Here is a 54,409-nt window from a genome sequence, read left to right on the forward strand (position 1 = left end):
CCGGCGGGCCGCTCTGGCGGCGCGGCGTCAACCAGGCCCTCGCCCGGGGCGCCGGGGAGTTCTGGTCGCTGACCGCGCACCAGGCCGCCGGACGGCTCCGCGCCGGACGCGCCCTGCTCGCCGAGGCCGGGATCGAGGTCACCGGGTTCACACCGCCCGGCTGGCTCGCGTCCCCCGGCACCCGCCGCGCGCTGGCCGCGCTCGGGTTCACCTACTGGACGAGCCAGCTCGGCGTCCACCACCTGCCCGGCGGACCGGTGCGGCGCATGCCCGCGCTGTCGCACCGCCCGGGTGGGAGGGGGGAGCGGACGGGCGCCCGCGTCATGACCGGCGCGGCCCGCGCGTTCGCCCGGACGCGGACGCCGTTCCGCATCGCGCTCCACCCGGCCGACCTCACCCGGCCCGGCCTGCGCCGCGCCACGCTCGCCGCCGTCGACGCGGCGGTCGCGGCGGGCGGCCGCGCCGTCACCTACGAGACGCTGGTGGGCCGTTGAGGATCGTCCAGCTCGCCAACCTCTACAGCCCCGTCTCCGGCGGCCTCCGCACGGCCGTCGACATGCTCGGCGCGGGCTACGCGGCGGCCGGGCACGAGCGCGCCCTCGTCGTCCCCGGCCCCGCCTACACGCGCCGCGAGACCGCGAACGGGCAGGTCGTCACCGTGCCGGGGCCGTCGGTCGCGCCCGGGTACCGGCTCGTGCTCGACCCGCGCCCGGTGCTGCGTGTCCTCGGCCGCCTGCGCCCGGACGTCATCGAGGTGTCCGACAAGGCGACGCTGACGGTCGCGGCCCGCTGGGCGCGGAAGCGCGGCGTCCGGACCGTCCTGTTCTCCCACGAGCGCCTCGACGCGATCCTCGCGCCGCGCGTCCCCGCCCGGTTCCCGCTGGCCGCCGCCACCGACCGCTGGAACCGGCGGCTCGCCGCCTCCTTCGACGCGATCGTGGTGACCTCGGCGTTCGCCGCCGCCGAGTTCGCCCGGGTCGGCGCCCCGGCGCTGCACCGCGTCCCGCTGGGCGTGGACCTGACGACGTTCCGGCCCGTCCCGCACGCCTTCACCGGACGCCCGGTGCGGCTGGTCCACCTGGGGCGGCTGTCGTCGGAGAAGCGCCCCGACCTGGCGATCGGCGCCGCGGCCGAGCTGGTGCGGCGCGGCGTCCCCGTGCGCCTCGACGTCGTCGGCGATGGACCGTGCCGATCCCGGCTGCGCGCCTGGGCCCGCCGCGAGCGGCTCCCGGTCGCCTTCCACGGCCACGTCGACGGCCGCGCCGCCGTCGCCCGCCTCCTCGCGGCGGCCGACGTCGCGCTCGCCACCTGCCCGATCGAGTCGTTCGGCCTGGCCGTCCTGGAGGCGATGGCCTGCGGCACGCCGGTCGTCGCCGCCGACCGGGGCGCCGCGCACGAACTGCTCGCCCCGGGCGCCGGCGCCCGCGCCGCCCCGCACGCCTCGGCGATCGCCGACGGGGTCCAGTCGGTACTGCGCCTGGACCCCGCCCGCCGCCGCGCCGCCGCCCGCGCCCGTGCCGAGCGCTACCCGTGGGCGACCACGATCGCGGGCATGCTGGACGTCCTCGCCGCCGCCCGGGAGCCCGCGGCTACTCCTTGAACGAGCAGTCCTGCGGCAGGTCCGGCGGCTGGAAGTCGCCCTTGGGCAGCTCCAGCGGCGCGTCCTTCACCGTGTAGCCCTTCAGCCATTTCCCGAAAGGCCCGGAGCTGTTCGCGCTGTGCGGCGCGGGACCGCTGCCCATTTGCAGGCACTGCGGCAGGGTGACGCCCCACGAGAACCCCATCCGGTCGTACTTGTGGCCGAGCGGCGACTGGTAGAAGGTGAAGTTCGCGCGCCTCTCGTTCGCGGGAACATTGTCCTGCCGGATCCCCGAGACGATCGCGATGGGCCCCGTCGCCATCAGATAGTCGACCTTGATGGTTCCGTAGTGGTGCTTGTCCGGCCCGCCGGGGACGTCCGGGGAGTAATGGTCGTACTTCACGGTTCCGCGCGCGGCCCCGAGCACCATCTTCCCGCCGACCATCTTCCACGGCCCGCCGTGCGCGTCCACCGTGAACCGCCGGTACGGGTACTCCGGGTCGGCGGGGAACTTCAGCCACGCGTCGCCGGTGACATGCGATTCCCTGACCGGCTCCCGGCCCTTGTCCTGAGCCATCGCGCTTCCGGTGCCGGCCAGCCCGGCGGCGGCGAGCGCCGCCGCCCCGGCCACGAGAACGCGTCGTCCGTGCGCCATTCTGGGTCTCCTTGAGAACTGGGGAAGCGGGCGGTTTCCACCCGCCCCCACAACCTCGCAGCGAGCACCCCTCGCGTTCTTCCCCCGCGTGACCGAACCCGGTGCCCCGCGCGGGGGAGAGCCGGTTCTCAGCCGTCCCCAGACCGGGTGACCTTTCCCCGGACATAGACCCATTCGCCGTCATGCCGCGCGAACCGGCTGACCTCGTGCAGTTCCCCGGTCTCGAACCCGGCCGCGTAATGGGCGCGGAACTCGACCGTCCCCCGCTCGTCTTCGGGCCCGCCGTCCTCGGTCCGGACGATCTCCAGCCGCACCCACCGCGTCCCGGCCGCGAACTCGACCCGCTCCGGCCGCGTGGCCGGATGCCAGCTCCGCAGCAGGTACGCCTCGTCCTGCCGGGCGAACGCGCTGAACCGCGACCGCATCAGCTCCTCGGCGGTCCCGGCCCGCGCCTCGCCCCGATGCAGCCGCCCGCAGCACTCCCGGTAACGGACGCCGCGTCCGCAGAAACAATGAGCCACCCGACGATTCTGCCCCGCCGCCGGCTACCGGGGGACGTAGAGGCGGACGTCGTCGACGTCGGCCGTCCCCTCGTAGTAGTTCAGGTGCGGGTCGCCGATGATGAAGGAGTCGGGGTAGGCCGACCCCTTGGGCCAGGAGTGCTCGGTCGTGTACGTCCCGGCCGGGCCCCGGTGCACGAGCCTGCGGTCGAACCGGCCGTCGTACTCGCCGGGCGTCTGGTTGTAGTGCCAGATCGGCCGCCCGTCCTCCACGAAGTCGTGGTGGACGCGCAGCGTCGCCTGCCCGATGTGCAGGAAGGGCCCGCTCATCTCAAGGGTGTAGCCGGTGCGGCCGCGTTCCACGGCGAACCGGTAGGCGGCCTTCGGCATCAGTTGCGGCTGGAGTTCCGCGCTGGTCAGATGGCCCTCGAACCGGTTCCCGGGCCCGTAGGGCTTGTCCATCGAGACGTTTCCGCAGCGGGTCTTGATGTAGTACTCGTTGCTGATGTTGTTGTTGGCCGTCTCGCGGAACAGGTCGCCGCGCGGGAAGAGGGCGTTGACGCCGTTGAAGGTGCCCTCGAACGTCCGGTAGATCCGCCGGGTCTTCGGATCGCACGTCCCGGCGTTCTTCCAGCGGGCGTCGTCGCTGTAGTAGCCGTCCATGATGACCTTGCGCCGGAAGTGGATGCCGGGATTGCCGTGCGGCGCGGGCGTCGCGTAGTCGAGGATCGTCAGGTAGTAGAACCCGTTCTCACGGGTGACGTCGGGATAGTCGCAGCGCTCCTTGCCGGGCAGCGCCCCCTGGAACGTCCAGGGATAGCGGGTCTTGCAGGGCTCCTTGGTGTAGCCGTTGTGCCTGCCGCCGTAGTCGAAGGTGCCGTGCCGCTTCCCGCCGAACCCGAGGCCGCGCAGCGTCATCTCCACGCGGTAGCGCGGCGGCAGCGGACGCGTCGGGCGGATCAGCACCCCCGCGTCCCAGCTCGGCTCGGAGATCCGGCCGACCCGCTGCCCGCCCGGGAGGCGCGCGGTCGACAGCCCCGGGCGCGAGTCGGGGCGGCCGTCGCGGTCCTTGTCGACGGCGGCGATCTCGGCGGTGAGCCATCCGCCGCGTCCGAACGCGACCCGCTTGCGGAACACGTTCAGCGTCGCCAGCCGCCGCGCGAACAATGGCCCGCTGATCTTCCGCCACGCCTCGCCGTCGTCGTCGAAGGCGTCGACGTTCCACGGGCTGCGCCGCCCCTGCGGGTCCAGGCGCCAGGGGGCGCCGTCGATCCTCAGCGGGCGGTCGAAGTCCTCCTGGTCGACCAGCACCCAGCCGCCGGTCGAGGCCGTTCCCGCGGCGACGGGCCAGGCGGTCGAGGCGGCCGCCGCGACGGCGGTCCCCGCGATCGCCAGCGCGACCTTCCCGTGTCCCCTCAAGACGCCCCTCCCACCGCCGCGGATCCTGCGAGGGAAACCTACGGTTCACACGCCGCGGGCGCCCCGCCGCTGCGCCCGCCTTCAGGCGTTCTTGCCCTGTTCTTGGCCGATTCCGGGGGAGCGCAGGAACAGCCCGAGCGCCCACCGTCCGGACCAGCGGTAACCCGCCAAACCGCCTCGCGACCTAGAACTGGAGCAGGGTTCCCAGGGGGAGGATCGGCAGATTCCCGTTGGGCGCCTCGATGACGTAGGAGAACGGGAAACCGGGGTCGTAGCGCTGGCAGGAGGCCGGCTCCAGCATGCACGGCTGTCCCGTGAACCCGTGCAGGAGCCTCCCGGCGGAATCGAAGAACAACAGGTCCGTGGTGAACGTGTAGCCCGCGATGATGTGGAATCCATAATTCGGGACCGCGTATCGGTACAGCATTCCGTCCCGCCCGCCGAGGTCGCCCCTCGTCCAGCCGATCATTCCCAGGGACGTCTTCCGGGGCGTGTCCGCGAGCGCCATGCGGTAGGCGCGGCCCCCGACCCCGACCGCGACCGTGGCGGCCTCGGAGGGGTCGAGCCGTCCCGAGGGCGTCTCGTCCTTCGGCGCGATCCTCGCGCCGCCGCCCCGCACGGTCTCCGCCTGCGGGCTTCCCGCGCAGTCCTGCGCGACCCGGTCCGCCCGCACGACCCGCACCGTGGACGCGCCGCGCCGCACGGTCACCCGCACCGCCCCCGCCGTCACGTAGGTGACGGACGGGCCGTCCGAGCAGACGGCGACGCTCGCCCGCCCCTTGACGAGGAACCTCTGCTCGCCGAGCTGCCCGTCCCGCGACAGCCCGATGACCATCGTGTCCTCGCTCTTCTCCTTGAGCCCCCCTTCGATGCCGAACCGGCCGATCGGCGTCGCGATGCTGCCGCCCACCTTCACGGCGAACAACCCGTCCTGGTCGATGCTGAACACCAGCGGCAGCATCGGCGGCTGATAGGTCGCCCCGCCGACGAAACCGCACCCGCCCAGCAACAGCAGCAGCGGAACCAGCCTGCTGAGAAGAATCATGTCCACCCCGCGCGAGTCGGAGGCGGGGGACGTCAGAACTGCGACGCGCGCCGTCCGCGCACGAGTTCACCCGTGACCACCATGGGCCACCATCAGCGAACCCTCTGTACAAACCGGCGTTCGCCCCTCTCGGCCGTCCAGCTCGGTAATCTGTTGCGATATGTCGGAAACCCGCCATGGCGCCCTGATGCCGCTGGTCCACCGCGAGCGCGTGGACCGGCACGATCATCCGCACCACCAGCTCGTCTACCCGAGCCACGGCATCCTCCAGGTCTCCACGGACGAGGGCCGCTGGGTCGTCCCGCCGCACCGCGCGGTCTGGCTCCCCGCCGGGGTCGCGCACGCCCACCAGGCGCACGGCACGACCGATGGCGGACGCAGGTCCGCCTGCACCACGCCCTGATCCTCCTCGCGACCGGCGCGTCGGTGACCACCGTCGCCGCCGCCTGCGGCTACGCCGGGCCGAGCGCGTTCATCGAGGCGTTCCGCAACGCCTTCGGCGCGACCCCGGGCCGCTTCGCCGCCCGCCCCTGAAACCGCCGCCCGCGGTGCGAGGTTGCTCACCGGCGGGCGCGGTTCGGCTTACCGGGTATCCCGCGGGCGGGCGAGGGCCTGATATCCCTCGAACCATGACCGCCGCGGGGCCACGTGTCGACGCACCGCCCAGAGCACCGGGCGCCCACCCCCTGTTCGGACATCTCAAGCCGCTGCTCCTCGACCCGCTCGGCCTGCTGGCGGCGCTGCCGCACCTCGGCGACGTCGTCGAGCTGCGGTTCGGCCGGACGCCGACCTACGTGGTGTGCTCCCCGGAGGCGGCCCAGCAGGTCCTCCGCAACCCCGACCGGGCCTTCGACAAAGGCGGCACGTTCTACGAGAACGTGCGGTCCTTGGTCGGCGACGGCATGGCCACCTGCCCCCTGGCCGAGCACAAACGGCTGCGCCGCCTCGCCCAGCCCGCCTTCCGGACCGACCGGATGTCCGGCTACGCCCGCACCATCCACGCCCAGGTCGAGGCGGCCACCTCGACCTGGCGGCACGGGCAGGTCCTGGACGCGCTGCCGGAGATGCGCTCGCTCGCCACCCGGACCACCTTCGCGACCATGTTCCGCCGCCGCGAACTCGGCCCCGAGATCGACGGGCTGCGCCGGGCCGTCACCGACTTCGTCGAGCACCAGACCGTTTTGCGGATGGTCGCGCCCATCGTCAACCGCCTGCCCACCGCCCGCAACCACCGCTACCGCGCGAGCGAGGCGAGGCTGCTGCGCTTCCTGGACGGGGAGATCGCCGCCTACCGCGCCGACGGCACCGACCACGGCGACCTGATGTCCATGTTCACCACGTCCCCGGACGGCGACCCGCTGACCGACGCCGAGGTGCGCGACACGGTCATGACCGTCCTCCTCGGCGGGATCACCACGACGGCCGTGAGCCACGCGTGGGCCCTGCACCAACTCTCCCTGGACGCCGCGCTGGACGCCGAGGTCGCCGCCGAGGCCCGCGCCGCCGCCCCGCTCGACACCCCCGACGCGGTGGACCGGCTCCCCCTCACCCGGGGCGTCGTCGCCGAGGTGCTGCGGCACCGCACCGCGGGCTGGATCTTCCCGCGCGTGGCCGTCACCGACACCACCATCGGCTCCCGGCGCGTCCCCGCCGGTGCGCAGGTGCTGCTCAGCCCCTACGTCCTGCACCACCGGCCCGACCTGTTCGCCGCCCCGGACAACTTCGACCCGCGCAGATGGGACGGACGCGACCCGCACCGGACCAAGGGCTGGCTGCCCTTCGGCGCGGGGGAGTCCAAGTGCATCGGCTACGAACTCGCCTTCATGGACCTGACCCTGTCGCTCGCCGACATCGTCCGGTCCTGGCGCCCGCTGCCCTGTCCCACACCTGTCCGTCCGCGCCCGCGGCTCCACCTGGAACCCCACGGCCTCACGCTGCGCCTGGCCGAACGCGACCCGCGCTGACACCAGGACGGCCGGACCGCCCTCGTGTTTCCTGGCAGGGAGCCTTGTGTTCGCTGGGAGTGGGCTGTTGAAACGTGGGCTCAGGTGGGCGGGGGGCCTGAAGGGCGGGTCTGGATTCCCAGCGTTCTCACAGGTTCTCCCAGGGGGCGGCTAGGTGGGTCGGTCACGCTCGGGGGCATGACGAGGATCGCTGTACGCGGGCTGACCAAGCGTTACGGGCCCGACACCGTGGTGGACGATCTGTCGTTCACCGTCGAGCCCGGTCAGGTGACCGGTTTCCTCGGGCCGAACGGGTCCGGGAAGTCCACCACGATGAAGATGATCATGGGGTTGGCGGAGCCGACGCGGGGGACGGCGACGATCGGGGGGCGCCGCTACCGCGACCTTCGCATGCCGTTGGCGGAGGTCGGGGCGCTGCTGGACGCCGGGGCCGTCCACGGCAGCAGGAAGGCGCGCGACCACCTGCTGGCGCTCGCCGTCAGCAACGGGCTCCCGGCGCGCAGGGTGGACGAGGTCCTCGCCCGGACGGGCCTGGAGAGCGTGGCGGGCAAGCGGCCCGGGGGGTTCTCGCTCGGCATGCGGCAGCGGCTCGGCATCTCGGCGGCGCTGCTCGGCGACCCCGGGGTGCTGATCTTCGACGAGCCGGTCAACGGGCTCGACCCGGAGGGGATCCGCTGGATCCGCGACTTCATGCGCTCGCTGGCGGGCGAGGGGCGGGCGGTGCTGGTCTCCAGCCACCTCATGAGCGAGATGGCGCGGACCGCCGACCACCTGGTCGTCATCGGGCGCGGGCGGCTGATCGCCGACACCGGCATGGGCGAGTTCCTGCGCGCCAACGGCGAGGGGACCGTCCTGGTCCGGACGCCGGAGCCGGGGGCGTTCGCGCTCCGGCTGACCGCGGCGGGCGCCACCGTCCGGGACGGGTCGGAGTCCTCGCTCGTCGTCTCCGGCATGTCGGGCGAGGAGATCGGCCGGCTGGCCGCCTACCACGGCGTGGTGCTCAGCGAACTCAGCCCGCAGCAGCCCTCGCTGGAGGACGCCTTCATGGAGCTGACCAAGGACGCCGTCGAGTACCAGGGGGCCGCCGCGTGAGCGCGGACGTGCCCTTCACCCGCACGCTCCAGGCGGAGTGGATCAAGCTGCGCAGCCTGCGCTCCACCTGGTACACGCTGTCCGCGCTGATGGCGGTCGGGATCGGCGTCACGAGCCTGGCGCTGAGCACGGTGGGGCAGGACTACGCGGAGGCGTCCGCCGCCGACCGCCAGGCGTGGGACCCGACCAGCCTCAGCCTGACGACCTACATCATCGGCCAGTTGATCATCGGGGTGCTGGGCATCCTGATCGTCACCTCCGAGTACGCGACCGGGCTCATCGCGACCTCGCTCGGCGCCACGCCGCGCAGGCACCGGGTGCTGGCGGCCAAGGCGGTCATCGCCACCGGGCTGGCGCTGGTGGCGGGGCAGACGCTCATGGTCGCCGCCTTCCTCCTCGGGCAGGCGATGATGGCCGCGCAGGACGTCCCGCACGCGGCGCTCGGCGACGACGGGGTGTTCGCGGCGCTGGCGGGCGGTGGGCTCTACCTGTCGGCGATCGCGCTGCTCGCGGTCGGGCTCGGGGTCATCACGCGGGCCACGGCGGGGGCGCTGGCGACGCTGGTGGCGATCGTGTTCCTGGTCCCGGCCCTGTCCGGGACGTTCCCCTCGTGGATGCACGGCCTCGTCGACATCTGGCCGACCAAGGGCGCGGCCGCCGTCCTGACGACCGTCCCCGATCCGGAGTTCCCGCACCCGTGGCTGAACCTCGGCGGGCTGTGGCTGGCGGTCGCCGCCGTGCTGGCCACCGCGTTCGTGCTGCTGCGGCGCCGCGACGTATGAGCCTCCGTATCCTGGACGGCGTGGAACGCGATGACCTCCCGTGAGGGCGGCGAGCGGCTGCTGGTGGTGGACGACGAGGACACCGTCCGCGAACTGCTCTCCGCGACGCTGCGGTTCGCCGGGTTCCAGGTGGCCTCCGCGGCGACCGGCGCCGAGGCGGTCGCCGCGGCCACCGGGGAGCCCCCCGACCTCCTCCTCCTGGACGTCATGCTCCCCGACATGGACGGCTTCGAGGTCGTCCGGAGACTCGGCCGGCAGGTGCCCGTGCTGTTCCTCACCGCCCGCGACCGGCGCGAAGACAAGATCACCGGGCTGTCCCTGGGCGCCGACGACTACGTGACCAAGCCGTTCGCGCTGGAGGAGCTGATCGCCCGGATCCGCGCGATCCTGCGCCGCACCACCGGCCGCCGGACCGGCGCGCTGACGGTGGGGCCGCTCGCCCTCGACGCCGAGGGCCACCAGGTGACGCGGGCGGGACGCCCGGTCCGCGTCTCGCCCACCGAGTTCCAGCTGCTGCGCTACCTGATGGAGAACGCGGGTCTCGTGGTGTCCAAGGCGCAGATCCTCGACGGCGTGTGGCGCTACGACTTCGGCGGCGACGCCGGGATCGTCGACACCTACATCTCCTACCTGCGCCGCAAGGTCGACACCGGGGAGCCGAGGCTGATCCACACCGTCCACGGCGTCGGGTACGTGCTGCGGGAGCCGCGCCGGTGAGCCGGTTCTCGCTGCGGACGCGGCTGCTGCTGCTCACCACCGGCCTGCTGCTGACCGGACTGACCCTGATCAGCGCGCTCGTGTCCGAGCACCTCCAGCGCTACCAGCTCGGCCGGGTCGACGGGCGGCTGCGCTCGCTCACCTCGCTGATGTCGCAGGTGCCGGGCGGCGAGCCGCCGACCTCGCAGCACCCCTCCGCGCAGACCGCGCTGATCAACCCCGGCCTCGACCTCCTCGGCGCGCCCTACCTGCTGTACCTGGACACGAACGGCCGGGTGAGGGGCACGCTCCAGTCCAGCCGGCTCACCAAGGAGCCCCCGCCGTCCACCGGCGAGCTGCGCGCGGTCCCGGCCGACGGCAGGCCGCGCGGCGTGCGCTCCGCGAACGGCTCGGGCCGCTGGCGGGCCGTCGCCCGCCCGGGGGTCGGCTGGCGCGGGACGGTGATCGCCGCCGCGCCGCTCGCCGATGCCGACGCCACGATCTCCCGGCTCCGGACGAGCAGCCTCGTCACCGGCAGCGCGCTGCTCGCCCTGCTGACGGCGGTCGGCTGGTTCGCGCTCGGCCGCGGGCTGCGCCCGCTGCGCCGCATCGAGCACACGGCCGCCGCGATCGCGGGCGGCGACCTGAGCCGCCGCGTGCCCGGCATCGCGCCGCCCGGCACCGAGATCGGGCACCTCGCGGCGTCGCTGAACACCATGCTCGGCCAGCTCGAACGGGCCTTCGCCGACCGCGCCGCGTCCGAGGCGCGGATGCGCACGTTCCTCTCCGACGTCGGGCACGAGCTGCGCACGCCGCTGTTCGGCATCAAGGGCACGACCGAGCTGTACCGGATGGGCGGGCTGGCCTCACGCGAGGACGTCGACGAGGCGATGCGCCGCATCGGCCACGAGGCCACCCGGCTCTCCGCCCTCACCGAGGACCTGCTGCTGCTCGCCCGGCTGGACGAGGCGCCGCGCGCCCAGCTCGACCCGGCCCCGATGGACCTGCGGACGCTCGCCACCGACGCCCGGCACGGGCTGCGGGCGCTCGACCCGTCCCGCCCGATCGAGCTGACCGGGCCGGACGGCGGACCGCCGGGGCCCGCGCCCGTCCACGCCGACGAGGACCGGCTGCGGCAGGTCGTCACCAACCTCGTCGGCAACGCCGCCGCGCACACGCCGCCGGGCACGCCCGTGCGCATCGGCGTGGGAACGGTGGACGGGCGCGCCGTCCTGGAGGTCGCGGACGAGGGCCCGGGAATCGCGTCCGACCAGGCGGCCCGCGTCTTCGACCGCTTCTACCGGGCCGACCGGTCCCGCAACCACTCCGGCGGCGCCAGCGCGGGACTCGGCCTCGCCATCGCCCGCTCCCTCGCACGCGCGCACGAGGGGGACGTCGAGTTGACCACGGCTCTGGGGGAGGGCGCCCGCTTCCGGCTGACGCTGCCGCTACTGGACCAGGAGGAGGTCAGTCCTCCAGCGTGATCGCGGCCTTCGGGCAGGCCCGCGCGGCCTCCTCGACCTGGGCCCACAGGGCCTCCGGCGGGTTCTCGTCCAGCACGTAGAGGAAGTCGTCATCGCGCACTTCGAAGACCTCCGGCGCCGCGGCCATGCACAACGCGTTGCTCTCGCAGAGGTCAAAGTTCACGGAAATCTTCATGGCCACATTATGCGCCCAAGCGGTGGCACGGGACACACCCGGCGGCGCCCGCGAGAACCGGCCGGTCAGGGCGACAGCAGCCAGCAGTCCCGCAGGTCGTAGAAGACGGCGTCCTCGTCGAAGTGCGCCATCTGCTCGTCGCGCCAGGCCATGTAGTCCGGCGGCATCTTGGTGCGCTCGCCCTCCCGTGCCGCCTCCCTGGAGGTGAAGTAGGCGACGCCGGTGCAGATGCCGTCCGGGTGGACGCAGAACATGCCGCCGAGCATGTCGGGCCGCAGCTTCGCCAGCGTCCGCTCGGCCTCCTCGGGCACGAACGGGCGCACCGCCTCCCGGTCGCGGACGCGCGTCTGGAGGATCTGGACGAACCCGGCGCGGTCGAATCCCTCGCCGTCGGACGCGCCGGGTCCGAACGTCTCCACGTCGGTGCACTCCACGACCGTGACCACGCCCTCGAACAGACCGCGGGTCTGGTCCCACCAGTGCGCCTGCTCGCGCCGCCCGTCGTTGCGCCGGGCCGCCTTCGGCGACGCGAACCGCGTCAGGCCGAGGTAGACGCCGTCGTCGGTCACCCCGCAGGTACTGCCGAGCCAGCCCCGCGCGCCGGGCGAGACCTCCTGGTACCAGCGGTCGGTCGCCTCGCGCAGGGCCGCCGCGTCCCGCGCCCGGCCCTTGGCGACCTGGACGCACATCGCGTGCTTCGCCCTCCACTGGCCGAACACCGTCCACCTCCCTGGTTGGACGCTACCCATCGGGGGGCAAACCGGACGTCATCACCGGTTGAAGATCCCGCCGGGTGCGGCCCGGCGGACGGCCTGCGCCGCGATCGCGAGCACCGCGATGCCGAGGATGACCCACACCCCCGGCCTGTAGGTCGCCAGGTCGGTGGCGGGCGCGATCGTCGCGGTGACGATCGCCAGGCCGAACGCGCCGCCGATCTGGAGCGAGCTGTTGAGCAGCCCGGCGGCGACGCCCTGCTCCTCGTCCGGGACGCCGCTGGTCCCGGCGACCATCAGCGACGCGAACGTGAGCGCGAAGCCGACGCCCCACAGCAGCGACACCGGCATGAGGACCGTCCACAGGTCCGGGTCCTCGCCGATGCGGAGCATCAGCAGGTAGCACGGGACGAACGACACGAGACCGACCATCGCGACGGTGGTGACGCCGAACCGGTCCATCATCGCGCCGAGCTTCGGGCCGATGACGACCACCATCAGGCCCGCGGGCAGCAGCACCAGCGCGAACTGCCACGGCTCCCACCCGTTGAGCGTCTGGAGGTACTGGGTGAGCAGGAACTGGAAGCCCATCGCGGCGCCGTAGAGCAGGGCGATGCTGAGGTTGGCGGCCAGCAGCGAGCGGTCGCGCAGGAGGCCGAGCCGGATCAGCGGCGCCTTCACGACGCGCTCGACCCCGACGAAGGCCGCCAGCAGCGCGGCCGCCACGGCGAAACCGGCGAGCGTGGGCAGCGAGGACCAGCCGGCCTCGGGGACCGAGACCACGGTGAACACCAGCAGCATCGTCCCGCCGACCAGGGTGAGCGTGCCGCCGGGGTCGAGCCGTACCCGCTCGCGGCGCGGCGGGTCCTTCGGGACGACCAGGACCGCGCCGATCGCGATCAGCACCGCGAGCGGGATCGGCAGCACGAACGTGGCCCGCCAGCTCACCGCCGCGATCAGCCCGCCGACCAGCAGGCCGGAGGAGTAGCCGGACGCCTCGAACACGTTGAAGATCCCGAACGCCCGGTTGCGCTGCGGCCCCTCGGGGAAGGTGGTCGTCAGCAGCGACATCGCTGCCGGGGCCGTGAACGCGGCGGCCAGCCCCTTGAGGAACCGCGAGGCGATCACCAGGGCGCCGTCGTCGACGACCGCCCCGACCAGCGACAGCGCGGCGAACACGGCCATCGCGACCACCAGCGTCCGGCGCCGTCCGAACAGGTCGGCGGAGCGCCCGCCGAGCAGCAGGAACCCGCCGAAGGTCAGGAAGTAGCCGCCGGTGAGCCACTGCGCGGTGGAGGCGTCCATGCCGAACTCGCGCTGGATCTCGGGGATCGCCACGGCGATCATCGAGTTCTCCAGCCCGTCGAGCAGGATCACCCCGCTGAACACCAGCAACGCGACCCACGACCGCACCGTCCAGCGCACCGGTCCGGGCGGCGCCGCGGCCTCCCGTAGATCCTGCTTCGCCATGGCGGTACGGCCCCCTCGGACTAGACTCGTTCGGACAGCGCTAGTAGGCGTCGCAAATAATTGCAGACGCTTCATATTGCACTAGCCGTATAGTGTCGCATGCAACGACTTTGTGGCAAGGGGTGGGGTGACCGTGCCGGTCGATGACGAGGGCGCGCGGGCCCGCGCGCGGGGCTGGCGGACCCTGGCCGCGCTGCACGCGTGCGTCGCCGACGTGCTCGAACGGGCGCTGCAACGCGAGCACGGCCTGTCGGTGAGCGAGTACAGCGTGCTCGACGTCCTGTTCCGCCAGGACGACCACTGCCTGCGGATGAACCGCCTCGCCGAGGCCCTGACGCTGAGCCGCTCGGCCACGACCCGCCTCGTCTCCCGCCTGGAGAAGCAGGAACTGCTCGAACGCTGCCTCTCCCCGGACGACCGCCGGGGCATCTACACGGAGCTGACCGCCAAGGGCGCCGCGACCCTGGAAGCCGCACGCCCGGTACACGACGCGGCCCTGGCCGAGGGCCTGCGAATCGCGGCGGAGGAACGAAACCTGGCCCCCCTGGTCCAGGCCCTGTCCACAGTCTCGACCGACCCCCACGCCTGAGGGGCGGACGCCCGGCGGTTCGACCCCGCGCCAATATGAGCTAGAAGTTATATTGGTCAGGTGGCCTGGAACATCATCCTCCTCGAACCGGTCGAGAGCTGGTTCCTCAAGCTGTGTGAGTCCGAGGTGGACACCGCGGCCCTGATCGAGCAGGCCATCGACAGGCTGGCCGAGGTCGGGCCGACGCTCGGTCGGCCGCTCGTCGACACCCTGGAGCACAGCGAGCTGCGTAACCTGAAGGAACTGCGACCCGGCAGCCGAGGCCGGTCGGAGATCCGGATGCTCTTCGTCTTCGATCCGGACCGTGCCGCGATCTTCCTGGTGGCCGGTGACAAGGCGGGGCAGTGGTCACGCTGGTATGACGAGGCGATCCCACTGGCCGAAGCCCGCTACGCCGAGTACCGGGCCGCCAAGCACAAGGAGGCCCAACGATGAGCACCGGACGCCGCTGGCAGGACATCAAGGCCGAAGCGCACCGCCGCAACCCCGAACTGGCCGACCCCGAACGCCAGGCGCGGGCCCGCGCCGAGCTGGACGCCTATGTCGCCGGCCACCACCTCAAGGAACTCCGCAAGGCCATCGGCAAGACGCAGGCCGAGGTCGCCCAGATTCTCGGCGTCTCGCAGTCACGCGTCTCCCAGATCGAGAACGGCGACCTCGAAGCCATGGAGCTGGAGACGCTCCGCGCCTACGCCACCGCCCTCGGCGGACACGTGGACGTCACCGTCAGCGTCGGCCCTCACTCGATCAAGGTCGCCTGACAGCACCGACCCGCCTTACCCCGGTCGATGGTGCGGCCGCTGGGTGATTGCCGCGCCTGAGGGGCGGGGTTACCAGGGGATGGTCTCGGTCAGGGTGTCCGGGCCTCGGAAGGTGCCGGTGGGGCCGTCTTCGGGGAGCGTGGCCAGCAGGATCGGGACGGCGGCGCCCTCGGCCGTCGTGCGGTCGCCGCGCGGGAAGGGGGCGGCGGCGTTCTGGTCCGTCGGCACCATGCCGGGGCTGACCGCGTTGACCTTGATCCCGTCGGCGCGCAGGGCGGCGGCGTAGACCAGCGTCAGCGCGTTGAGCGCCGCCTTGGACGAGGAGTACCCGAGCGCCGCCCGGCCCGCGACCGGGCTCGCGGGGTCGCTCAGCATCGTGAGCGAGCCGAGCCCGCTGGAGACGTTGACGATCCGCGCCGCCCCGGAGCGGCGGAGCAGCGGCAGGAAGGCGGACGTCACCGTGACGACGCCGAAGACGTTGACCTCGTAGGTGTCGCGGAGCCGCGCGGCGTCGGACTCGGCGGGCCCGACGTCCCACTCGGTCGTGATCCCGGCGTTGTTGACGAGCGCGTCCAGCCGTCCGGTTTCGGCGCCGACGGTCGCGGCCGCCGCCTCGACGGAGCGGGGGTCGGTCACGTCCAGTTGGACGAACCGGACATCGCCCGCCCGCATCTCCGCGACGGCCCGCCGCCCGCGCTCCGGGTCGCGGGCGCCCAGGTACACGGTGAGGCCCCGCTCCGCGAGGCCCCGGACGATCTCCCTGCCGATGCCCTTGTTGCCGCCGGTGACCAGCGCCACGTGGTTGTCGTTCATGCCGTCCATCTCAGCGGCCCCGCCCTCCGGAAGGGAAAGACCCGTCGGGTGCGGCGCCCTACCCTGGCGGTATGCCGGAGCCGGACCTGCGCGAGCTGCGCTACTTCAGCGCCGTCGCCGAGGAGTTGAACCTCACCCGCGCGGCCCGGCGGCTCGGCATCGCCCAGCCGCCGCTGTCGCGGGCCATGCGCCAGTTGGAGCGTCGCCTCGGCGTCGCCCTGTTCGACCGCGCCGGGAACCGGCTGGCGCTGACCCCGGCCGGCGAGGTCCTCGCGAAGGAGGCGCGCTCGGTCCTGGACGCCCTGGCCCTCGCCGTCCGCCGGACGCGGCGCGCCGCCCTCCCCGAGCGCGGCCTGGTGGTGACCGCGAAACCGGGGGTGGCCACGGCGCTGCTGCGTCGGGTCCGCGAAAGGTTCCGCGCGGAGCCGGAGGCGCCCGAACTCCAGGTCGTCGTCAGCGGGTTCGGCGAGCAGGCCGCCATGGTCCGCGACGGGCGCGCGGACGTGGCGATCGCCGCCTGCTTCGACGGCCGCGGCCTCGACGTCGAGCCGCTGGCGAGCGAGCCGCGCGTCGCCGCGCTCACCCCGCACCACCGGCTGGCCTCCCGCGACGTCCTCAGCACCGCCGACCTGGCGGCGGAACCGGCCCCCCGATGGGCCGCGGGCGTCGACATCGGCTACCGGCTCGGCGACCCGGACCGTCCGCTGAGCGGCCCCGTCGTGCACGACAGCGCGCAACTGCTGGAGGTGGTCGCGCTGGGCGAGGCGGTCGCGCTGGTGCCGTCCTCGCTCGCCGAGCGGAACGTCCGCCCGGACGTGGCCTACCGCCCGGTGCCCGACGCGGCGCCCTACGAGACCCTCGCCCTCTGGCGCGCGGGCAGCCGGTCGCCGTCGATCGCGCGGTTCGTGCGGACGGCCCTGGAATGCTCCGCCTAGTCCCCGTCGGCGCGGCTGAGCGCCGTCTCCCGCTCCAGATATGACAGCTTCTCCGGATTGCGGACGGCGTACAGGCCGGAGATCCGTCCCCCCTCGATCCGCACCGCGATGACCGTGTCGATCTCGCCCTCCACCCGTAGGATCAACGCCGGATAGCCGTTGACCTGCGCGGGCTCCATCGCCGTGCCCGCGATCCCGCCCAGCACGCCGCCCACCGTCTCCGCCCCGACGATGGGCGCGAGCGCCGCCCGTACGACCCCGCCGCCATCGGTCAGCAGGACGACGTCGGGCGCGAGGACGTCCAGCAGCCGCCCCAGGTCGCCGGTCTCGACCGCCCGCCGGAACGCCGCCAGCGCCTCCCGCGTCTGGTCCGCCGAGACCACCTCGCGCGGCCTGCGCGCGGAGACGTGCGCCCGCGCCCGGTGCGCGATCTGCCGCACCGCCGCCTGGTTCTTCCCGACGGCCTCGGCGATCTCCGCATAGTCCAGCGCGAACACCTCGCGGAGCACGAACACCGCCCGCTCGGTCGGCGCGAGCGTCTCCAGCACCAGCAGCATCGCCATCGAGACGCTGTCGGCCAGCGCGACGTCCTCCGCCACATCGGGCGCCGTCAGGAGGGGCTCGGGCAGCCACGGCCCGACATAGGACTCCTTGCGCCGGACGAGCGTCCGCAACCGCGTCAGCGCCTGCCGCGTCGTGATCCGGACCAGGTAGGCGCGCTGGTCGCGGACGGCACCGTGGTCGACGTTCATCCACCGCAGCCAGGTCTCCTGAAGCACGTCCTCGGCGTCGGCCGCCGATCCGAGCAGCTCGTAGGCGACGGTGAACAGCAGGTTGCGATGGGCGACGAACCCCTCGGTGGCGGAGTCCATCCGGCCCTCGCCCGGCCCGCCCTCTGCTCGCCCGTCCATATCCGGCTCCTATCCCGTCGCCCGCACAACACGCACAAGACGCCGGTCCCCGCCGCTGTGTGACACCCGCCGCCGGTGGCGCAGGTCACATCCCTCGGCCGTCACAGGCGGGGGGCCGCCGGCATCTCCTGTGCATGCCGGACGCCGCGTCCGGCGCACACGACCAGTGAGGACGAGAACCATGGAACCCCGGATCAACCTGCTCGCCAACGAACTCGGCGCGAAGATCTCCAAGCGGATCTACAACGTGAGCCTGGCCATCCAGCAGTCGCCGCTGCCCCGGACCGTCCAGGACCTCGTGATGCTCCGCGCCAGCCAGATCAACGGCTGCGGCTTCTGCGTCGACTACCACTCCAAGGACGCGGCGGCCGCGGGCGAGACCGCCGTCCGGCTGAACCTCGTGGCCGCCTGGCGCGAGTCCACGGTCTTCACCGCCGCCGAGCGCGCCGCTCTCGCCCTGGCCGAGGAGGGCACCCGCCTCGCGGACGCCCACCTCGGCGTGTCCGACGGCACCTGGGCCGAGGTGCGCGAGCACTACGACGACGACCAGACCGTCGCCCTGGTCTCGCTGGTGGCCATGATCAACGCCGCCAACCGGCTGGGTGTGATCGTCCGCAACCCCGGGGGCTCCTACGAGCCGGGGATGTTCGCGTCCATGGCCCCCTGACCCCGGCCCGGGTTAGCGGCCCGATATCCCGGGCAGCCCTGCGTTTAGCCAGGAAGGAGCGTCTGACATGCGGCACGAGGAGTTCATCGGACAGGTCCAGGACCGCGCGCGCCTCCCGGGGTGGGGCGACGCCGAACGGGCGTCCCGCGCGACGCTGGAGACGCTGGGGGAGCGGGTCCCCGAGGGCCTCGCCGACCACCTGGCGGCGCAGCTGCCGCACGAGATCGGCGAGCATCTGCGCCGCACCGAGGTCTACGGCGGCCTGGGGACCGGGGAGCGGTTCGGCAAGCACGACTTCGTCGAGCGCGTGGCGATGCGGGCGGGCACCAGCGAGGCGCGCGCCGCGTTCCTCGCGCGGAGCGTCCTCGGCGTGGTCGGCGACGCCACCCAGGGGTCGATCACCGCGAAGGTGCGCGGCGCCCTCCCGCCCGACGTCCGCGAGCTGATGCCCGCCGGGCACCACGGCCGACCACCGGCCTGACCGCCCGCACCGGGCCGGCGCGCCGGCCCGGTGCCCTCAGGCGGGACGGGCGATCGGCAGTTCCCGCGCGAACCACTCGATGGTGCCGCGCAGGCCGTCCTTGACCTGGATGCGGGGCCGCCAGCCGAACTCGGCCTCGGCCAGCGCCGTGTCGGGCCGCCGGACGCGCGGGTCGTCCTCGGGGCGGTCCACGAAGCGGACGCGCGAGGGAGACCCGGTCAGGTCGATGACCAGCCGCGCGAGGTCGGCCATGGAGATCTCGTACGGGCTGCCGATGTTGACCGGCCCCGGGTGGCCGGAGGTCGCGAGCGCGACGATGCCGCGGACGGTGTCGTCCACGTGGCAGATCGAGCGGGTCTGCGAGCCGTCCCCGGTGACGGTGAGGTCCTCGCCGGTGAGGGCCTGCCGCAGGAACGTGGGGATGGCGCGGCCGTCGTCGGGGCGCATCCGCGGCCCGTAGGTGTTGAAGATCCGGACGATCGCGGCGTCCAGGCCCCGGGAGTGCCGGAACGCCGACGTCAGCGCCTCGCCGAACCGCTTCGCCTCGTCGTACACGCTGCGCGGCCCGACCGGGTTCACGTTGCCCCAGTAGGTCTCGGGCTGCGGGTGCACCAGCGGGTCCCCGTACACCTCGGAGGTGGAGGCGAGGACGAACCGGGCGCCCTTGGCCTCGGCGAGGTCCAGGGCGTTGCGGGTGCCGCGGCTGCCGACCTCCAGGGTCTGGATCGGGTAGCGGAGGTAGTCGGCGGGGGAGGCGGCCGAGGCCAGGTGCAGGACGTAGCCGACCCTGCCGGGGACGTGCACGGGCTCGGTGAGGTCGTGCCTGAGGAAGCGGAAGTCCCGCCGCGCGGCCAGGTGCGCGATGTTGCGGGACGTGCCGGTCAGCAGGTTGTCCAGGCACACCACGGAGATGCCCTGGGCGAGCAGCGCCTCGCACAGGTGCGAGCCGAGGAATCCCGATCCCCCGGTGACGACGGCGCGTGGATGTCTCATGGTGTCCCTCTCACGGCTCGTGGTGGGCCAGGGCCTTCTCCGCGGCCTCGACGGCCTCGGCGGCGGATATCTCCAGCAGGCCGGGGCAGGGCTCGCGCCCGCGCGGGTCGCCGGTGCGCCCCGCCCACAGGACGCGGTGCTCGGCCCGGTCGGGCGGCGGCCCCCACCGGCTCGGCGGCGCCGGGCCGAACAGCAGCACCGACGGTGTGCGGTGGGCGGTCGCGAGGTGCGCGACGCCGGTGTCGCCGCAGACCACCAGGCGGGCGCCCGCGACGAGCGCCGCCAGCTCCGGCAGCGGGGTGCGGCCGGAGAGGTCGGCGCCCTCGGGCAGCCCGGCGAGCCGGACGACGCGGCGGGCCAGGGACGTCTCGTCCGGGCCGCCGGTGACGACGACCCGCGCGCCGCCGTCCGCCAGCGCCGCCGCGACGGCCGCGAACCGCTCGGCGGGCCAGCGGCGCGCCGGGAACGCGGCGCCCGGATGGACCACGACCGCGCCCGGCGCGGGCGACGCCGCCTCGGGCGCGGGCAGGAGCAGGTCCGCGCGGTCGGCGTCGAACCCGTAGGCGGTGACGAGGCGGCACCAGCGGTCCACCTCGTGCTCGTCCGGATCCCAGCCGGGCCCGCCGGTGTGCGGGGCGTCGGCGCGGGCGAACGCCAGCAGGCGGCCCGGCCCGAGCCCGGCGAGGAGCCGGTGGCTCTCCGGGCCCCGCCCGTGCAGGTTGACGGCGGTGTCCACGGGCCCGGCGGGCGGCGGCGCGGCGTCCGGGCCGTCCAGGCCGTCGAGCGGGAGGACGCGGTCGACCGCGCCGGTCGCGCGGGCGAGCGGGGCGAGGACGGGCGGCGCGGCGAGCGTGATCCGCGTCCCCGGCGCCCCCCGCCGCAGCGCCCGCAGCGCGGGCACGGCGGTCAGCAGGTCGCCGAGGCCCAGCGCCCGCAGGACGACCATGTGGTCACCGCGGGCGGTCACGGCCACGACGGCTCTTCGGACGGGCAGACGACCATCTCCCGCACCTCGCATCCGGCGGGCTGGGAGAGCGCGAACAGGACCGTCGCGGCCACGTCCTCGGGACGGTTGAGCTTGGCGTCCGGGCCCGGCTTGTACTGGTCGGTGCGGTCGTCGAAGAACGCGGTGTCCATGCCGCCGGGCACGACCATCGTGACGCCGATCCGCCCGGACAGCTCCGCGGCCAGCGCCCGGGTGAACCCGACGACGCCGAACTTGGACGCGCAGTAGGCGGTCGCGTCGCTCAGCGCCTTCAGCCCCAGCGTGGAGGCGACGGTGACGACCCGCCCGCCCGGCCCGTGCTCCAGGTAGGGGAGCGCGGAGCGGACGGCGGCGACCGTGCCGAGCAGGTTCACCCTGACCACCCGCTCCCAGTCCTCGGCGGGGACGTCGCCGAGCGTCCCGCACGCGTCGATGCCCGCCGCGGTGACGACGGCGTCCAGGCCGCCCGCGTCCTGCGCGAGGCCGTGCACGGCGCGTTCGGTGGCGGCGCGGTCGGCGAGGTCGGCCTGCGCGTGCTCGATGTCGTCCTTGGGGGGATGCAGGTCGAGGACGAGCGGCCGCCCCCCGCCGCCCGCGACCGCGCGTGCGACGGCGGCGCCGAGCCCCGAGGCGCCCCCGGTGATGAGGACCTTCATGACGCGTCTCCCTTCGTGGTCGACAGCAGGCGCGTGGTGGAGCGCCCTTCCAGCAGAGGCAGCAGGACCACCTCGCCGCCGTGGGCCCGGACCGTCCCGGCCTCGGGCAGCGTGGTCCCGGCGTAGTCGGCGCCCTTGACCCAGACGTCGGGGCGCAGCCGCTCCAGCAGCGGCGCGGGGGTGTCGTCCTCGAACACGACCGCGGCGTCGACGTCGCTGAGCGCCTCCAGCACGCGGACGCGGTCGGCGGCGGGCGTCACCGGCCGGGACGGCCCCTTGCGCCGCCGGACGGAGGCGTCGGAGTTGACGCAGACGACCAGGCAGTCGCCGAGCCGCCGCGCCTGGTGCAGCATGCTGACGTGGCCCGCGTGCAGCAGGTCGAAGCAGCCGCCGGTCGCGACGACGGTGCCGCCCGCCCGCCGGGTGCGCTCGACGACGTCCCACGCGTCCTCGCCCCGCTCGGGGACGAGCCGGGGGGTGCCGTGGTCGGCGAGCCGCGCGGCGACGGCGGTGGCGGCCCCGGCCCGGACGAACTCCGACGCGCGGTGGACGCCCTCGGTGACCGCCGCGGCGAGCGAGGCCCCGTCGGCGAGCGCGCCGACGGCCCCGGCGGCGAAGCTGTCGCCCGCGCCGCACGCGTCGCCGCGCGCCGGGCGGGCGGGCGCGAGGAACGGCGTCCTCGACCCGTCGCACAGCAGCGCGCCCTCGGAGCCGAGCGTGACCGCGACGCCCTCGACGCCCCAGGCGCGGCCGAGGTGCCGGCCGCGGCGGCCGACCGCCGACAGCCCGGACCCGGTGATGTCGGCGCCGTCGGCGGCGGCGAGCCGCGCGGCCTCCTCGGAGTTCGGGGTGAGCAGCCGGACGCCCGGCACCGGCGCCTCGCCGCGCGGATGCGGGTCCCACACGACGGGCACCCGCGGGGGCAGCGCCTCCAGCAGCGACCGGACGGCGCGGTGCCGCGGGACGCCGCGCCCGTAGTCGGAGACCAGCACGGCCCCGGCCCCGGAGACCGCGTCGGCCACGCGCGGGCCGACGGGCCCGTCCAGCGCGCGGCCCTCCCCGGTGTCCAGGCGCGCGATCGACTGGCCGCCCGACCGGATGCGCAGCTTGCGGGGCGTCCCGCCGTGCAGGTGGAACGCCGCGACCTCCACGTGCTCCTCCAGCATCGCCCGCAACCGGCGGCCGGGTTCGTCGTCGGCGAGCGCGGTGACGAGCACGACCTCGCGCCCGGCGGCCGCCGCCAGCAGCGCGGCGAGGCCCGCGCCGCCGGGACGGGCGCGCTCCTCGGCCTGCTCGATGACGGGCACGGGCGCGTCCGGGCAGAGCCTGCTGCTGCCGCCGACGATGTCGATGTCGAGCAGGACGTCGCCGACCACGACGAGCGGGGCGGTCACGGCGCCGCCCCGAGCGCCTCGTCGACCACCCCGCACAGCACGTGGATCGCGGCGAGGTGGATCTCCTGGACGGTCGAGGTCGCGCCCGCCCGGACGGTGACCACGCCGTCGCACGCCCGCGCGAGCGGGTTCGGCCCCGGCCCGGTGATCGCCCAGGCGGACATCCCGAGCCGCCGCGCCCGGTGCGCCGCCGCGATCACGTTGGGGCTGCGCCCGCTGGTGGACAGGCAGATCAGCACGTCCCCGGGGCGGCCGTGCGCCTGCACCTGCCGCTCGAACACCGTGACCGGGCCGTAGTCGTTGGCGATGGCGGTGACCGAGGAGGTGTCGGCGTGCAGCGCGATCGCCGACAGCGGCGGCCGGCCGGTCTCGAAGCGGCCGACGAGTTCGGCGGTCAGATGCTGGGCCTCGGCGGCGCTGCCGCCGTTGCCGCAGGCCAGCAGCCGTCCGCCGGAGCGCAGCACCCCGGCCAGCCGGTGGCCCCAGCCCTCGATCGTGGGGATCTGCTCGCGGAACCGCAGCGCGGCCTCGGCGAGCGCCTCCAGCCGCCGGTCGTGCCCGGCGGACGCCTCGGCCCTCGCGTCCGCCCCCGGCGTGTTCGTGCGCGTCGTCGTCATGCCGCCACCCCGCTCAGCGCGGCGGCGTGCTCGTAGGCGGCGAGCGTGCCGGCGGCGACACGCGTCCAGGAGTAGCGTTCGCGGGCCCGGTCGCGGCCCGCGAACCCCAGCGCGGCGCGCCGCACCGGCTCGTCCAGCAGCGTCCGGATCGCCCCGGCCGCCTCCGCCGGGTCGCGGGGCCGGACGAGCAGGCCGGTGCCGCCGTCCACGACCGTGTCGAGGTGCCCGCCGACGGCGGTCGCCACGACCGGGACGCCGCAGGCCATCGCCTCCAGCGGCACCATGCCGAACGGCTCGTACCAGGGCAGCGTGACGACGACGCTCGCCGAGCGCAGCAGCGGCGGCACCTCCGCGCGGCCGAGCCGGCCGAGGAACTCCACCCGGTCGGCGACGCCCGCCTCGCGCGCGACGCCCCGCAGCCTGGCCACCTCGGGGTCGGCGTCCAGGCCGCCGCGCGGCGGCCCGCCCGCGACCGTCAGCGCGGCGCCGGGAAGGGACGCCAGGGCGCGGATCGCGGTGTCGACGCCCTTGCGCTCGACGAGCCGCGACAGCACCACCAGCCGGTGCCGGTCGCCGCCGCCGCTGCCGCCGCCTGGCGTGAGCAGGTCCAGGTCGACCCCGCACGGCACCACCCGGACGTGCTCGCGCGGGACGCCCATGGCGGCCAGTTCGGCGACCTCGTCGGAGCAGGTGGCGATCACGGCGTCGGCGGCGCGGCCGAGCATGCGCTCCAGCCGCAGGCGCGCGGCGGGGCTGGAGTCCGCGCCGCCCTGGTGGCGGCGCTTGACGGTGCCGAGCGCGTGGAAGGTCTGCACCACCGGCACGCGCCGCGCCCCGGACGCCCGCGCCGCCTGGAGCGCGGCGAGCCCGCTCATCCAGAAGTGGGCGTGCGCGATGTCGGGCGGATCCGCCGCCCAGCGCCGCTCCAGGCACGTCCCGAAGTCGTGCATCCAGGGCAGCAGGCCGTCCTTGGGGACGGGTTCGGCCGGGCCCGCCGGGACGTGCTCCACGGTCACGCCGGGCCCGAACGGGACGCGGCGGGGCTGGTCCGGCGCGTCCCGCCGCGTGTAGACGGTGACCTGGTGGCCCTGGCGGCCCAGCTCTCCCGCCAGCTCCGCGACGAACACGTTCTGCCCGCCGCCGTCCGCCCCGCCGAGCCCCCGCGCCGCCGGCTCGGGGCGGGCGGCCAGCGGGCTGGCGTGCTCGGAGATCATGGCTATCCTCATCGCGTTGCCTCCTGGAGAGTGCGCCGCCAGTCGCGCAGGAAGCGCGGCAGGCCGTACCGGTCGACGGCGTGCGCCCGCGCCTCCTTGCCCATCTGGCGGGCGCGCGGCGGGTCGGCGGCCAGGGCCCGCGCCGCCTCCGCCAGCGCGGCGACGCGGGTGGACAGCACCCCGGCCTCGGGCGGTACCGCCTCGACCGCCTCGGTGGTGGCGAGCGCCACCACCGGCAGGCCGAGCATCATGGCCTCGATCAGCGCGAGGCCGAGCGAGGTCCACCGGTAGGGGTGGACGTAGACGCGGCGGCGGGCGAGCTCCTCGTGCATCCGCGCCTGCGGCAGGTCCTCGAACGTCCAGAGCGACTCCGGCGCGATGCCGAGCCGTCCGGGCGCGCCGGTGACGTTCATGCCGAACAGGTCGAGCGGCAGCGCGGCGGCCAGCCCCGCGAGCAGGTCGGTGCCGCAGACGCGCCCCCGCCGCAGCGGGTCGTTGATGACCACGCCGCCGCGCGGCATGTCGCCGGTGTAGCGGTGGCCGGGGTCGGCGATCCCGTGCTCGATGACGCGGGTCGGGGCCCGGCCGCAGTTCCAGAACACCTGGTTGAAATGGGTGACGTGGACGACCGTGATGTCGGAGCGGTCGTGCAGGAAGTGCCGGCTGTCGGGCACGACCTCCTCGGGCAGGCCCACGTCGGACGGGGTCCGGCGGGGGGTGTCGTGCTCGACGTAGGCGGCGGGGACGTCGCGTCCGGGGCGGCGCCCGAGCCATTCCTCGGCCAGCCGCAGCTCGCGCGGCCGCTGGAGGACGACGACGTCGACGTCCTCGGCGCGGAGCCGCTCCGGCGTCACCTCGATCGCGCGGTCCGGCCAGTGGAAGGTGTCGGGGCGCCCCCTGCCGTCCGGTCCCCGGCCGGGGACGGCGGGGACGAGCGTGGTGTGCGGCCCGTGGACGAACGACGTCGCCCACGACCCGTGGACATGCCACATCAGCACCCTCACCGCGCGTCCACCTCCCCGGCGACGGACTCGACGGCCGCCGCGACCTCGCCCGCCTCCACGCCCGCGAGGCACGGGTGGCCTTTTACGGGGCACACGCGGGCGCGGCTGTCCCGGCACGGTGCCGCCTGCTCGCCGAGCAGCGCCACCGGGACGCCGAACGGCGCCCAGCGCGCCGCCGGGACGGTCGGCGCGAACAGCGACACGACCGGGGTGCCCACGGCCGCCGCGAGGTGCGCGGGCCCGGTGTTGCCCGCCACGGCGGCGCGCGCGCCCGCCAGCACCGCCGCCAGCTCCGGCAGCGTGGTGCGGCCGCCGAGGTCGAGGCCGTCCTCCCCGGCGATGAGCGCGGTCAGCTCCTTCTCGTCGCCGTGGCCGGTGACGACCACCCGGTTCCCGGCCGCGGCCAGCAGCCGCACCGCCTCGGCGCAGTTCTCCGGCGGCCAGGCGCGCGCCGGGACCGACGTCCCGGGGTGCACCACGACGTATCCGGGGCCGCCGGTGAGGTGGTCGGTGCGCGGCAGCGGCTCGCGGACCCGCAGCCGGGTGTCGGCCGGGGCCGGGAACCCGGCGTCGGCGGCGAGGGCGAGCATCCGCAGCGGCTCGGGGACGTCGGTGTCGGGCCGGTGCCGCAGGTCGAGCAGCGACCCCGGGTAGTCCTCGCTGATGCCGCCGATCCAGGGCGTCCCGGCGAGCCGCAGCAGCAGCGCCAGCGGCAGCGGCGACTGGTGGAACGAGGTCAGGATCAGCGCCCGGTCGAACCCGCGCAGCTCGCGAATGACCCGGTCGATGTCGGCGGGGTCAACGGCGACGTGGTCGGGGTCGATCCACGGGGCGCACCACTCGACGACGCGGTCGACGCCCGGCAGCAGGTCGGCGGCGGCGCGTCCGCGCGGCCCGCACAGCAGCACGACCTCGTCGGCGCGGGCGGCCACCGCGCGCACGGCGGGCCCCGCGAGCAGCACGTCGCCGACGTTGTCCTGGCGTGCGAGAAGGACCCTCATCGGCGCCGCCTTCCGACGACGGCGGGCCGCCCGCCGAGGAGCAGGTCGACGGCGGCCTCCAGTGTCGGCGCCGTCTCCGCCGCCCGCGCGATCTCCGCCGGCCGGGTCCGCCCGGTGGGGACGAGGATGCCGCGCGCCCCCGCCGCCGCGGCGGCCTCGACGTCGCCGCCGATGTCGCCGATGACGGCGCAGTCGGACGGCAGCGCCCCGAGCCGCTCGGCGGCCCGCTCGATCATCCCCGGGCGCGGCTTGCGGCACCCGCACGCGTCGGCGCCGTCGTGCGGGCAGAGCTCCCACACGTCGAAGCGGCCGAGGAGCTCCTCGACGCGGGCGTTGACGCGCCGCACGTCCCCGGCGGTGACGCGGCCCTTGGCGATTCCCGACTGGTTGGACACGACGCCGATCCGCACGCCGTGCCGCCGGAGCCGGTCGAGGGCGCGCCGGGCGCCCGGCATGGGCTCGACGCGCGCCGGGTCGCCGTTGTAGGGGACGTCCCTGATCAGCGTGTCGTCGCGGTCGAACAGCACCACGCGCGGCCCGCCCCGGGCCCGGGCCCGGGCCCGCCGGTGGACGGCCAGCCCCCGCGCCCGGTGCCGGATCGCCGCGGGCGGGATGGCGGCGCTGGTGACCAGCATCTTCGCCGTCTCCCCGGGCGTCCGCGGGCCCGGCCGGATGCGCTCGTAGGCGAACCGCGCGGTCAGCGCCGTCCAGGTGCCTCCGGCGGCGAGGAGGAAGAGGGCCGCGCCGCGTCCGCCGCGTCCCCCGCGCAGCGCCGCGGGCGCGGCGGCCAGCGCGAGCAGCCCGGCCGCCGTGGTCGCGGCGTGGCGGCGGAGCAGCCCCCGGCCCTCGCCCGCCCGCTCGCGCCAGCCCGGCCCGTGCACGCGCCGCATGAGCACGTCGTCGGCGTTCCCGGCCTGCGCCCGCACCGACGCCCAGAACCCCGCCGGGCGCACCGGGTGCCGCAGCCGCCGGTCGCCCGCGACGAGGCCGTGCCCGGCGTCCAGCACGCGGAGCGCGAGGTCGGCGTCCTCGCGGTAGGCGCGGCGGAACCGCTCGTCGAAGCCGCCGAGCGCGGCGAGCACGCCGCGCCGGTAGGCCATGTCGGCGGTGATCCAGTCGGCGCCCGCGAGCGCGGCGGTGCAGCGCTCCCAGTCCGTCGGCCGCCGGTCCTCCGGCAGCGGGACGGTCAGCCGCCCCTGCGACCCGGCGACCCGCGGCGGCAGCCCGGCGAGGTCGGCGGCCAGCCTGGCGGGCCACGCCGGCTCGGGCACCACGTCGTCGTCCAGGAAGGCGACCCACTCGGTCGTGGCCGCGCGCCAGCCGGCGTTGCGCGCGGCGGCGGGCCCCCGGCCCCCGGAGCGGATCACCCGGACCCCGTGCCCGGCCGACGGCGGCAGCGGCAGCGGCGCGCCCGGCCCGGGACGGTCGTCCACCACGATGATCTCGTGCGGCGCCGGTCCCGGCCCGTGCTCCAGCGCCGTGAGCAGCGCGTCCAGGGTGACGCGCAGGCTCGCCCTGCCGATCGTGGGGATCACCACGGTGCAGCTCATCGGGCGTGCACCTCCCGGCGGCGCACCACGTACGGCCCGATGGCGAGCAGGTCGACGGGCGCGGAGCCGAAGCACTCCAGCGCGTCGCGCGGGTCGTCCGCCATCGGACGCCCGGCGGTGTTCAGGCTGGTGTTGACCAGGACGGGCAGCCCCGTGCGCTCGCGGAACTCCGCCAGCAGCCGGGCCACGAGCGGCTCGTCCGCGGCGGCGACCGTCTGCACGCGGGCGGTGCCGTCCACGTGCACGACGGCGGGGATCCGCTCCCGCCACCCCGGCCTCACGCGGTGCACGAACAGCATGTACGGGCTCGGCAGCGGGCCGTCGAAGACCTCGGCGGCGTGGTCGAGGGCGACCATCGGCGCGATGGGACGGAACTGCTCGCGCCCCTTCACGTCGTTGAGCCGCTCGATGTTGCCGGCGTGTCCGGGATGGGCGAGCAGCGAGCGGTGCCCCAGCGCGCGCGGGCCGAACTCCGACCGGCCCTGGAACCACGCCACGATCTCGTCGCGCGCGAGCGCGTCGGCGACCGCCGCGGCCAGGTCGCGCGGCCGCTCGTAGGGGATCCTGGCGGTGTCGAGCCGCGCGGCGATCTCGTGGTCGTCCCACCGTCGGCCGAGGTCCGCCCCCGGCATGGCCGCCGGGGGGTCGCCGCCGTCCCGGGCCACGTGCAGCGCGGCGCCCAGCGCCGTCCCGGCGTCGCCCGCCGCGGGCTGCGCCCAGATATCGGCGTACGGCCCCGCCTCGGCCAGCCGGGAGTTCGCGACGCAGTTCAGGGCCACGCCCCCGGCGAGCATCAGCCGCCGGGAGCCGGTGCGGCCGTGCAGCCAGGCCGCGAGGTCGAGCAGCACCTCTTCGAGCCGCGCCTGGACGCCGGCGGCGAGGTCGGCGTGGTCGCGGGTCCATTCGCCGTCCGGCGCGCGGGCCTTGGTGAGCGAGCCCCAGTCGATCGGGGCGACGGTGAATCCGCCGTCCCCGGTGGCGGTGACGTGCTCGCGCAACTCGTCCAGAAAACGCGGTTCCCCATAAGAGGCGAGCGCCATGACCTTGTACTCGTCACTGGAGCGCAAGAAGCCCAAATGTTCGGTGAGATCCTCGTACATCAGCCCCAGGGAGTGGGGAAGGCGCTGCGCATGCAGCGTCGTCAGGACGCCGTCCTCGTACGTCCCGGCCAGATGCGAATGGGACTCGCCCCGGCCGTCCAGAACCAGGACGTCGCCGTCCCCGGGCGCGGGCGCCGCGAGCCCCGCCGACGCGGCGTGCGCGACATGGTGCGGGACGAACCGGACGATGCCCGGGTCGAGCCCCGGCAGCGCCGTCGCCAGAAAGTTCGGCGCGCGGCGCGCGTACAGCGTCCGCAACCCCTCCCACTGCGCGTCGTGGCCGTCGGGCCCGGTCTCGACCAGGGACGGGTCGTAGGAGTAGGCGACGGCGTCGAGGTCGCCGGGCTCCAGCCCGGCCTCCTCCAGACACCACCGCGCCGCCTTCTCCGGAAGCTCCCAGCCCGCGAAGGGCACCGGTCGCTTCCCGTGCTTGCGGCGGCTGAAGCGCTCCTCCTCCGCCGCCGCGACGACGGCCCCGTCGATCACGAGGGCGGCGGCCGGGTCGTGGAAGATCGCATTGATTCCGAGCACGCGCATGAGAGCCCCATCTCGGCTCAGCGTTCGGTGGCGGGGCGCTGCCCTCGTCGCGGGCACCGGCCTCCGGGCGGTCTCACTGGACCTGCAAATCCCCTATAGGTGATTTCGGACATAGCCGAGAAGCAGGGGACTAAACCAACAAGAGGATTAAATAGCGCCAGGTAGGCCGCATGATCCGCGCGGATCCTCAACGCCCGTCCCCGGTCGGCGCTGCTCGCCGCCCGGGTCCTCGTCGGCGAGGAGGAGCGCCTCGCGCTCGACCTCGCCGCCCACAAGTGGGGCCACGCCTACGTGCCGGAGCCGGTCGTCCACCACCGTCCGTCGAGGGCGGGCCGCGCCCAGGCGGCAGGCCCGCGACCGGCTGCTGACCGCGCGGCTGCGGCACCCCCTCCCGGTGTCGCGCGCACCGCCGCGACGGCCGCGCGGGCCGCGCCGACGCGGCCCGCGCTCGTGCTCGCCCGCCCCTCCGTCAGGATCTCGCTCTGGCGGAGCCGCGGTCGTTGGCCTTCCCGATCGCCTTGACCAGCTCGCGCTTGGACATCCTCGACCGGCCGGGGACGTGCAGCCGCTTGGCGACGTTGTAGAGGTGCTCCTTCGAGGCGTTGGCGTCCACCCCGCCCGCGGTCCTGCGCCGCGTGCTCCGGCCCCCCTCGGCCTGCCTGTCGGAGGGCCCCCGGGCACCGCCGGCCTTCGGCTCCCAGTGGTCGCCGATCTTCTCGTGGGTGTGCTTGAGGGCCGCGTAGGCGACGCGATGGGCCCGCTGCCCCTCCCCGTACTCCTCGACCGCCGAGTCGTGCGCCTTCGCGAAGGTCCGCTGCGCCTTGGCGTCCGACCGCCTGATCGTCTCCGGGAGCTCACCCGTCCTTACCTGGCGTCCGCTCGTCATCATCGGCATCGTGCCGCACCTTTCCGCTCGTGGCTGTCCGGCCGCCGATACCCGCGATCGGACGGAATCCACCCCGCTCGGCGGCCGAAGTCCCTGGTCCCGACGTGACGGGCGGCCTGCGGGGGCTACGCCTCCGAAGCGTCGCGCAGGCGTGCGACGGGGTGCGGCCCGTCGGTGGCGAGGCGGTACTCCTCGCCGAACTTGTCGCGGTGCTCGTCGATGACGCGCTCCTGCGGCGGCCGCTCGGCGTTGATCTTGTCCTGGTACTCCTCGAACCGGCGGTGCGCCTCCTGGACGTAGCCGGTGCCGAGGGTGGTCCAGTCGATCCGCGTGCCCAGCAGGTCGCGGACGAGCTGCTTGTTCGGCTCGAACGTGACCGGCTTCGGCAGCTCGGGCGCCAGGACCGACTCGGGGTCGCGGCCGTCGCGGCGGCGCATCAGGTCGCAGGCGATCCGCAGGTGCTCCAGCTCCATGTTGAGGTGGAGCTCCCAGATGTTCTCGACCCGCGGGTCGGTCTCGGTCTCCATGAACGAGTGGTACAGGTAGCACTCGTTGTACTCGTGGGTGACCAGGCGCTCCCACCAGGTCTCGCCCGGGTCGACCAGCGACTCGTAGTGCGTGACGTGCTCCTCCTCCACCAGGCCGATCTCCTGGTAGAGCTGCCGGGCGATCGGCTCCATGTACATCGGGCCGACGTTGAAGTAGAAGTTCATCGTCTGCTGCTCGGCCGACATGATGGTCAGCGCGTGCAGCTTGGAGATCGGCGCCGCCGCGTCCTTGTCGTAGGGCTCGCGGACGTTGTCGACCGCGTCGCGGTGCCGCAGGAAGCCGGGCCGTCCCGGCATCACCTCGGTGAGCTGGTCGACGACCTTCTCGGCCTTGCGGTGCTCGATCGTCTCGTACAGGTTCGCGTACCGGTCCAGGTGGTCGAAGTCAACGACGCCCGCGACAGGGACTGACCGGCGCCCGTCCCCGGCGTCCGACCTCACATTCCGACGCGGTGTCTTGTCGAAGGGCTGAGGACGGATGACAGAAAGGACGGGGCGGCGATGCCTGCGCGACACGAGGTGCACGAAACCGAGATCAGGCGGCGGATCGACGAGATCGTCACGGGGGTCCGGGCCAAGGACCTTGACCGCCTGGAGCGGCTCTACGCGGCGGACGTGGTGTCCTTCGACGTCGAGCCGCCCCTGCGGCATGTGGGCGTCGCGGCGAAGATGAGCAACTGGGAGACGGTGTTCACCGTCTTCCGCGATGTGACCTACGAGGTCCGCGACCTGACCGTCACCGCAGGCGACGAGGTGGCGTTCGGCCACTGCTTCGGCCGGCTCGGCGGCACGCTGGAGGACGGGACGGCGACGAGCGGCATATGGGTCCGGGCCACCTTCTGCTTCCAGAGGGTCGAGGGCACCTGGCTGATCGTCCATGATCAGGCCTCGGTACCGCTCGACATCCGGAGCGGCCAGGGAGTGACCGACCTGGAACCCTGAGAACGACCGCAGGGCGGCCCGGAGCACTCCGGGCCGCGCGTCTCCGGGAACTCAGTAGGCCGCCTTGCTCACTCGGCCGATCTTCTGGCGTTCTTCGGCATAGGCGTTGGCGACAGCGGTGTCGGTGTGCCGTTTGCCCTTCCGCCAGAACCGCTGCGCGAGTCTGCGGTTGCCGTGCTCGGCGTACACCCGGCCGAGTTGGGCGTAGGCCGCGCCGGTGGTCTCCGGCGGTGCCTCCGGGTCATTGATGATCTGCTGGAGGGCGAGTTCCGCGTCGTCGGGCTGGTCCAGGTGGACCAGGCAGGCGAGTTGGAAGGCCGCGCGATGGGCGATGTCGGGATTCTCGGTCGCCAGTGCCCGGAGGTATGCGTCGATGGCGGTGGGGAGGTCGTCGAGGTCTTCGGCCAGCTGCCCCAGCAGGTACGCGGCCCGGGGCGCGTAGTCCCGGTTCTCGGTCGCGATCGCGCGACGGAACGCCTGCGCGGCCGAGATGGGACACGACATACAGGCGTGGGCGATGCCGAGTTTGAAGGCGGCGGCCGCCTTGATGTCCGGGTCGTCGTATTCGGCGGCGATCTCCCATGGTTCGATCGCCATGGCGGGGCTGCCCACCACTTCGAAATGCAGCATGCCCAGGGTGAAGGCGATATGACCGGCCCGCGGGTCGCCCGCCTCGATGCGGCGCAGGCACGCGTCGTGAACGCGCAGGACCAGGCGGAGCTGGTCGAGGACGTCCAGATGGCGGCTGTTCATGACCAGCACGCCGACCGGAACGATGGCCCCGAGGACGTTCTCCACGGCCTCGCCCTCAAGCACGGAGAACAGGGAGTCCAGACCACGGTCGTGTTCGGCGCGCTCGGCCTCGGCGAGCCTGTGCGCGGCGCGCACGGCGTAGTCGGGATCGGCGCCGCAGACCGCGATCCGGTAGGCCTGGCCGGACAGTCGCGTGTCGCCGTCGGCCTCGGCGATCCGGCCCACGCCGTAGGCGGCCCACTCCCGCACGGGCGTGTCGGCCTCGATCATCAGATGGCGCAGCATCGGCGCGACGCCCGGGATCGAGCAGGGGCCGCCGCGCATCAGCAGTTCGGCGGCGTGCACGGCGAGCTCGTGCGCGGCCTGCCGGGTCCTCGGGTCCAGGTGGCCGAGGAGGTCGGTGTAGATGTCCGCCGCCGTCCGATCGTCTTCGAGGGCGATGGCGATATGGGCTCGCATGAAACCCAGCCGCGCCATCTCCTCCTCGCCGGGCGGCACGTCGGACGCCTCCGCCTTGTCGAGTAATTCCCGCGCGGCGGTGAGGTCGCCCCGAGCCAGGAACACTCCGGCCATGGTGATCTGAAGGTCCGCGCGGTGCAGGAAGTCCCATTCGAGCGCCTCGTTGATCCGCCGCTCGGCTTCGGCGTACTCACCGCGTTCGGCGAGGATCCGCGCGAGATCGGCGACCGCGCGTCCGGACTCGAACAGGTCGTCCAGATCGATGACCTGACGCAGCACCCGCTCGGCCGCGGCGGCGTCCCCCGACCGGACCAGCAGGGCCGCCAGGACCCGTCCGTCGAAGGCCGCCAGGAAGGGGACCATGCAGTCGAAGGCGATCCGCCCGGCGTTGATCGCCCCGGCCTCGTCCTCGGCCTGGAGGCGCAGGTCCCGCAGGAGGCGGGCGGCGGGATGCGTCACCAGCCGGTGGCGGCAGTCGATCGCCCGCCGGAGCAGGGCCTCGGCCGCCGGGCGCCCGGCGTCGCTCTCCAGTTCGGCCAGGGCGAGGATCGCCCGCGGCGCGATCGCGAAATGCCCCTCCTCGACCATCCGCTCGAACGCGATCCGCGCCGCGCCGTGACCGCCCTCGTCCAGGTCGATCTCGGTGAGGTACCACCGGGCCAGCGCCGCCGCGTCGGGGTCGTCGCCCTCGACGGCGTGGGCCAGGTGCGCCCGTGCGGCCTCGCGGCCCCCATGGCGCCCGGCCAGGGCCCTGGTCGCCAGGGCGACCGCCGCCATCGGGGTCACCGCCCTGCCCGCCGCGTCCACCAGGCTCTCCCGCGGCTGCGAGACCCAGAGCAGGACGCCGTCGGCGAGTTCGTAGCGTCCGGCGCCGTCCACGACCAGCAGGGCCGGATCAGCGGTCGCCAACGCGAGCCCGGCCTCGAACCCCCTCGGCGTCAGCGCGGCCATCCGGCGGACGGCCTGCCGGTAGAGCAGGGACACCGGAATCCCGACGCCCGCCGCCTGCCACCAGTCCGTGGCGGCCAGCACCACGGCCCGCGTCTCCGCGCCCGCCGCCAGCGCCTCGTCGAACCGCTGGGCCAGGAGCAGGGCGTCCCGTTCGATCCCGGGCCCGTCGAGTTCCGCGAGCACGTGCTCCGACCCGTCCCACCCGTCCCCGACCGGTCGCATCCGAAGCCCTCCACTAACGATCCGTAGCCGACTCGAAACTCTTCGAAACCAAGCTAGGCAGGGCACCGCCCCACCGCACGGGCCAGTACAAAAAACGCATGGGTCCTCGCGATGTCCCGGCGGCAGGGGCCTTGCCGGGGCGAAGCACCTCCCACCGGCGGCCTCCCGACCGGGCGGCGCGGTCGCGGTTCTTCCGAAAGCCCACGTCAGCCGCCTCGCGCGCATGGAACGCCTCGGGCGGGGCACAGGGTCGCCCGTAGGTCGGAAGGGAGTAGGGCATGGGAATGCTGGAACGTCTCTGGCGACGGGGAACGAGACCGCGGGGCCGGGCGCGGGCGTCGCGGGAGCGGCACCGCGTGCCGACCTTCCGGGAGATGCACGCGAGGATGCGCACCGAGCGCGCCGAGGCCACCCTCATGGCGACCGAGGCGAAGATCCACCAGGAAGCGGCGCGGTACCGCCGCGGCCTCCGCCGCAGCGGCTGAGCCGTCGGGCGAAGCCGTGGACGGCGGGCCGACCTGAAGGAGGACCCCATGGGGCTGTTCGACAAGCTGAAGAACAAGACGCAGCGCGCCAAGGGCCGCGCCAAGGAGAACGCGGGGCGCGAGTCCGGTGACCCGTACCTGGAGGCGGAAGGCCGCAAGGACCGCCTGGCGGGCGGCGCCAAGCAGGTCGGCGAAAAGGCCAAGGACGCGGCCCGGGAGGTCCGGCGCACCACGGAGCGGTGACGCCCCTCCTCCATATCCCGGTAGCACGAGCCGGTGCTCGGCGCCGACGTGAATGACCGGGCGGTCGTTGGACGATATTCTCCACAGTCAGACTCACCGGCCCCGGCGAAGACCCCGGGGCCGGTGGGTGCTGAATCGTATGCACCTGGAAATTACTCAGCGGTTGCAGGGCGCGAGCGGCGCCGAGGAGTTCCGGCTCCGGGTGGGCATCGGTCGAACGCACGGACGCCGGTCGCATAAGCCGGACGCGCCGTTCATGTGAGTACGGTCCGATAACGTTCACCGTCATCTCACGCACTTAGCCGCGCGACGCCGGAGCGGTCCGCAGCACGAGGTCACCGCCGACCGCGACCCCCTCGGCAGGCAAGCGTTCCGCGCTTCTTGGCCCGCTCCACATTTGCTTTCCGGGCGAATCGGGCGGCGCAGCCTGAAATGGCACGGCAACTTCCTCGCGTTGTTGAGCCCCCTTCCGGACACCTATCTCACTCTGGCCTGTAGCGGCCACCCGCATGTAGCTCAAGCTAGTCGATGCCCCCGCGCAGTCGAATTGACCTGTGCCAACCGGAGACGCGGTGGCCGGAAAGCCTTCTTGGGGTCGACCCTTAACAAGAGCGGTCAGGGGATTGAAAATCCAATGGCCGCTGAACGCGCACGTCACGCCTCTTGCGTCACCTACTATTCACCTACCCCTTTCCTCGCCTCCAGTCGCAGCCGTTAAATCTTGGTTCCCGCGGCCCACGAGTGGCGGGTGCGATACGGGTCTGGTTTCCAGATGGTCGAAGGAGTGCGATCTGTGAGGAATAGCGGTCGGCGCAGGCGTGCGCTCATCGTCGTGGGGGGCCTTTCCGCCGTACTGACCGCGTTAGCGGCTCTCCAGGCGGCGCGGAACGACCCGGCGAAATCGGCTCCGCCCATGCCGCGGCCCGACGCGTCCCGTCCGATCGGGCCCGCCACCACGCCGGACCTGCCGCCCTCGCCGCCCGTCCGCATCGAGGTGCCGCGCATCGATGTCCGGACCCCGCTGATGAAGCTCGCCAAGAACCCGGACCAGACCGTCGAGGTGCCGCCGCCGAGCCGCGCCCAGGAGGCCGGCTGGTACCGGCTCGGCGCCGCGCCCGGCAGCCGCGGCGCCGCCGTGATCATCGGGCATGTGGACACGGCGGACGGCCCGGCCGTGTTCTACCGGCTCGGCCGCCTGCGACCGGGCGACCGGGCGAGCGTGCTGCGCGCCGACGGACGCACCGCCGTCTTCGGGATCGACTCCGTCGAGCGCTTCGCCAAGGACCGCTTCCCCACGAACCGCGTCTACGGCGACCCCGGCTACGCGGCGATCCGCCTCATCACCTGCGGGGGACGCTTCGACCGCGACGCCGGCCACTACCTCGACAACGTCATCGCCTTCGGCCACCTGCTGGGCTCCGGGCGGGCACGCTGACATGCGTCCAGTGTCCGGGGGCGGCACGGCCGTCCCACCGAGGTTCGCGCGGCCCGGATCGCCCGCCGGGCGACACCGCGCGGCGCCCATCGTGACCACGTCCGACCGGCTCGCCTCGGTGATCACGTCCGCCCCGCGCCCGCGCGCCGCCCCCAAACACAGGGACGGCAGGCGGAGCCTCCCGCCCGTACGCGCGGACGCGATGTGGGTCACGGTCCTGATCCCGGCGCACAACGAGGTCGGCCAGATCACCGAGACGATCGCCTCGCTCCGCCGCCAGGAACGTCCGCCGGACCAGATCGTGGTGATCGCGGACAACTGCACCGACGGCACCGCCGCGTTCGCGCAGCTCTGCGGTGTCGAGATCGTCGGCACCCGGGCCAACCGGCACAAGAAGGCCGGCGCGCTGAACCAGGTCCTCGACCGCCTCCTCCCGATCCTGGGCCCGAACGACGCGGTCATGGTGATGGACGCCGATTCGGCGCTCGACCCGGGCTTCATCCGGCACGGCGTCGGCTACCTCGCCACCGGCCGGTACGCGGCCGTCGGCGGCACCTTCACCGGCAAGCCGGGCGGCGGCGCGGTCGGCATGTTCCAGCGCAACGAGTACGCCCGCTACGCCCGTGACGTCCGGCGCCTGCACGGTAAGGCGCTCGTCCTCACCGGCACCGCGACGATCTTCCGCGCCACCACCCTCCAGGAGGTGGTCGCCGCCCGCCGCGACCGCCGCCTCCCCGGTCTGCCGCACGTCTACGACGTCCGCGTGCTGACCGAGGACAACGAGCTCACCCTCGCCATCCTCCACCTCGGCTTCCGCATCCTCTGCCCCGCCGAGTGCACCCTGACCACCGAGGTCATGCCGACCTGGCGCGAACTCGCCCGGCAGCGGCTCCGCTGGAAGCGGGGCGCGCTGGAGAACCTCGTCGACTACGGCTGGACGCCGATCACCCGCCCCTACTGGGGCCGCCAACTGCTGTCCCTGATCGGCATCATCGTGATCACCGCCTACCTGGGCTCGCTCGCCTACTCGGTGATCTGGCTCGGCGGGGTGAAGCTCAACCCCCTCTGGGCCGGCGTCACCGTCATCTTCATGGTCGAGCGGGTGGTGAGCGTCCGGCGGCGCGGCGCCGTCCAGATGGCGCTCGCCTCCACCATCGTCGTCGAAATGATCTTCGACGTCTTCCTCCAGACCGTCCAGGCGCGCGCGTTCTGGCAGGCCGCCTGGCGCAAAGAAAGGAAATGGTAGGTCATGTACAACCATCCCCCCGTCGGCGGTGTGGCCGCCGGTTTCGGCGGCACCGCCGCCGCGTCCCCGTGGCTGGGCCTCCAGGCCCTCTGGGTCGGCCTGGCCATCTTCACCCTGATCTCCGCGGCACTGGCGCTGAAGCGGACCCTCCCCGCCCGACGGGCCAACGACGGCTGATGACGGGCGTCCGATGCACCGGCGGCGCGGAGCGCCTTCAGACGATCAGTTCCGCCGAGGCCGGTAAGCAAGACCATAGATCGGAAATCATGCGGTCGGCGCTCAGCGAGCCTCGCGCCTCTTGAGACTCGCGATCCGCCGTGACGCGCGGCCCCGGCGTACCGCACCGATCGCCTTATGAAATACGGATGCCTCGGGACGCTCACGCACCACGCCCGGCGATCCGTGCACGGCAGGCCCCGAAAAGGGGCCGCCGCGCGACCGCCCGGACACGTCCGAAGATCATCGGCAAGCGACGCACTGACCGCGCGGGCGGGACCGCCGCTCCCGCCCGCGCGGCCACGGCCCGGTCGCGATGCCGCTCCCGACGGTCGCGGACGCAGAAGCCGTCTCAGAGAAACCCAGCCACGCCCCCGCAGCCCAGAAGCGCGCCGTCCCCGGCCCACAGCGGCGAGGCGCCGCAAAGAAACCCCGCGAAGGCGCCCAAAAGCGCCGTCAGGACTTTAAACGATCATCCTGTCCCGCGAATTGGCCTGTCGGGGCCGCCTCAAAAACAGGCCGTTCGTGGTACGACCGTGACCCCTCTCCCTGCCGCGCCGCTGCGCGAGCCGTAGAGTGCCAACTCGCCTGTGCTGGCCCACGGGGCGTCCGCGGAACGGGGCATGGCCAGCCGTAGGTACCCGCTTCCCCACCTGCGAGCGAGCCTCGCTCGCTACCAGGCGTCCCTACGGCGCCGGCGACAATGACCGGCACAGGCCATCTTCCGGTAATCCACGCACCGGGTACATGCCTGCCCATAGTCTTCTGTATCCGTGGGACCGATACAACGAACCGCCAGATGCCCATGAAGCATAGAATTCAAGCTTTGTGAGAGTGAAGACCCATGTCGAAGAGGGTGGCCAGTATCGTCCAATGGACGAGCTTTGTCGTCGGAGTTACTGGACTGACGCTCATCAAGGCGTTAAACGGCCATCCCGTCATCACAAAGTGGGCGATCGGTCTCGCGTTCGTCGCCTTGGCGATATTTCTGTGTATCCAGATTTTTCGTCGGAATCCGAACCACTTCAGGGGAAAGAAGGCGGTCGACTCGGCTTGGCGTGCACTGCTCACTCGCGCCGACCACTCGGTTGACGTCTTCGCTGGGGATGTCTCCTGGGTTCAGGACAACAAGACATCGATCTCGCAGAGAATCGGAGCCGGTGTGGTCGTTCGCGTACTCTGTCGGTGGCCGAGGACGTCGGGACAACTCAAGCAGGTACGCACACTGATCGGCGCCGGCGTCTACGTAAAATTCTACCCGGAAGACCTGATCAAGGTCCGTGGGCTGGTAGTGGATGCGGGGATCGGCGCAGGCAGAGGGACTGCTCTCACCGTGACCAAGAGTCCAAAGTCGAGTATCAGTGTTACCGACCAGAGCAGTATGTTTGACTATAGTGCGCTTCGTCACCTGCCCGCGAACGACGCGACTCAGATCGATATGCTGCATCAGCTGTTCGAATCAGCATGGAAGAGCTTTCCCCAGGGGATCATTTTGAACAAGACGGTGCCCAGTATTGATGAGCTTCGGAAAATCATCGGCCAGGTCGAGCAGTACGAACGGCTCGGTGTCGGCGACATAAAACTCAAGAAACTCTCTGTGGACTCCCTGTACTCCTGCTGTCGCACGGTGAAGGCCAAGAAGCTCGACCGAGTTTGGGGTCTCCTCGATGCCTACCAGAAGTTCGGCATCGACTTCTTCGAGCCCTGCAAAGTGGAGACCGACGGCCAGAAGGGGACTCTGCTGCCCCCTATAATCGAACAGCAGGCCGACGGCAAGCTGGTAATCGTCGATGGCATGCACCGCCTCTTCCAGATGGCCACTCGAACGGAAAAGCAACAAGCGGTGTGCCTGGTCGTGAGCGGGGCCGGCGCACTACCCTCTACTCCGATTCATTTTTCGGAGGTCCGGATGAGCCCCACCAAAGTGCCGAGGTCCGAGAACTTCGCCAACTACGACCATGATCTTTTTCGGGATATCAAAGCGATCGATCGAAGTCTTAAGTTGAGCTAGCCGGTTTCCGTCTGTCCTCTGGCGGCATCGGTCATGGACGCGGCCGGGTCCGCATCAACGCCCGCCTGTCGAGATCGGCCTCACCGCCGTCCGAATTGTTTGGAGTCCGCGCGACCTGCGGCACACTAGGGTCTCGCCTCGCCCCAGCCCAACGGTGGTATCCTCTTTTCCAGGTTGCGGAGAAATCGAACCGCGCACACTGCTCCGGCGGCCATCACCTAACAGTCCGCTCACCAGGTGTTCACCCAGAAGCGTCGCCGACCGGGCGCGTATCAATAGCGCGGGCCGTGGGGATCCATCCTGAACCGGCAATAGCGCGGCGAACAGTCACGCCTTCGCGGTGAACGCCACAACCGTCGAAGGCATAAACCCTGCAAGCGTCGTGATGTTCGCGCGAGTGGTGCGCCAGGCGGCTCCAGCGCTGGGCCTGCCCGAGCCGGCGGCCGAGGAACTCTTGGAGGCGGCCGACCGCTTGGAGCGGAAGGTCGGCGACGATGACCCCGCTCCGACCCGCATCCAGCGGTGGGGCGGCTCGGCCATCGCCATGCTCAACTCTCCGGTGGTTTGCGGAGCCCTGGGCAGCGTTCTGGCGTCCTATGGAGCGACAGGGCTCCTGGGGTGTAGCCCGACCACGAGCAACCTTCCACACGGCTACCGCGCGGGACTGTATTGGGACGGACCTACCGCAGCCTGCTGCGTACTCAACCGCCGACAGCGGGAGGGTTCTGGCCGGTCTTGGTGCCGGCCAGGGCTCGTTCGCGCTGGTGGTCGTGGCGCCTCCGGCAGGATTCGAACCTGCGGCACCCGCTTTAGGAGTTATTCCACCCCTCCGCGCGCCGTCCGGCCGTAGGCCCAGCTCCGGCCGTCTCCGGATTGCAGTTTGCCCAGCTCATAGGCACCTTCTGCGGTCTCCGTAGCCCTCCACGGCTCCCCAACGCTCTCCACCGCCTACCGCGCCGTTGGGAGCGCCGGAGGAGCGCCAACCGGCCGCAACGGTTAGTGTCTGCGTCGTTACATGGCGTAACGTCCCGATTCCGCCCGATACGGCGGAGGGACAAAGGAGCGGCGAAATGGCGAGTCACGTCCGGGTAAGTCACAAGACAAAGAACCTCCCGAAAAGCAAGCGGCGCTGGGAGGTCTCCTACACCGATCCGCTTACCGGTCGGAGTCGCACAAAGGGTGGCTTCACCCGGGAGACGGACGCCAAGAACTGGATGATCAAATTTGAGGACTCCATCCGGGAACAGACCTACGTTGACGACAAGGCCGGAGGCGTCCTCTTCATCGACGCATCGCGCCAGTGGCTCAACGTTCGCCGGAACCTCAAGGACCGGACCTACAACGACTACAAGGGACTGCTAGGTCTGGGGGAGTCGAAGCGACCGGAGGAGGACCCGAAGCAGCTATTGCTACGGAATCGGTTCGGAAAGGCGGCAGTCTCCGCGATCACGGAGGACGCCGTTCAAGAATGGGTCACCGACATGGAGCGCGCCGGTAAGTCGGGCGGCACCATCCGCAAGTCCTTCATCCTCCTCAAGCAGGTCATGAAGGAACAGCTCCGGCTCAAGAGGGTCGCCGTCAATCCGTGCGTGGATGTGGAGATTCCGAAATTCGAGCCGTGGGCGCTCCTCAACGATGAGGACGAAGGGCGACGCCTGGAGCCGGAAGAGGTCGAGCGACTGGCGGAGGCTCTACCGCACCCCTTCGGCTTCCTCGCCTTGTTCACGGCCTATACGGGCCTCAGGGCTGGAGAGGTCGCAGGGCTCCAGCTCCGCGATATCGACCTAGCAGCGGGCATCGTCCGCGTTCGTCGCGAGGTAACCGACATCAATGGCATTCTCGCGTACGACGAACCGAAGTCGCGGAAGGCCAAGCGCGAGGTCACGCTAGACCCGTACATCCTGGAGGAACTCCGGGCCTACATTCGGGCGCACGAGAAGGAGGCAGCCGAGTGGTTCGGGGAGCGAGAGGATGCTACTCACCCCGGGAAGAAACTCCCGCTGTTCGTCGGGACCGCAAAGGGACGGCGGGGCAAGAACCCCGTCACGGGAAAGTTCGACGTCATCCGCTTCGACTACACGAAGCTTCTCCGCCATAAGGCGTGGTACGGCCGGTACTTCAAGAAGGCGCTCGAAGCGGCAGAACTCGACTCGACATACCGATTCCACGACCTTCGCCACTCCTATGGCTCGTGGCTCTATGACGCTGGCGTCGATATCAAGACCATCTCGCGAATGATGGGCCACGCCTCCGTCGAAACGACAATGGCGATTTACGTCCACCCCGACCGCGACAAGGCGAACGACGCCGTTCGGAACGCGCTGGGGAACCTCCGCGCTGGTAGCAGCTCCCGGAGGGGCAACGTCGTCCCGATGAGGCGCCAGGCGTAGCCGCTCCCAACCCCATAGCAGAGGCCCGGCCGACCGGTCGGGCCTCTGCTGTGTCTAGGCGTGGCCGTAGTGGACGCTCGCCAGCCGGGAGGGCGGGACGGGTGTCCGACTCTGCCCCTGGGGGTGGTCGCTGGGGAGCGCCCAACCTAGCCACACGCTGGGGCGATGCTCGCCAACGAGCGCCAACCGGCGCCATCGGTTACGATGACCGTCACAACTTAAAGCCCGCTCGGAGGCTGAATCCGAGCAACAGGAGTCGGTACCTCGGGATACGTGGTTAATCCCTTTGGTACCGGCTTCTTTTTTGTGCTCAGAAAGGGGAGAGGGAGCAATGGGCGCACCGAAGCCGCAAGTCTGGTTCAGCCTGGATGAGGCCGCCGAATTCATCGGGCTGGAGCCGCGCAAGATCCAGCGACTCGTGAAGAAGCGGATGATTCCGCACTACCGGCCGAGCGGGAGCCCCACGGGGCAACTCCGATTTCACCGGGACGACCTCACCGACTACATGGCTTCGTGCCGTGTGGAGGTCGGGCAACACTAGAAATGCGAATCGCCCCGGCCTGGGCAACCGGGGCGATTCGAGGAGGCCGGGGACAAACGGCCAGACGATACCAAGAAGGTAGGGGAAGTCTAAGCGATGCCCGATAAGCAGGCCCTAGCGCTCCGCGCGTACCGACTCGGCTGCTATGCCGGGTCCCGGCCGAAAGACAAGAAGGCACAGCGCCGCGCGCTCGTGGCGATGAAGGATTTCCTTGCAGCTGCTACGCCGGATGAGCTGCGAATTCTCGCCAGCCTTTCCGGGGAGACAATCGAAGAGACGAAGCGCCAGCATGAGGAAAGCCTCCGCGCTATTGACGAGAGGCTGGTGAACCTCTGATGGCTCCCGAACTCTCGCCAGGCCGAATCGAGCGGCTTGCGCTGGACGACTTGTTCCCGCGTTACGAATGCACATATCCGTACTACTCGCCTACGCGAGACATCCTGGCGGTGAAGCATCGCTTTCAGCTTCTCGACATGGTGACCGGGAAGGCACCTAGGGACGACCGGGACACCAAGACCTTCTCGGTTCAGCATCGCGTCGAAAACGGATGGGCCTATGGCATAGGGCCGTACGCGTCGGTGGCCATCTACGGCCTGCCGACCGCGATAAAGGCAAAAGCGCGCGGGCGCACCATCTACTACCCGGAAGGCGAGAAGGACGCACGCAACATGAAAGAGTGCTGGGACGTCTGTGCGGTCGCCCATTACCAGGGCGGAAACCCCACTACTCCCGAGCAGGCCGAATTGCTGGCAGGCAGCAGCTCCAGAATCGTCCTCGTGCGAGATGTGGATTTGGTGGGTGCCTTTGTTGCGTGGGAGAACGCTCGCGCCCTTTTGAAGGCTGGGCAGCCTGCCGACCTAATCTGCTTCGCGCGGCCCGCGCTCGACATCGCGAAGGCTGATGTCTCTGACCATATAGAGGCCGGACTGGATAAGGAGGACCTGATCTACGAAACGCCTTTGGAGGTCGCGCGGCTTCGTGATGAGTACGTCGCTCGCGTCCGGAAGTCCGGCCGCCGCCGCTCGATGGGGAGCGAAGGCCGATGAGCGAACTCGAAGACCTGATGGCGGACCGGCCGGTCCCAGTCTCCCGCCCCGACTATCCGCTGAATGACTCGGGGAATGCGGCGCGACTTCTGCTGACGCACGCCGGAGATATGTTCTGGCTCTCGGAGGGGAACGACCGGGGACGCTGGATTATCTGGAATGGACTGCGCTGGCGCGCCGATGAGGACGGCCTTGTTGAGCGGTGGGCCTATGACGTAGCGCTCGAAATGTCGAAGGAGGCGCGCGAACGCTTCGAGGAGGCTGTGGGCGACAAAGGCGCCCAACAGGAGGCCGCCGCGCTTATGCGGTTCGCGACGAGGACGGGAAATGACGGCGGAATCCGAGCGATGCTCCGACGCGCTAGAACGTACGATGCAGGCCGCACCGTGGCGGCCGGGAGGTTCGATACCGACCCGGCCGTGCTCGGCCTGGAGAATGGGATCCTGGAGCTTTACGGGGGCGGTCATCTGGCTGGCCCGGCCGCGCGGACTGACTACGTCGCGAAGAACACCGGGACGCCGTTGCTCTATGGAGCGAAGTCCGCTCGATGGGACGGATACCAGAACACCTTTCTGCCGGACCTGGAGATGCGTCGATTTGTGCAAAAAATCGTCGGCTACGGAATGTTCGGGCGAAACACGGAAGGTTTGATTGTCTTCCTTCAGGGCGGGCCGAACACGGGGAAGTCATCTCTCAACAATATGATCGCTGCGACCTTCGGGGAGTATGCGGCGACGCTGGAGATGACGGTATTTCGCGGGAAGTTCGATGTGGGGCCGCGTGAAGACGTTGCGGATATCGTCCGCGCGCGGTTCGCTCTGTCGAGCGAGACCGGTGGGGAATGGGAACTCCACTCCGACCAGATCAAGCGATTCACTGGCGGGGACCCGGTGAGCTTCTCTCGGAAGAATATGCACCAGGAAACTGCGATTCCCGAGTTCCTCCCAATCATAGCGACGAATGCCCCGCCGAAGGTGAAGGGAGCCGACCGGGCCGCGTACTCCCGGCTGTGCGTGATCCCCTTCGAGTCGGCCGTGCCGAAGAAGACGGGGGATGCCGTTGAGATGGCCTCTGACGCGGACGCTAGGGCCGCATTCCTGGCCTGGGCCGTCGAAGGCTGGGACCTCTATTGCGCGGAAGGTCTAGGCCGGGAGACGTGGCCTGAGGCCGTCCGTAGGGCCGGGCTGGAATACGAAGGGTCGATGAGCGATACGGCCGCATTCGTCGCGGACTGCTGCGAGGTCGGGGCGGACTACTCGGCTCCGGCCGGGACGCTCTATGAGGCTTACCGGCTCTGGTGCGAGAAGGAGGGGATGAAGCCGAGTAGCAATAGAACGTTCGGCATGGAGCTGGGCGGCTTGGGCTTTGAGGCACGAGCGAAGCGTGAGAAAGGCCGGGTGGTCTGGTCGCGGTTCGGCCTCCAGCTTCCCGAGATGCCCTCTCCCTTCGACGGTAAGGGGAACGGTTAGGGATAGGTAATAGGTATCTCTTACTACCTTTCGGCTGGTAGAGCGCTATCTGTAAGGCGTAAGGGGTATTTCGAAAATCTAACGCGTATAAGAAGAAAGGAGGTAAGGGTATGCGGAAGGTAGGCGGGGCGTACGCGTATAGGGGGCTAGGGCAGGCCGTCTACCCCTTACGCCTTACCGCCCAGGTCAGCCCAGGTATTCCGCCCCTTACGAATCCCTAACGTCTCTCCCTTACGCGCTCGAAAGTCCGGCGATTAGCAGCAGAGGAGATAGCAACAGATGTCCGACTACCCGCGACGCGAGAAGCCAGAAGGACCACCCAAAGTACGTACAGCCTCAACAGGCCGCAGCGCTTACGAGGAAGACGAGAACGATGAAGAGGCAAAGCCAAAGGTCCGCATCCCTGTCGTCGTCCAGTCGGGCGGCGAACTCCATCACATAACGGGCGAGCGGATCGAATACATAACCGTGGACGAAGACACAGCACAAGACTGGGATGATCGTGTTTGGCGTAACGGCCCGATTGGCGGCGGTGAATCCGTCTTCGACCGTTACCGCAGGCGCGGCAATCCCGCCAGTCGGTAGCCACTCCGGAGCGTTAACAGCACTCCGACCAGGCCAGATGCTGGCCGGCCACATATGACCACATCAACAGGGGTGTAGGGGCCTTCGCATCTGACCGGGGAGGGCAGAAGGACCTCCGAGGTGAGCAGCGTTGTGCCTGGCAGCGTGGCCGCAACCCAGGTACCAGCTACCGTCCGTAACAGCGAGAAGGGGGCAATTCATGCCACAAAGGCCCAAGAGCAACGATCAATTGCGGCTCATCAGCGGGAAGTCGGAGGCCGAAGCGGACCGCAGAGAGCACGCCCGGAAGTCGCTCGGGGGTGCGGCTCTCGACTGGGAAGAGGTCTCCGTCATCATCCCGGAGGACTCATACGCAGACGAGGAGTGGACGCGCCTTTCCGAGGTGTACGCCAATCAGCCCGACCGGTTCCGCGAAGCCGACCGGGGAATGGTGACGCTCCATTGCGTCTGGACCGGCGTCTACGCGGAATGCCTGGAGCAGATCAACGCGGAAGGTCTGTTCGTCAAGGGCATCTCGAAACGGGACGCGCATCGGATGGTCCGGAATCCGGCGACCGCACTTCTCAACGTCGCCAGCAATCAGCTTCGCTTTCTGGCGAAAGAACTGGGCTTCTCGCCGGACGCCAGGAAGCGCGCGGGGATCATCGAGAAGCAGGAGGAGCGGAGTAGCAATGAAGACCTCCTCAGCGGATGACGTCCGGGAGGCCGTAGCGCGCCACGTCCCTGCGTCCGTTCTCGCCAACGGGAATGTGCGCATTCTCGGCAGCGCGGACGCGGACACCCGGCCGGGCTGGTCGGGCCTTACGCTCCACCTCGGAGCCGAGGGGGACTGCGTTTACGCAACGGGCTGGCTCCCCGAAGAGGGCGCACACGGAGCTATGTGGTTCTCCGTCTGGAGGAATGGCATCGAAGGGCCGCGAACTCTGTACTGGGACCCGGTGACCGGAGCCGACTACGGCTGGATGGACTAGACGGGAGAGAACGACAATGCGAATCCTCCGCACCGATACCGCAATTACCGACGAAGCCGCCAGCAATTTCGTTGCCGGCATCACCATTCACATTCCCATCGGATCGGCCATTCCGCCGCCGCTCACGCTGGTTCACAAAGCGGACTACACCCCCGGCGTCCCGCAATTCCTGCTCGATGGGGAGGGTGCTATCTGGTCGCTGTGCGACGACGATTCCGCAGAACGCACGGCTGTCAAGGCTGGGGATCGGCTGGAGGTCGTGAAGTTCCGGAATGGCAACGAAGTCGAGCGGGCAATTCTCGGCTAATCTCCATCTCGGTGAACGTCGGCCAAACCGGCCCGTCGCCAAGGGCTGCTTTGTGGTGAGGATCCTGGCCAGGACAAGCCACTATCGGGGAGCCTTTGGCCGCCCGCCGCGTAAGCCGTTCGCAGCCGTCCGGCGTTGTAGGCGGGGCGTGGAGTTTTCCGCTCTCTCCTCCGTGTCCTGCTGATCTCGCCAACGCCGGACGGCTCCCGTTCCCCCATCCTTTCGAGGAGGCTTTTCCCGCCGCACTGCGGCCCGTTGAGCCCAAGACGGATGTTTCTCCATTCAGCATCCCGAAGGGAAAGCAACGTGAGCAAGTTTGACGAATTGGTGAGGCGGATGAAGTCCGCTATCACGGAAGCCCGCGAAGTGGCGACGAAGGCGGAGAACGCCGGACGCGACCTCACCGACGCGGAGCGCACGAAGTGCCTGGCGCTTCTCGAAGAGGCGAAGTCCCTCAAGGCGCAGGCCGACACGGAGAAGGCCGACAACGATGTCCGGTCCGGCCTGGCCGCTCTGACGGCCGAACTCAACGGCACCGCGAATGGCGTGAAGGCCGTTCCGGGGAACGCCAAGGTTCGCGCCTCCGGCGGTACGGGCGAATGGGCGAAGGCCGTCACCGACTACAGCGAGCGATTCGGCATGAAGTCGATCCTCGCGAACGGCGCGGTTCCGGTCCAGGTCCCGATGGACCCGGAGCCCATTCCGCTGGACTCGCCGGTCCTTTCACTCCGCCAGCTCATCCCGGCGGTGGCCGACACGACCGGTGTCTGGAAGTACATCCAGCAGACTGTTCGGACCAACAACGCTTCGACGGTCGCCCAGGGCAAGAAGAAGCCCACTTCGGTCTACACGTACGACGACAAGGAAGGGCGCGCGGTCGTCATCGCGCACCTTTCAGAGTCGATCCCCCGCCAGATCTTCGATGACGCTCCAGCCCTCCAGGGGGCGCTGGAGTCGGAAATGCGACTCGGGCTCGAACTGGCCCTTGAGAACCAGATCCTCAACGGGAACGGCTCCACGTCCGGCGTCCTGGACGACATGACCGGTATCGGGAACGCGTCGGGAACTCAGGAGCTCGCACGAGTGAGCGGCGATGACGAGTTCATCGTGACGCGGAAGGCGATCACCCTTCTGGAGAAGAGTTCCATCAACCCAACCGGCTGGGTGATGAACGCGGACATGTGGGAGACCTTCGAACTCATCCCCGACGCGAACGAGCGATTCATGCTCGGCAATGCGCCGGTGGACCGGGCCGCGCGTCGGCTGTGGGGCGTTCCGGTGGTCCTCTCCGAAGCGGTCGCGGACAACGTCGCCTTCCTGGCCGACTTCGCGAACGCGACCCGGCTGCACGTCCGCCAGGAAGGCGTTCTGGACTGGAGCGAGAACCACTATGCGGCCGACAAGTTCGGCGCGTCGGCTCCGGGCTCCGACTTCGAGGGGAACATGATCAAGTTCCGCTTCGAAGGCCGGTTCGGACTGGACGTCCTGCGGCCGTTCTCCATCGTGGAGGTGAACCTCACACCCGTCGCCTAAACAGACTTCCGCGCTGGCGGCTGGCCTCCTTTCATGATGACTGGGGAGGCCGCAACGGGAAACGCCGTCCCCGGCCGCCAGCGCGGAACTGAACGGGACTTCCCGGCTGCTGGTTAAGCCCGCCCAGCCGGGGATTCCTCCACAAAGGTGAGAGGCCCGACCGATTACCACCGGTCGGGCCTCTCGTGTGTTCTAAGCTGTGCTCGGCGGTCGGGGGCATATACGCCATGTCCCCGGCCGTCTCTGGCCCGTACGGGCCAGCTCCGGGCCGTCTAGGCGGACATCGCCGCTAGCTGTTCGCGTACCGGCCGCATAGCGGACGTTCCCGGCTTCCGTCGCTCTGCGAGTTTGACGATCTCGTCCACCCGCTGCGCGATGGACGGCTGGAACTGGACTCGCGACTCCATTTCGCCGAGAACAGCCAGGATGTTTTCTGCCGCTCCGTCGATCTGGTTTCCCCGGATGCGGGCTTCTGCGATGGTGAGAAGGGGCTGCGCCTTCCAGAGCGAACCGGCTCCGGGGTTGGCGCGGAGCGCTTCGGTTGCGTGCGTTTCGACGGCCCGGTGCAGGTTCGCGAAACTGGAGAGGGACCGGGCGACGGTCATGTGAGCCTGATTGGAGGTCCAGCCGTCCGTAACGGGCGACTGCGGCGGGGTGGTCTCCGCCAATTCGATGGATTTTGCTCCGGCACGCTGGGCCTTCTCGGCGTGACCGGCGAGAGCGACAGCCCGCGCGAACATCGCCTGTGCCATTCCCTCTCGCTCCGGCGTATTGGCGTACTTGATCGCGAGTTTGGCGTCTGTGATGAGGTGGCGCGGCTCGACGTCGAAATACATCCCCGCGTTCGCGGACTTGCTGTGTGCGAGTGAGATGAGATTCGGGTCTCCGGCGAGACGCGCGTACGTGTGGGCCTGCGTAAGCCAGGCTGCGGCGCTCGACTGGTCGAGGAGCGTTACCGCGTTGACCGACCCGAGAATTGCGGTCCACGCCCGGAGGTCGAAGACGTTGACGTTTGCGGTCCGCTGGAACTGGTTGAGATTCGCCCAAAGGGCGAGAAGGGCGGGCTGGTTCTGGATGGCGGGTTGGATAAGGAGGTGCGCGCGGACGGCTGCGATTTCGTGCGCGAAGCGGTCGCGTTCGTCGTCGGTGCTCCCCTGCTCTTCGGGGAGGCGGACGTACGGGGCTGCGGCCCCGAGGAACGGCCCGGCGGCGGTGAGTCCCGCCACCGCCAGAACCTTCCTGAGGACGGCTCTCCGATCTTCCATACTTCCAGGGTCGTCACTACGCGGGAAGATGTCCAATTGCTGACCCTCTCTCCGGTCTGCCCCCGAACGACACGTTGTCGCTACCGAGTGTAATTCGGCGCTTACAGTCCGGCTAGATCCCGGCCGATTCCCGCCGTTCTTTGGCCTCAACGTACGCCCGGCTGGTAGCGGAGGAGGGACGTTCCGCAGATCCCTAGGCCGTTTGCCCTGGTCGGTGTTGGTATGCGCGCGGTCAGGCTGTCGGAGGCCCCACCTTCGCCCAGGAGGCCGGAGCGCTGGGGGTAACCAAGATCTATCGTCCGTGGGAGCGCCGAGAGAGCGCGAAGGCCCGGCTGCGAAGATCGCAACTGGGCCTCTACCTGGGCGCCTCCGGCAGGATTCGAACCTGCGACACCCGCTTTAGGAGAGCGGTGCTCTATCCCCTGAGCTACGGAGGCGTGTCGTCGCTCGCGGCTAGAGCGTAGCGGACGGCACCTACAGGGTAGGGGACGGGGCGAGTCGTGCGCTCGTCCTTATGGTGACCGCTCTGACCTCTAGGCTCCGTGGGGCCGCTGTGGGTACGCTTCGGTGCCGTGACGGGTCGGCATCGTGAGCAGCCGAGTGACAAGGGCTCCGACGAGGCGGAAGGCGTGCCTCGCGGGCGGCGGGTCGCGGTGATCGCCGCGGCGTTCGCCGTCCCCGTCCTGCTCGCCACCGTGATCGCTTTCGGGCTGCGGGACGAGCCGGCGGCCGAGCGGCCCGAGGGCGCCGCGACGTCGTTGCCGGTGGCGCCCGTCGCGCCGAGGACCGAGCCCACCTACGGGCAGTATGTGGTGCCGAAACCGCAGCCCCAGGCGGAGACGCGCGCGCCGAACCGTCCGCCCGTGCCCGTGGCGACACCGCGCAGGAAGGTGACGCCCAAGCCGTCGCGCACGACGCGATCGCCGCGTCCGACCCGCCTGCGGCCTCCCTGCCCGAACGGGTGGGGCAGCGTGCCGTGGTGGCGTGAGTGGTGCCGTCAGCATGGTTACCGCACTCGCTGAGCCGGTTACAGCCTGGTCACAGGTGAACCTGTAGTAGCGTTCTGCCGCTGTTCCGTATTCGGGCATCAGGAGGAAAACCACCGTGCCTAACCCCCGGTCGGCGGCGTTGATCGCGGTCTTCCTGGTGACGGCCGTGTTCGCTCCGCAGGACGTCGGCAGGGCGGCCGACGGGCCGGACGACTCGGTCGAGGCGCTGCGCCGGCAGGCGTCGAAGGCCCGCTCCGAACTGGAGAAGGCGACGACGGAGATGGAGGGGCGCCAGAAGGAGTTGGCGTCCTCCCAGGTGAAGCTGCGCGGCACGCTGAAGGACCTGGCGGGGGCCGAGGCCGAGCTGAACCGGATCCGGCAGCCGCTGGCACGGCTGGCGAACACGTCCTACCAGCAGAGCGGCGCCGTCGGGTCGATGGCGATCTTCGGCGGCGGGTCTCCCGACTCGGCGCTGCGCTCGACGGCGGACGTGACGCTGCTCGCCAAGTCGCAGCAGGCCCTTGTGGACCGTGCCGATGAGCTGCAGCGGCGCCGCAGGGAACTCGCGTCCACCGCGCAGGACCTCCAGTCGCGCAACGCGATCGCGCAGACCCGCGTCCAGCAGCAGATCGACGGCCTCAAGGACAAGTCGGCGCGGCTCACCAAGCAGCTCAACGTCATGCTGAACAAGCTGAGCCCGGCGAAGCGGCTGGAACTCGGATGCGACAAGCGGCTGGCCGGTGACGCGAAGAAGTTCCCGAACGGGCTGATCCCGGCGAAGTATCTGTGTCCGCTGCCGCAGAAGGGCAAGGAACTGCGCGCGGACGCGGCGCTCGCCTTTTACAAACTGAACGCCGCGTACAAGCGCCGCTTCGGCCGTGACATGTGCGTGACCGACTCCTACCGGAGTCTTTCCGAGCAGCATCGGGTGTATGCGGAACGTCCCGGATTCGCAGCCGTCCCCGGGACGAGCAATCACGGCAAGGGCCAGGCCCTCGACCTGTGCGGCGGGGTGCAGAACTCGGGTTCCGTCCAGTTCAACTGGATGGAGGCCAACGCCAAGACCTACGGGTGGCTGCATCCCGCGTGGGCCTACAGCAACCCGTTCGAGCCGTGGCACTGGGAGTACGGCACCGAGGACGACCAGTAGGTCAGGCCGGCACCTCGGCGGCCGGCGCGATCTCCGAGGTGCAGTACCTGCAACGCACCGCCTTGACCGGGATGTCGCTCAGGCACTGCGGGCACTCCCGCTCGGTGGCCTCCTTGCCCCGGTCCATGCGCTCGATCAGCTTGGCGGTCGGCAGGACGACCAGGAAGTACACGATCGCCGCCGTGATCACGAACGCGATCGCGGACGTGACGAAGATGCCGTAGGGGAACCTCGTCCCGTCGATCGTCACGGCGAGCCGCGTGTAGTCGGGCTTGCCGCCGAGCAGCGCGATCAACGGCGTGATGAAGGAGTTCGCGAAGTCCTTCACCAGGCCCGCGAACGCCGCCCCGACGACGAACGCGACCGCGAGGTCAATGAGGTTGCCGCGAAACAGGAACTTCTTGAAACCGCTCATAGTGCCTTCCATGAATTGCGACCGCCTCCCGGTTCCCCGGGAGGCGCTGTACTAGCCGGTTTGTGTGTCCGCTTCTTCGAGCCCCTTGCCGCCTGCCGGCCGCCTCCGTGACACGGCTCACGGGACCGGCCACATCCCCCGCGGTGCTCTCGGACAGCCGCCGCTCGGCAATTCTCCGGCCGACGAGCGCTCTCTGAGCCCCGAACATCCACCGATTTGAGAGCCGCATTGCGCTACCTGTCGGTGTCGCCCCCCGGCAGGACCGTCGTCCTGGTGGTCCTGCGAACGGGTTCAGCGGATGCCGTCCTGCCTGCCGCCGACCGCCGGTGCCAGAGCGCGGTCCGCTGTGCCACGGCGTTGAGGCATGGCGGAGATCGTCATGTTGGAGTTGTGGTGGGCGGGAGCGTCCGGGGGGCTGCCGAGGTGCGGGGAACGAGCGCCGCTGGGTGCGGAGCATCAGATCACCGGACGTCGCCACCGGCCGCTGCCGAGTGGGTTCTGCTGATCAGAAGCCATGTGGCGACACTCCTGGCCCGGGATGCGGACGAGATGAACCCGAACGGCCACGGATGGTAATGAACAGTTCTACTGTTTGCCAAGTCGGCGGGGGCGATGTGGATCCGGCTCGCGCCTCCGGCCCCGATGAGCGATCTTCGACGCCGAGCCTCACACGCCCTGTTCGGGCGCTCGTCGCCCACCGCGTGGTGCGGGGACCAGGTCAGGGGGCTGGGGGCGTCCGCTGCGTGTGGTGGTCCAGCAGCCGCCTGAGCATTCCCACGAACTGGTCGCGTTCTTCGGGGAGCAGTGGGGCGAGCAGCTCTTCGTGGAGGTCGTCCAGGACGTCGTCGAGGCGGCGCAGGTGCCGGCGGCCCTGCTCGGTGATCGTGATGACGTTGCGGCGGCGGTCGCCGGGATCGGGCGTCCGCTCGACGTCGCCGCGCTCCGCCAACTCGTTGAGGACGCCGACCATGTCGCTGCGGTAGATGCCGGTGTTCCGGCTCAGCGTCGCCTGGCTGCCCGGGCCGTACTCCTGCAACGAGGCGAGCACGGCGTAGTGCCACTTGCGGGCGTCGACCCGGGCGAGCCCGTCGGTGATCAGGCGGTCCGACCGCACGGACATCTGTGAGAGCAGGCGACTGGCCCGTCGCCGCAGCCGCTCCGGCGCCTCGATCGCGCCGTCGGCGGGCATGTCCGCGGCTTCGGCTCTGCTCGGCATGAGGCAGATCCTACCCCGTTGCGTTAGTCGGACTAACGATGTAGCTTCGTTCGTGGCACAAACGTTAGTCATATAAACGATTGGGAGGCGTCGTGGCCACCGCAGACCAGACCTTCGGCACCGCGCTCATCGGTCAGACCGAGAAGGCGTTGAACGCGATCCTGGACCGGCAGCTCGCAGGGACCGGCATCACCGAGCATCAGTGGGTGACCCTCACGCTGGCCGTGGTCGGCGGCGGAGTCGTCGACCGGGCCGAATTCATCCGCCGGGTGAGCGGTGCCATCCATGTCGGTGAGGCGTCGGTGGACGAACGCGTCACCGAGCTGACCGGCGCGGGACTCCTCCAGGCCGAC

The 54,409-nt window shown here is 71.3% G+C and carries 58 protein-coding genes and 1 tRNA gene (2 of these 59 running past the window's edge); 33 read left to right on the plus strand and 26 right to left on the minus strand.

The annotated features are described in order from the left end of the window. Positions 1-494 carry the 3' portion of a DUF2334 domain-containing protein gene (locus GNZ18_RS30105; protein ID WP_156220003.1) on the plus strand. The gene continues 241 nt to the left of window position 1, outside the view, so the window shows 494 of its 735 coding nt (coding positions 242-735); its start codon lies beyond the left edge, outside the window; the stop codon is at positions 492-494. Beyond that, the gene (locus GNZ18_RS30110; RefSeq protein WP_156220004.1) at positions 491-1,600 is read left to right on the plus strand and encodes a glycosyltransferase; all 1,110 of its coding nucleotides are present in this window, start codon (positions 491-493) and stop codon (positions 1,598-1,600) included. The genes GNZ18_RS30105 and GNZ18_RS30110 overlap by 4 nt, the downstream gene beginning before the upstream one ends. On the opposite strand, the gene GNZ18_RS30115 is transcribed toward GNZ18_RS30110, so the two are convergent. From GNZ18_RS30115 to GNZ18_RS30130, 4 genes are all read right to left on the minus strand, one after another. Further along, positions 1,590-2,234 (minus strand): hypothetical protein, encoded by a 645-nt coding sequence (locus GNZ18_RS30115; protein ID WP_156220005.1) that lies wholly within the window; start codon positions 2,232-2,234, stop codon positions 1,590-1,592. The two genes, GNZ18_RS30110 and GNZ18_RS30115, sit on opposite strands and share 11 nt — an antisense overlap. Positions 2,235-2,362: 128 nt before the next feature. Continuing rightward, on the minus strand, positions 2,363-2,755 hold the full coding sequence (locus GNZ18_RS30120) for a YchJ family protein (protein ID WP_312874841.1): 393 nt from the start codon (positions 2,753-2,755) through the stop codon (positions 2,363-2,365). Between the two features lie 24 nt (positions 2,756-2,779). Further along, entirely contained in the window at positions 2,780-4,153 is a 1,374-nt protein-coding gene (locus GNZ18_RS30125; RefSeq protein ID WP_156220006.1) for a hypothetical protein, read from the minus strand. Positions 4,154-4,337: 184 nt separating this feature from the next. Further along, entirely contained in the window at positions 4,338-5,198 is an 861-nt protein-coding gene (locus GNZ18_RS30130; protein ID WP_156220007.1) for a DUF192 domain-containing protein, read from the minus strand. Between the two features lie 160 nt (positions 5,199-5,358). On the opposite strand from GNZ18_RS30130, the gene GNZ18_RS42625 reads away from it, so the two are divergent. The 7 genes from GNZ18_RS42625 to GNZ18_RS30160 all read left to right on the plus strand — a co-directional run bounded on the left by GNZ18_RS42625 (position 5,359) and on the right by GNZ18_RS30160 (position 11,216). Beyond that, complete coding sequence (locus GNZ18_RS42625) at positions 5,359-5,601, plus strand: AraC family ligand binding domain-containing protein (protein ID WP_246250658.1); 243 nt, start codon at positions 5,359-5,361, stop codon at positions 5,599-5,601. A 23-nt stretch (positions 5,602-5,624) separates the two neighbouring features. Next, a complete protein-coding gene (locus GNZ18_RS42630) occupies positions 5,625-5,732 on the plus strand; it encodes a helix-turn-helix domain-containing protein (RefSeq protein WP_312874842.1) in 108 nt (35 codons plus the stop codon). 95 nt (positions 5,733-5,827) lie between these two features. Next, positions 5,828-7,162 (plus strand): cytochrome P450, encoded by a 1,335-nt coding sequence (locus tag GNZ18_RS30140; protein WP_156220008.1) that lies wholly within the window; start codon positions 5,828-5,830, stop codon positions 7,160-7,162. A 177-nt stretch (positions 7,163-7,339) separates the two neighbouring features. Further along, complete coding sequence (locus GNZ18_RS30145) at positions 7,340-8,254, plus strand: ABC transporter ATP-binding protein (RefSeq protein ID WP_156220009.1); 915 nt, start codon at positions 7,340-7,342, stop codon at positions 8,252-8,254. Further along, positions 8,251-9,036, plus strand: a complete 786-nt coding sequence (locus GNZ18_RS30150) for an ABC transporter permease (RefSeq protein WP_216651479.1) — start codon at positions 8,251-8,253, stop codon at positions 9,034-9,036. Before GNZ18_RS30145 ends, GNZ18_RS30150 begins: the two co-directional genes overlap by 4 nt. A gap of 30 nt (positions 9,037-9,066) precedes the next feature. After that, complete coding sequence (locus GNZ18_RS30155; RefSeq protein ID WP_156220010.1) at positions 9,067-9,753, plus strand: response regulator transcription factor; 687 nt, start codon at positions 9,067-9,069, stop codon at positions 9,751-9,753. Further along, on the plus strand, positions 9,750-11,216 hold the full coding sequence (locus GNZ18_RS30160) for a sensor histidine kinase (RefSeq protein ID WP_216651480.1): 1,467 nt from the start codon (positions 9,750-9,752) through the stop codon (positions 11,214-11,216). The genes GNZ18_RS30155 and GNZ18_RS30160 overlap by 4 nt, the downstream gene beginning before the upstream one ends. Here GNZ18_RS30160 and GNZ18_RS30165 read toward each other — a convergent pair. From GNZ18_RS30165 to GNZ18_RS30175, 3 genes are all read right to left on the minus strand, one after another. Then, positions 11,200-11,391 (minus strand): ferredoxin, encoded by a 192-nt coding sequence (locus GNZ18_RS30165; protein ID WP_156220011.1) that lies wholly within the window; start codon positions 11,389-11,391, stop codon positions 11,200-11,202. The two genes, GNZ18_RS30160 and GNZ18_RS30165, sit on opposite strands and share 17 nt — an antisense overlap. Before the next feature lie 65 nt (positions 11,392-11,456). Further along, positions 11,457-12,110 carry a hypothetical protein gene (locus GNZ18_RS30170; RefSeq protein WP_156220012.1) on the minus strand — a complete coding sequence of 218 codons (654 nt, stop codon included), beginning with the start codon at positions 12,108-12,110 and terminating at the stop codon, positions 11,457-11,459. A 51-nt stretch (positions 12,111-12,161) separates the two neighbouring features. Beyond that, the gene (locus tag GNZ18_RS30175; protein ID WP_156220013.1) at positions 12,162-13,574 is read right to left on the minus strand and encodes an MFS transporter; all 1,413 of its coding nucleotides are present in this window, start codon (positions 13,572-13,574) and stop codon (positions 12,162-12,164) included. A 133-nt stretch (positions 13,575-13,707) separates the two neighbouring features. On the opposite strand from GNZ18_RS30175, the gene GNZ18_RS30180 reads away from it, so the two are divergent. From GNZ18_RS30180 to GNZ18_RS30190, 3 genes are read left to right on the plus strand one after another with little or no spacing between them, the layout of a single operon-like run. Then, positions 13,708-14,163, plus strand: a complete 456-nt coding sequence (locus tag GNZ18_RS30180) for a MarR family winged helix-turn-helix transcriptional regulator (RefSeq protein ID WP_214620188.1) — start codon at positions 13,708-13,710, stop codon at positions 14,161-14,163. A 60-nt stretch (positions 14,164-14,223) separates the two neighbouring features. Beyond that, positions 14,224-14,598, plus strand: coding sequence for a type II toxin-antitoxin system RelE/ParE family toxin (locus tag GNZ18_RS30185; protein ID WP_214620187.1), 375 nt, complete (start codon positions 14,224-14,226; stop codon positions 14,596-14,598). Continuing rightward, complete coding sequence (locus tag GNZ18_RS30190) at positions 14,595-14,924, plus strand: helix-turn-helix domain-containing protein (protein WP_156220014.1); 330 nt, start codon at positions 14,595-14,597, stop codon at positions 14,922-14,924. Before GNZ18_RS30185 ends, GNZ18_RS30190 begins: the two co-directional genes overlap by 4 nt. 69 nt (positions 14,925-14,993) lie before the next feature. On the opposite strand, the gene GNZ18_RS30195 is transcribed toward GNZ18_RS30190, so the two are convergent. Beyond that, positions 14,994-15,737 carry an SDR family oxidoreductase gene (locus GNZ18_RS30195; protein ID WP_156220015.1) on the minus strand — a complete coding sequence of 248 codons (744 nt, stop codon included), beginning with the start codon at positions 15,735-15,737 and terminating at the stop codon, positions 14,994-14,996. A gap of 71 nt (positions 15,738-15,808) precedes the next feature. Here GNZ18_RS30195 and GNZ18_RS30200 point away from each other — a divergent pair, with 71 nt between their 5' ends. Further along, the gene (locus GNZ18_RS30200; protein WP_156220016.1) at positions 15,809-16,672 is read left to right on the plus strand and encodes a LysR family transcriptional regulator; all 864 of its coding nucleotides are present in this window, start codon (positions 15,809-15,811) and stop codon (positions 16,670-16,672) included. Here the strand turns inward: GNZ18_RS30200 and GNZ18_RS30205 are convergent. Continuing rightward, complete coding sequence (locus GNZ18_RS30205) at positions 16,669-17,583, minus strand: RNA polymerase sigma-70 factor (RefSeq protein ID WP_156220017.1); 915 nt, start codon at positions 17,581-17,583, stop codon at positions 16,669-16,671. The two genes, GNZ18_RS30200 and GNZ18_RS30205, sit on opposite strands and share 4 nt — an antisense overlap. 181 nt (positions 17,584-17,764) lie before the next feature. Between GNZ18_RS30205 and GNZ18_RS30210 the strand changes: the two genes are divergently transcribed. Together GNZ18_RS30210 and GNZ18_RS30215 are read left to right on the plus strand one after the other, a co-directional pair. Then, positions 17,765-18,250, plus strand: a complete 486-nt coding sequence (locus GNZ18_RS30210; RefSeq protein ID WP_156220018.1) for a carboxymuconolactone decarboxylase family protein — start codon at positions 17,765-17,767, stop codon at positions 18,248-18,250. A gap of 67 nt (positions 18,251-18,317) precedes the next feature. Further along, positions 18,318-18,731, plus strand: coding sequence for a DUF2267 domain-containing protein (locus GNZ18_RS30215; protein ID WP_156220019.1), 414 nt, complete (start codon positions 18,318-18,320; stop codon positions 18,729-18,731). 36 nt (positions 18,732-18,767) lie between these two features. Here GNZ18_RS30215 and GNZ18_RS30220 read toward each other — a convergent pair whose 3' ends face one another. The 12 genes from GNZ18_RS30220 to GNZ18_RS30275 form a co-directional block, all read right to left on the minus strand. After that, a complete protein-coding gene (locus GNZ18_RS30220) occupies positions 18,768-19,724 on the minus strand; it encodes an NAD-dependent epimerase/dehydratase family protein (RefSeq protein WP_156220020.1) in 957 nt (318 codons plus the stop codon). Positions 19,725-19,734: 10 nt separating this feature from the next. Beyond that, positions 19,735-20,697, minus strand: coding sequence for a glycosyltransferase family 9 protein (locus tag GNZ18_RS30225; protein ID WP_312874843.1), 963 nt, complete (start codon positions 20,695-20,697; stop codon positions 19,735-19,737). Next, complete coding sequence (locus GNZ18_RS30230) at positions 20,688-21,365, minus strand: SDR family oxidoreductase (RefSeq protein WP_156220022.1); 678 nt, start codon at positions 21,363-21,365, stop codon at positions 20,688-20,690. Before GNZ18_RS30230 ends, GNZ18_RS30225 begins: the two co-directional genes overlap by 10 nt. Further along, a complete protein-coding gene (gene rfaE2 / locus GNZ18_RS30235) occupies positions 21,362-22,759 on the minus strand; it encodes a D-glycero-beta-D-manno-heptose 1-phosphate adenylyltransferase (protein WP_312874844.1) in 1,398 nt (465 codons plus the stop codon). Before rfaE2 ends, GNZ18_RS30230 begins: the two co-directional genes overlap by 4 nt. Further along, on the minus strand, positions 22,756-23,376 hold the full coding sequence (locus GNZ18_RS30240; protein ID WP_156220023.1) for a D-sedoheptulose-7-phosphate isomerase: 621 nt from the start codon (positions 23,374-23,376) through the stop codon (positions 22,756-22,758). Before GNZ18_RS30240 ends, rfaE2 begins: the two co-directional genes overlap by 4 nt. After that, positions 23,373-24,602, minus strand: a complete 1,230-nt coding sequence (locus GNZ18_RS30245) for a glycosyltransferase (protein ID WP_156220024.1) — start codon at positions 24,600-24,602, stop codon at positions 23,373-23,375. The genes GNZ18_RS30240 and GNZ18_RS30245 overlap by 4 nt, the downstream gene beginning before the upstream one ends. After that, the gene (locus GNZ18_RS30250) at positions 24,599-25,594 is read right to left on the minus strand and encodes a glycosyltransferase (protein WP_312874845.1); all 996 of its coding nucleotides are present in this window, start codon (positions 25,592-25,594) and stop codon (positions 24,599-24,601) included. Before GNZ18_RS30250 ends, GNZ18_RS30245 begins: the two co-directional genes overlap by 4 nt. Beyond that, complete coding sequence (locus tag GNZ18_RS30255) at positions 25,591-26,595, minus strand: glycosyltransferase family 9 protein (RefSeq protein ID WP_156220025.1); 1,005 nt, start codon at positions 26,593-26,595, stop codon at positions 25,591-25,593. Before GNZ18_RS30255 ends, GNZ18_RS30250 begins: the two co-directional genes overlap by 4 nt. Continuing rightward, positions 26,592-28,145 carry an HAD-IIIA family hydrolase gene (locus tag GNZ18_RS30260; protein ID WP_156220026.1) on the minus strand — a complete coding sequence of 518 codons (1,554 nt, stop codon included), beginning with the start codon at positions 28,143-28,145 and terminating at the stop codon, positions 26,592-26,594. Before GNZ18_RS30260 ends, GNZ18_RS30255 begins: the two co-directional genes overlap by 4 nt. After that, on the minus strand, positions 28,142-29,782 hold the full coding sequence (locus tag GNZ18_RS30265; RefSeq protein ID WP_156220027.1) for a carbamoyltransferase family protein: 1,641 nt from the start codon (positions 29,780-29,782) through the stop codon (positions 28,142-28,144). Before GNZ18_RS30265 ends, GNZ18_RS30260 begins: the two co-directional genes overlap by 4 nt. Before the next feature lie 469 nt (positions 29,783-30,251). Further along, positions 30,252-30,677 (minus strand): ChaB family protein, encoded by a 426-nt coding sequence (locus GNZ18_RS30270; protein WP_156220028.1) that lies wholly within the window; start codon positions 30,675-30,677, stop codon positions 30,252-30,254. Positions 30,678-30,793: 116 nt separating this feature from the next. After that, positions 30,794-31,657, minus strand: a complete 864-nt coding sequence (locus tag GNZ18_RS30275; protein ID WP_246250661.1) for a hypothetical protein — start codon at positions 31,655-31,657, stop codon at positions 30,794-30,796. 60 nt (positions 31,658-31,717) lie between these two features. Between GNZ18_RS30275 and GNZ18_RS30280 the strand changes: the two genes are divergently transcribed. Further along, complete coding sequence (locus tag GNZ18_RS30280) at positions 31,718-32,158, plus strand: YybH family protein (protein WP_156220029.1); 441 nt, start codon at positions 31,718-31,720, stop codon at positions 32,156-32,158. Positions 32,159-32,209: 51 nt separating this feature from the next. On the opposite strand, the gene GNZ18_RS30285 is transcribed toward GNZ18_RS30280, so the two are convergent. Next, positions 32,210-34,543, minus strand: coding sequence for a tetratricopeptide repeat protein (locus GNZ18_RS30285; protein ID WP_156220030.1), 2,334 nt, complete (start codon positions 34,541-34,543; stop codon positions 32,210-32,212). A 533-nt stretch (positions 34,544-35,076) separates the two neighbouring features. Here GNZ18_RS30285 and GNZ18_RS30295 point away from each other — a divergent pair. The 14 genes from GNZ18_RS30295 to GNZ18_RS30360 all read left to right on the plus strand — a co-directional run bounded on the left by GNZ18_RS30295 (position 35,077) and on the right by GNZ18_RS30360 (position 49,021). Next, positions 35,077-35,271 (plus strand): CsbD family protein, encoded by a 195-nt coding sequence (locus GNZ18_RS30295; protein WP_156220031.1) that lies wholly within the window; start codon positions 35,077-35,079, stop codon positions 35,269-35,271. 913 nt (positions 35,272-36,184) lie between these two features. Continuing rightward, a complete protein-coding gene (locus GNZ18_RS30300) occupies positions 36,185-36,706 on the plus strand; it encodes a class F sortase (protein ID WP_214620175.1) in 522 nt (173 codons plus the stop codon). Between the two features lie 91 nt (positions 36,707-36,797). Beyond that, positions 36,798-37,952: a glycosyltransferase family 2 protein gene (locus GNZ18_RS30305; RefSeq protein ID WP_214620174.1), complete on the plus strand. Its 1,155-nt coding sequence runs from the start codon at positions 36,798-36,800 to the stop codon at positions 37,950-37,952. A 3-nt stretch (positions 37,953-37,955) separates the two neighbouring features. After that, on the plus strand, positions 37,956-38,129 hold the full coding sequence (locus GNZ18_RS30310) for a hypothetical protein (protein WP_156220034.1): 174 nt from the start codon (positions 37,956-37,958) through the stop codon (positions 38,127-38,129). Between the two features lie 883 nt (positions 38,130-39,012). Continuing rightward, entirely contained in the window at positions 39,013-40,179 is a 1,167-nt protein-coding gene (locus GNZ18_RS30315; RefSeq protein WP_156220035.1) for a phospholipase D-like domain-containing protein, read from the plus strand. Positions 40,180-41,249: 1,070 nt separating this feature from the next. Beyond that, entirely contained in the window at positions 41,250-42,569 is a 1,320-nt protein-coding gene (locus GNZ18_RS30320; protein WP_156220036.1) for a tyrosine-type recombinase/integrase, read from the plus strand. A gap of 331 nt (positions 42,570-42,900) precedes the next feature. Then, the gene (locus GNZ18_RS30325; RefSeq protein WP_156220037.1) at positions 42,901-43,110 is read left to right on the plus strand and encodes a helix-turn-helix domain-containing protein; all 210 of its coding nucleotides are present in this window, start codon (positions 42,901-42,903) and stop codon (positions 43,108-43,110) included. Between the two features lie 96 nt (positions 43,111-43,206). Further along, on the plus strand, positions 43,207-43,446 hold the full coding sequence (locus GNZ18_RS30330; protein ID WP_156220038.1) for a hypothetical protein: 240 nt from the start codon (positions 43,207-43,209) through the stop codon (positions 43,444-43,446). Beyond that, positions 43,446-44,156, plus strand: coding sequence for a hypothetical protein (locus GNZ18_RS30335; RefSeq protein WP_156220039.1), 711 nt, complete (start codon positions 43,446-43,448; stop codon positions 44,154-44,156). The genes GNZ18_RS30330 and GNZ18_RS30335 overlap by 1 nt, the downstream gene beginning before the upstream one ends. After that, the gene (locus GNZ18_RS30340; RefSeq protein ID WP_156220040.1) at positions 44,153-45,625 is read left to right on the plus strand and encodes a DNA primase family protein; all 1,473 of its coding nucleotides are present in this window, start codon (positions 44,153-44,155) and stop codon (positions 45,623-45,625) included. The genes GNZ18_RS30335 and GNZ18_RS30340 overlap by 4 nt, the downstream gene beginning before the upstream one ends. A gap of 279 nt (positions 45,626-45,904) precedes the next feature. Further along, positions 45,905-46,210, plus strand: a complete 306-nt coding sequence (locus GNZ18_RS30345; protein WP_156220041.1) for a hypothetical protein — start codon at positions 45,905-45,907, stop codon at positions 46,208-46,210. A 199-nt stretch (positions 46,211-46,409) separates the two neighbouring features. Further along, positions 46,410-46,904 (plus strand): phage terminase small subunit P27 family, encoded by a 495-nt coding sequence (locus GNZ18_RS30350; RefSeq protein ID WP_151543720.1) that lies wholly within the window; start codon positions 46,410-46,412, stop codon positions 46,902-46,904. A gap of 293 nt (positions 46,905-47,197) precedes the next feature. Further along, positions 47,198-47,488: a hypothetical protein gene (locus tag GNZ18_RS30355; protein ID WP_151543721.1), complete on the plus strand. Its 291-nt coding sequence runs from the start codon at positions 47,198-47,200 to the stop codon at positions 47,486-47,488. A 306-nt stretch (positions 47,489-47,794) separates the two neighbouring features. Continuing rightward, entirely contained in the window at positions 47,795-49,021 is a 1,227-nt protein-coding gene (locus GNZ18_RS30360; protein ID WP_173390923.1) for a phage major capsid protein, read from the plus strand. A 272-nt stretch (positions 49,022-49,293) separates the two neighbouring features. Here GNZ18_RS30360 and GNZ18_RS30365 read toward each other — a convergent pair whose 3' ends face one another. After that, on the minus strand, positions 49,294-50,247 hold the full coding sequence (locus tag GNZ18_RS30365) for a hypothetical protein (protein WP_156220043.1): 954 nt from the start codon (positions 50,245-50,247) through the stop codon (positions 49,294-49,296). Between the two features lie 403 nt (positions 50,248-50,650). Next, positions 50,651-50,723, minus strand: a tRNA-Arg gene (locus GNZ18_RS30370). A 135-nt stretch (positions 50,724-50,858) separates the two neighbouring features. Between GNZ18_RS30370 and GNZ18_RS30375 the strand changes: the two genes are divergently transcribed. Together GNZ18_RS30375 and GNZ18_RS30380 are read left to right on the plus strand one after the other, a co-directional pair. Next, complete coding sequence (locus GNZ18_RS30375; RefSeq protein WP_156220044.1) at positions 50,859-51,308, plus strand: hypothetical protein; 450 nt, start codon at positions 50,859-50,861, stop codon at positions 51,306-51,308. Between the two features lie 82 nt (positions 51,309-51,390). Then, complete coding sequence (locus GNZ18_RS30380) at positions 51,391-52,425, plus strand: D-alanyl-D-alanine carboxypeptidase family protein (RefSeq protein ID WP_214620172.1); 1,035 nt, start codon at positions 51,391-51,393, stop codon at positions 52,423-52,425. A 1-nt stretch (position 52,426) separates the two neighbouring features. Here GNZ18_RS30380 and GNZ18_RS30385 read toward each other — a convergent pair whose 3' ends face one another. Next, entirely contained in the window at positions 52,427-52,840 is a 414-nt protein-coding gene (locus GNZ18_RS30385; protein ID WP_156220045.1) for an MscL family protein, read from the minus strand. Between the two features lie 718 nt (positions 52,841-53,558). After that, a complete protein-coding gene (locus tag GNZ18_RS30390; RefSeq protein WP_156220046.1) occupies positions 53,559-54,056 on the minus strand; it encodes a MarR family winged helix-turn-helix transcriptional regulator in 498 nt (165 codons plus the stop codon). Positions 54,057-54,148: 92 nt separating this feature from the next. Between GNZ18_RS30390 and GNZ18_RS30395 the strand changes: the two genes are divergently transcribed. After that, positions 54,149-54,409, plus strand: partial view of a MarR family winged helix-turn-helix transcriptional regulator gene (locus GNZ18_RS30395; RefSeq protein ID WP_216651481.1) — the 5' portion only. Its footprint extends 180 nt past the window's final position; 261 of the gene's 441 nt are visible here — the first part of the coding sequence; its start codon is at positions 54,149-54,151; its stop codon lies off the right edge, out of view.

The organism is Actinomadura litoris, assembly GCF_009733595.1.
GTDB lineage: Bacteria > Actinomycetota > Actinomycetes > Streptosporangiales > Streptosporangiaceae > Spirillospora > Spirillospora litoris.

What these genes read in the sequence shown, in the direction of transcription:
- GNZ18_RS30175 (WP_156220013.1), bottom strand. Translation starts at nt 13,574, where the DNA reads ATGGCGAAGCAGGATCTACGGGAGGCCGCGGCGCCGCCCGGACCGGTG.
- GNZ18_RS30210 (WP_156220018.1), top strand. Translation starts at nt 17,765, where the DNA reads ATGGAACCCCGGATCAACCTGCTCGCCAACGAACTCGGCGCGAAGATC.
- GNZ18_RS30165 (WP_156220011.1), bottom strand. Translation starts at nt 11,391, where the DNA reads ATGAAGATTTCCGTGAACTTTGACCTCTGCGAGAGCAACGCGTTGTGC.
- GNZ18_RS30340 (WP_156220040.1), top strand. Translation starts at nt 44,153, where the DNA reads ATGAGCGAACTCGAAGACCTGATGGCGGACCGGCCGGTCCCAGTCTCC.
- GNZ18_RS30240 (WP_156220023.1), bottom strand. Translation starts at nt 23,376, where the DNA reads ATGACGACGACGCGCACGAACACGCCGGGGGCGGACGCGAGGGCCGAG.
- GNZ18_RS30230 (WP_156220022.1), bottom strand. Translation starts at nt 21,365, where the DNA reads ATGAAGGTCCTCATCACCGGGGGCGCCTCGGGGCTCGGCGCCGCCGTC.
- GNZ18_RS30130 (WP_156220007.1), bottom strand. Translation starts at nt 5,198, where the DNA reads ATGATTCTTCTCAGCAGGCTGGTTCCGCTGCTGCTGTTGCTGGGCGGG.
- GNZ18_RS30355 (WP_151543721.1), top strand. Translation starts at nt 47,198, where the DNA reads ATGCGAATCCTCCGCACCGATACCGCAATTACCGACGAAGCCGCCAGC.
- GNZ18_RS30245 (WP_156220024.1), bottom strand. Translation starts at nt 24,602, where the DNA reads ATGAGGATAGCCATGATCTCCGAGCACGCCAGCCCGCTGGCCGCCCGC.
- GNZ18_RS30390 (WP_156220046.1), bottom strand. Translation starts at nt 54,056, where the DNA reads ATGCCGAGCAGAGCCGAAGCCGCGGACATGCCCGCCGACGGCGCGATC.
- GNZ18_RS30280 (WP_156220029.1), top strand. Translation starts at nt 31,718, where the DNA reads ATGCCTGCGCGACACGAGGTGCACGAAACCGAGATCAGGCGGCGGATC.
- GNZ18_RS30155 (WP_156220010.1), top strand. Translation starts at nt 9,067, where the DNA reads ATGACCTCCCGTGAGGGCGGCGAGCGGCTGCTGGTGGTGGACGACGAG.
- GNZ18_RS30115 (WP_156220005.1), bottom strand. Translation starts at nt 2,234, where the DNA reads ATGGCGCACGGACGACGCGTTCTCGTGGCCGGGGCGGCGGCGCTCGCC.
- GNZ18_RS30270 (WP_156220028.1), bottom strand. Translation starts at nt 30,677, where the DNA reads ATGCCGATGATGACGAGCGGACGCCAGGTAAGGACGGGTGAGCTCCCG.
- GNZ18_RS30195 (WP_156220015.1), bottom strand. Translation starts at nt 15,737, where the DNA reads ATGAACGACAACCACGTGGCGCTGGTCACCGGCGGCAACAAGGGCATC.
- GNZ18_RS30190 (WP_156220014.1), top strand. Translation starts at nt 14,595, where the DNA reads ATGAGCACCGGACGCCGCTGGCAGGACATCAAGGCCGAAGCGCACCGC.
- GNZ18_RS30350 (WP_151543720.1), top strand. Translation starts at nt 46,410, where the DNA reads ATGCCACAAAGGCCCAAGAGCAACGATCAATTGCGGCTCATCAGCGGG.
- GNZ18_RS30345 (WP_156220041.1), top strand. Translation starts at nt 45,905, where the DNA reads ATGTCCGACTACCCGCGACGCGAGAAGCCAGAAGGACCACCCAAAGTA.
- GNZ18_RS30310 (WP_156220034.1), top strand. Translation starts at nt 37,956, where the DNA reads ATGTACAACCATCCCCCCGTCGGCGGTGTGGCCGCCGGTTTCGGCGGC.
- GNZ18_RS30200 (WP_156220016.1), top strand. Translation starts at nt 15,809, where the DNA reads ATGCCGGAGCCGGACCTGCGCGAGCTGCGCTACTTCAGCGCCGTCGCC.
- GNZ18_RS30145 (WP_156220009.1), top strand. Translation starts at nt 7,340, where the DNA reads ATGACGAGGATCGCTGTACGCGGGCTGACCAAGCGTTACGGGCCCGAC.
- GNZ18_RS30220 (WP_156220020.1), bottom strand. Translation starts at nt 19,724, where the DNA reads ATGAGACATCCACGCGCCGTCGTCACCGGGGGATCGGGATTCCTCGGC.
- GNZ18_RS30330 (WP_156220038.1), top strand. Translation starts at nt 43,207, where the DNA reads ATGCCCGATAAGCAGGCCCTAGCGCTCCGCGCGTACCGACTCGGCTGC.
- GNZ18_RS30335 (WP_156220039.1), top strand. Translation starts at nt 43,446, where the DNA reads ATGGCTCCCGAACTCTCGCCAGGCCGAATCGAGCGGCTTGCGCTGGAC.
- GNZ18_RS30140 (WP_156220008.1), top strand. Translation starts at nt 5,828, where the DNA reads ATGACCGCCGCGGGGCCACGTGTCGACGCACCGCCCAGAGCACCGGGC.
- GNZ18_RS30295 (WP_156220031.1), top strand. Translation starts at nt 35,077, where the DNA reads ATGGGGCTGTTCGACAAGCTGAAGAACAAGACGCAGCGCGCCAAGGGC.
- GNZ18_RS30285 (WP_156220030.1), bottom strand. Translation starts at nt 34,543, where the DNA reads ATGCGACCGGTCGGGGACGGGTGGGACGGGTCGGAGCACGTGCTCGCG.
- GNZ18_RS30205 (WP_156220017.1), bottom strand. Translation starts at nt 17,583, where the DNA reads ATGGACGGGCGAGCAGAGGGCGGGCCGGGCGAGGGCCGGATGGACTCC.
- GNZ18_RS30320 (WP_156220036.1), top strand. Translation starts at nt 41,250, where the DNA reads ATGGCGAGTCACGTCCGGGTAAGTCACAAGACAAAGAACCTCCCGAAA.
- GNZ18_RS30215 (WP_156220019.1), top strand. Translation starts at nt 18,318, where the DNA reads ATGCGGCACGAGGAGTTCATCGGACAGGTCCAGGACCGCGCGCGCCTC.
- GNZ18_RS30325 (WP_156220037.1), top strand. Translation starts at nt 42,901, where the DNA reads ATGGGCGCACCGAAGCCGCAAGTCTGGTTCAGCCTGGATGAGGCCGCC.
- GNZ18_RS30300 (WP_214620175.1), top strand. Translation starts at nt 36,185, where the DNA reads ATGCCGCGGCCCGACGCGTCCCGTCCGATCGGGCCCGCCACCACGCCG.
- GNZ18_RS30260 (WP_156220026.1), bottom strand. Translation starts at nt 28,145, where the DNA reads ATGAGCTGCACCGTGGTGATCCCCACGATCGGCAGGGCGAGCCTGCGC.
- GNZ18_RS30255 (WP_156220025.1), bottom strand. Translation starts at nt 26,595, where the DNA reads ATGAGGGTCCTTCTCGCACGCCAGGACAACGTCGGCGACGTGCTGCTC.
- GNZ18_RS42625 (WP_246250658.1), top strand. Translation starts at nt 5,359, where the DNA reads ATGTCGGAAACCCGCCATGGCGCCCTGATGCCGCTGGTCCACCGCGAG.
- GNZ18_RS30315 (WP_156220035.1), top strand. Translation starts at nt 39,013, where the DNA reads ATGTCGAAGAGGGTGGCCAGTATCGTCCAATGGACGAGCTTTGTCGTC.
- GNZ18_RS30265 (WP_156220027.1), bottom strand. Translation starts at nt 29,782, where the DNA reads ATGCGCGTGCTCGGAATCAATGCGATCTTCCACGACCCGGCCGCCGCC.
- GNZ18_RS30385 (WP_156220045.1), bottom strand. Translation starts at nt 52,840, where the DNA reads ATGAGCGGTTTCAAGAAGTTCCTGTTTCGCGGCAACCTCATTGACCTC.